The 57443-nt window shown below is 61.3% G+C and carries 55 protein-coding genes and 1 pseudogene (1 of these 56 running past the window's edge); 22 read left to right on the top strand and 34 right to left on the bottom strand.

Annotated elements, in window-relative coordinates:
• Positions 1–596, bottom strand: partial view of a YdcF family protein gene (locus EGM97_RS25090; RefSeq protein ID WP_238962582.1) — the 5' portion only. 166 nt of this gene lie to the left of the window's left edge; only the first 596 of its 762 coding nucleotides appear in the window; its start codon is at positions 594–596; its stop codon lies off the left edge, out of view.
• A gap of 103 nt (positions 597–699) precedes the next feature.
• Positions 700–1020 carry a hypothetical protein gene (locus tag EGM97_RS25085; protein WP_238962583.1) on the bottom strand — a complete coding sequence of 107 codons (321 nt, stop codon included), beginning with the start codon at positions 1018–1020 and terminating at the stop codon, positions 700–702.
• Between the two features lie 292 nt (positions 1021–1312).
• Between EGM97_RS25085 and leuS the strand changes: the two genes are divergently transcribed.
• The 5 genes from leuS to EGM97_RS25060 all read left to right on the top strand — a co-directional run bounded on the left by leuS (position 1313) and on the right by EGM97_RS25060 (position 7395).
• On the top strand, positions 1313–3919 hold the full coding sequence (leuS, locus tag EGM97_RS25080) for a leucine--tRNA ligase (protein WP_238962584.1): 2607 nt from the start codon (positions 1313–1315) through the stop codon (positions 3917–3919).
• An 89-nt stretch (positions 3920–4008) separates the two neighbouring features.
• Positions 4009–4614 (top strand): LPS-assembly lipoprotein LptE, encoded by a 606-nt coding sequence (locus EGM97_RS25075; protein ID WP_238962585.1) that lies wholly within the window; start codon positions 4009–4011, stop codon positions 4612–4614.
• 53 nt (positions 4615–4667) lie between these two features.
• A complete protein-coding gene (gene holA, locus EGM97_RS25070) occupies positions 4668–5705 on the top strand; it encodes a DNA polymerase III subunit delta (protein WP_238962586.1) in 1038 nt (345 codons plus the stop codon).
• Positions 5706–5834: 129 nt separating this feature from the next.
• Positions 5835–5999 (top strand): alternative ribosome rescue factor ArfA, encoded by a 165-nt coding sequence (gene arfA / locus EGM97_RS25065; RefSeq protein ID WP_053151769.1) that lies wholly within the window; start codon positions 5835–5837, stop codon positions 5997–5999.
• 73 nt (positions 6000–6072) lie between these two features.
• Positions 6073–7395 (top strand): lytic murein transglycosylase, encoded by a 1323-nt coding sequence (locus EGM97_RS25060; RefSeq protein ID WP_238962587.1) that lies wholly within the window; start codon positions 6073–6075, stop codon positions 7393–7395.
• Positions 7396–7519: 124 nt separating this feature from the next.
• Here the strand turns inward: EGM97_RS25060 and EGM97_RS25055 are convergent, their stop codons facing one another.
• Positions 7520–8473: a S66 peptidase family protein gene (locus tag EGM97_RS25055; protein WP_238962588.1), complete on the bottom strand. Its 954-nt coding sequence runs from the start codon at positions 8471–8473 to the stop codon at positions 7520–7522.
• A gap of 37 nt (positions 8474–8510) precedes the next feature.
• Here EGM97_RS25055 and EGM97_RS25050 point away from each other — a divergent pair, with 37 nt between their 5' ends.
• Entirely contained in the window at positions 8511–8723 is a 213-nt protein-coding gene (locus EGM97_RS25050; RefSeq protein WP_238962606.1) for a hypothetical protein, read from the top strand.
• A 289-nt stretch (positions 8724–9012) separates the two neighbouring features.
• Here EGM97_RS25050 and lipA read toward each other — a convergent pair whose 3' ends face one another.
• The 12 genes from lipA to EGM97_RS24990 form a co-directional block, all read right to left on the bottom strand.
• Positions 9013–10035 carry a lipoyl synthase gene (lipA, locus tag EGM97_RS25045; protein WP_238962589.1) on the bottom strand — a complete coding sequence of 341 codons (1023 nt, stop codon included), beginning with the start codon at positions 10033–10035 and terminating at the stop codon, positions 9013–9015.
• 1 nt (position 10036) lies between these two features.
• Positions 10037–10684, bottom strand: a complete 648-nt coding sequence (lipB, locus tag EGM97_RS25040) for a lipoyl(octanoyl) transferase LipB (RefSeq protein WP_238962590.1) — start codon at positions 10682–10684, stop codon at positions 10037–10039.
• Positions 10684–10959: a DUF493 domain-containing protein gene (locus EGM97_RS25035; protein WP_030140373.1), complete on the bottom strand. Its 276-nt coding sequence runs from the start codon at positions 10957–10959 to the stop codon at positions 10684–10686. Before EGM97_RS25035 ends, lipB begins: the two co-directional genes overlap by 1 nt.
• An 80-nt stretch (positions 10960–11039) precedes the next feature.
• Positions 11040–12197 carry a D-alanyl-D-alanine carboxypeptidase family protein gene (locus EGM97_RS25030; RefSeq protein WP_053151781.1) on the bottom strand — a complete coding sequence of 386 codons (1158 nt, stop codon included), beginning with the start codon at positions 12195–12197 and terminating at the stop codon, positions 11040–11042.
• 166 nt (positions 12198–12363) lie between these two features.
• Complete coding sequence (locus EGM97_RS25025) at positions 12364–13374, bottom strand: septal ring lytic transglycosylase RlpA family protein (protein ID WP_238962591.1); 1011 nt, start codon at positions 13372–13374, stop codon at positions 12364–12366.
• The gene (gene mltB / locus EGM97_RS25020; protein WP_238962592.1) at positions 13374–14384 is read right to left on the bottom strand and encodes a lytic murein transglycosylase B; all 1011 of its coding nucleotides are present in this window, start codon (positions 14382–14384) and stop codon (positions 13374–13376) included. The genes EGM97_RS25025 and mltB overlap by 1 nt, the downstream gene beginning before the upstream one ends.
• A 17-nt stretch (positions 14385–14401) precedes the next feature.
• Entirely contained in the window at positions 14402–15505 is a 1104-nt protein-coding gene (gene rodA / locus EGM97_RS25015) for a rod shape-determining protein RodA (RefSeq protein ID WP_238962605.1), read from the bottom strand.
• 31 nt (positions 15506–15536) lie between these two features.
• Positions 15537–17432 (bottom strand): penicillin-binding protein 2, encoded by a 1896-nt coding sequence (mrdA, locus tag EGM97_RS25010; protein WP_238962593.1) that lies wholly within the window; start codon positions 17430–17432, stop codon positions 15537–15539.
• A gap of 9 nt (positions 17433–17441) precedes the next feature.
• On the bottom strand, positions 17442–17909 hold the full coding sequence (rlmH, locus tag EGM97_RS25005; RefSeq protein ID WP_003185785.1) for a 23S rRNA (pseudouridine(1915)-N(3))-methyltransferase RlmH: 468 nt from the start codon (positions 17907–17909) through the stop codon (positions 17442–17444).
• A gap of 9 nt (positions 17910–17918) precedes the next feature.
• Entirely contained in the window at positions 17919–18344 is a 426-nt protein-coding gene (gene rsfS, locus EGM97_RS25000) for a ribosome silencing factor (protein ID WP_072395809.1), read from the bottom strand.
• 57 nt (positions 18345–18401) lie between these two features.
• Entirely contained in the window at positions 18402–19076 is a 675-nt protein-coding gene (gene nadD, locus EGM97_RS24995; RefSeq protein ID WP_238962594.1) for a nicotinate-nucleotide adenylyltransferase, read from the bottom strand.
• Between the two features lie 28 nt (positions 19077–19104).
• Positions 19105–20376: a glutamate-5-semialdehyde dehydrogenase gene (locus EGM97_RS24990; protein ID WP_238962595.1), complete on the bottom strand. Its 1272-nt coding sequence runs from the start codon at positions 20374–20376 to the stop codon at positions 19105–19107.
• A gap of 186 nt (positions 20377–20562) precedes the next feature.
• Here EGM97_RS24990 and EGM97_RS24985 point away from each other — a divergent pair, with 186 nt between their 5' ends.
• A complete protein-coding gene (locus EGM97_RS24985) occupies positions 20563–21240 on the top strand; it encodes a DNA-3-methyladenine glycosylase (protein WP_238962596.1) in 678 nt (225 codons plus the stop codon).
• 140 nt (positions 21241–21380) lie between these two features.
• Entirely contained in the window at positions 21381–22697 is a 1317-nt protein-coding gene (locus EGM97_RS24980) for a bifunctional DedA family/phosphatase PAP2 family protein (protein WP_238962597.1), read from the top strand.
• Positions 22698–22761: 64 nt separating this feature from the next.
• On the opposite strand, the gene EGM97_RS24975 is transcribed toward EGM97_RS24980, so the two are convergent.
• The 3 genes from EGM97_RS24975 to EGM97_RS24965 are packed head-to-tail and all read right to left on the bottom strand — an operon-like array spanning position 22762 to position 24441.
• Positions 22762–23352, bottom strand: coding sequence for an LON peptidase substrate-binding domain-containing protein (locus tag EGM97_RS24975; RefSeq protein ID WP_053151797.1), 591 nt, complete (start codon positions 23350–23352; stop codon positions 22762–22764).
• Positions 23353–23362: 10 nt separating this feature from the next.
• Complete coding sequence (locus EGM97_RS24970; protein WP_232777931.1) at positions 23363–24079, bottom strand: LrgB family protein; 717 nt, start codon at positions 24077–24079, stop codon at positions 23363–23365.
• Positions 24076–24441: a CidA/LrgA family protein gene (locus tag EGM97_RS24965; RefSeq protein ID WP_053151801.1), complete on the bottom strand. Its 366-nt coding sequence runs from the start codon at positions 24439–24441 to the stop codon at positions 24076–24078. The genes EGM97_RS24970 and EGM97_RS24965 overlap by 4 nt, the downstream gene beginning before the upstream one ends.
• A 188-nt stretch (positions 24442–24629) precedes the next feature.
• Here EGM97_RS24965 and EGM97_RS24960 point away from each other — a divergent pair, with 188 nt between their 5' ends.
• The 3 genes from EGM97_RS24960 (at position 24630) to EGM97_RS24950 (ending at position 27575) form a co-directional block, all read left to right on the top strand.
• Positions 24630–25085 (top strand): MaoC family dehydratase, encoded by a 456-nt coding sequence (locus EGM97_RS24960; RefSeq protein ID WP_053125683.1) that lies wholly within the window; start codon positions 24630–24632, stop codon positions 25083–25085.
• Between the two features lie 102 nt (positions 25086–25187).
• Positions 25188–26906, top strand: coding sequence for a C13 family peptidase (locus tag EGM97_RS24955; protein ID WP_238962598.1), 1719 nt, complete (start codon positions 25188–25190; stop codon positions 26904–26906).
• A gap of 27 nt (positions 26907–26933) precedes the next feature.
• Positions 26934–27575, top strand: a complete 642-nt coding sequence (locus tag EGM97_RS24950; RefSeq protein WP_238962599.1) for an oxidoreductase — start codon at positions 26934–26936, stop codon at positions 27573–27575.
• Positions 27576–27722: 147 nt separating this feature from the next.
• Here the strand turns inward: EGM97_RS24950 and EGM97_RS24945 are convergent, their stop codons facing one another.
• The 4 genes from EGM97_RS24945 to EGM97_RS24930 form a co-directional block, all read right to left on the bottom strand.
• Positions 27723–28007, bottom strand: coding sequence for a YceK/YidQ family lipoprotein (locus EGM97_RS24945; protein ID WP_238962600.1), 285 nt, complete (start codon positions 28005–28007; stop codon positions 27723–27725).
• Positions 28000–28632: a flavin prenyltransferase UbiX gene (gene ubiX, locus EGM97_RS24940; RefSeq protein WP_217860410.1), complete on the bottom strand. Its 633-nt coding sequence runs from the start codon at positions 28630–28632 to the stop codon at positions 28000–28002. The genes EGM97_RS24945 and ubiX overlap by 8 nt, the downstream gene beginning before the upstream one ends.
• A complete protein-coding gene (gene mpl / locus EGM97_RS24935) occupies positions 28629–29978 on the bottom strand; it encodes a UDP-N-acetylmuramate:L-alanyl-gamma-D-glutamyl-meso-diaminopimelate ligase (RefSeq protein WP_238962601.1) in 1350 nt (449 codons plus the stop codon). Before mpl ends, ubiX begins: the two co-directional genes overlap by 4 nt.
• Positions 29979–30205: 227 nt before the next feature.
• On the bottom strand, positions 30206–32113 hold the full coding sequence (locus tag EGM97_RS24930; protein ID WP_238964993.1) for a sigma-54-dependent Fis family transcriptional regulator: 1908 nt from the start codon (positions 32111–32113) through the stop codon (positions 30206–30208).
• A gap of 329 nt (positions 32114–32442) precedes the next feature.
• Here EGM97_RS24930 and exaC point away from each other — a divergent pair, with 329 nt between their 5' ends.
• The 11 genes and pseudogenes from exaC to EGM97_RS24875 form a co-directional block, all read left to right on the top strand.
• The gene (gene exaC, locus EGM97_RS24925) at positions 32443–33963 is read left to right on the top strand and encodes an acetaldehyde dehydrogenase ExaC (protein WP_053151814.1); all 1521 of its coding nucleotides are present in this window, start codon (positions 32443–32445) and stop codon (positions 33961–33963) included.
• Positions 33964–34206: 243 nt separating this feature from the next.
• A complete protein-coding gene (gene eat / locus EGM97_RS24920; protein ID WP_238964992.1) occupies positions 34207–35577 on the top strand; it encodes an ethanolamine permease in 1371 nt (456 codons plus the stop codon).
• A gap of 207 nt (positions 35578–35784) precedes the next feature.
• Positions 35785–37179, top strand: coding sequence for an ethanolamine ammonia-lyase subunit EutB (locus tag EGM97_RS24915; protein ID WP_238964991.1), 1395 nt, complete (start codon positions 35785–35787; stop codon positions 37177–37179).
• Between the two features lie 11 nt (positions 37180–37190).
• A complete protein-coding gene (gene eutC, locus EGM97_RS24910; RefSeq protein ID WP_238964990.1) occupies positions 37191–38015 on the top strand; it encodes an ethanolamine ammonia-lyase subunit EutC in 825 nt (274 codons plus the stop codon).
• Between the two features lie 107 nt (positions 38016–38122).
• On the top strand, positions 38123–38584 hold the full coding sequence (locus EGM97_RS24905; protein WP_238964989.1) for a GNAT family N-acetyltransferase: 462 nt from the start codon (positions 38123–38125) through the stop codon (positions 38582–38584).
• Positions 38585–38937: 353 nt separating this feature from the next.
• A complete protein-coding gene (locus EGM97_RS24900) occupies positions 38938–39585 on the top strand; it encodes a DedA family protein (RefSeq protein WP_025569614.1) in 648 nt (215 codons plus the stop codon).
• Between the two features lie 6 nt (positions 39586–39591).
• Positions 39592–40404 (top strand): M90 family metallopeptidase, encoded by an 813-nt coding sequence (locus tag EGM97_RS24895; protein WP_238964988.1) that lies wholly within the window; start codon positions 39592–39594, stop codon positions 40402–40404.
• 111 nt (positions 40405–40515) lie between these two features.
• Positions 40516–41043 (top strand): inorganic diphosphatase, encoded by a 528-nt coding sequence (gene ppa, locus EGM97_RS24890; RefSeq protein WP_072395734.1) that lies wholly within the window; start codon positions 40516–40518, stop codon positions 41041–41043.
• A gap of 206 nt (positions 41044–41249) precedes the next feature.
• The gene (locus EGM97_RS24885) at positions 41250–41981 is read left to right on the top strand and encodes a LexA family transcriptional regulator (RefSeq protein WP_238964987.1); all 732 of its coding nucleotides are present in this window, start codon (positions 41250–41252) and stop codon (positions 41979–41981) included.
• Positions 41982–42492: 511 nt separating this feature from the next.
• Positions 42493–43260, top strand: a complete 768-nt coding sequence (locus EGM97_RS24880) for an HNH endonuclease (RefSeq protein WP_238964986.1) — start codon at positions 42493–42495, stop codon at positions 43258–43260.
• Between the two features lie 122 nt (positions 43261–43382).
• Positions 43383–43617 (top strand): annotated as a pseudogene (locus EGM97_RS24875) (type II toxin-antitoxin system antitoxin DNA ADP-ribosyl glycohydrolase DarG); the annotation flags it as partial.
• A gap of 51 nt (positions 43618–43668) precedes the next feature.
• Here the strand turns inward: EGM97_RS24875 and EGM97_RS24870 are convergent.
• The 12 genes from EGM97_RS24870 to EGM97_RS24815 form a co-directional block, all read right to left on the bottom strand.
• On the bottom strand, positions 43669–44493 hold the full coding sequence (locus tag EGM97_RS24870; protein WP_238964985.1) for a hypothetical protein: 825 nt from the start codon (positions 44491–44493) through the stop codon (positions 43669–43671).
• A 471-nt stretch (positions 44494–44964) separates the two neighbouring features.
• A complete protein-coding gene (locus EGM97_RS24865; protein ID WP_238964984.1) occupies positions 44965–45324 on the bottom strand; it encodes a DUF6124 family protein in 360 nt (119 codons plus the stop codon).
• Positions 45325–45824: 500 nt separating this feature from the next.
• The gene (locus EGM97_RS24860; RefSeq protein ID WP_238964983.1) at positions 45825–46829 is read right to left on the bottom strand and encodes a hypothetical protein; all 1005 of its coding nucleotides are present in this window, start codon (positions 46827–46829) and stop codon (positions 45825–45827) included.
• A gap of 230 nt (positions 46830–47059) precedes the next feature.
• A complete protein-coding gene (locus tag EGM97_RS24855; protein WP_238964982.1) occupies positions 47060–48472 on the bottom strand; it encodes an aldehyde dehydrogenase family protein in 1413 nt (470 codons plus the stop codon).
• Between the two features lie 9 nt (positions 48473–48481).
• On the bottom strand, positions 48482–49525 hold the full coding sequence (locus EGM97_RS24850) for a homoserine dehydrogenase (protein WP_238964981.1): 1044 nt from the start codon (positions 49523–49525) through the stop codon (positions 48482–48484).
• A gap of 259 nt (positions 49526–49784) precedes the next feature.
• Positions 49785–50222, bottom strand: coding sequence for an Lrp/AsnC family transcriptional regulator (locus EGM97_RS24845; RefSeq protein ID WP_144929816.1), 438 nt, complete (start codon positions 50220–50222; stop codon positions 49785–49787).
• A 9-nt stretch (positions 50223–50231) separates the two neighbouring features.
• A complete protein-coding gene (thrC, locus tag EGM97_RS24840; protein ID WP_238964980.1) occupies positions 50232–51611 on the bottom strand; it encodes a threonine synthase in 1380 nt (459 codons plus the stop codon).
• A gap of 16 nt (positions 51612–51627) precedes the next feature.
• Positions 51628–52518 (bottom strand): LysR substrate-binding domain-containing protein, encoded by an 891-nt coding sequence (locus EGM97_RS24835; protein ID WP_053151845.1) that lies wholly within the window; start codon positions 52516–52518, stop codon positions 51628–51630.
• A gap of 42 nt (positions 52519–52560) precedes the next feature.
• Positions 52561–53991: an amino acid permease gene (locus EGM97_RS24830; protein WP_238964979.1), complete on the bottom strand. Its 1431-nt coding sequence runs from the start codon at positions 53989–53991 to the stop codon at positions 52561–52563.
• A 102-nt stretch (positions 53992–54093) separates the two neighbouring features.
• Complete coding sequence (locus EGM97_RS24825; RefSeq protein ID WP_238964978.1) at positions 54094–55413, bottom strand: cystathionine gamma-synthase family protein; 1320 nt, start codon at positions 55411–55413, stop codon at positions 54094–54096.
• Positions 55414–55686: 273 nt separating this feature from the next.
• Positions 55687–55998: a contact-dependent growth inhibition system immunity protein gene (locus EGM97_RS24820; protein ID WP_238964977.1), complete on the bottom strand. Its 312-nt coding sequence runs from the start codon at positions 55996–55998 to the stop codon at positions 55687–55689.
• Positions 55988–57443, bottom strand: a 1456-nt coding sequence (locus tag EGM97_RS24815) for an RHS repeat-associated core domain-containing protein (protein ID WP_477788870.1), incomplete at its 5' end; no start/stop codon positions are given. The genes EGM97_RS24820 and EGM97_RS24815, both read right to left, overlap by 11 nt.

Below are 57443 nucleotides of genomic sequence, written 5' to 3'. Positions count from 1 at the left end.
AAACTCCAGACCGCCCGTGGCATATGCCATGCCTGGGTCACCACCACGACACGCCGGATGCCCTCCGGCAACAGGATCTCTGCGCTCATCCGGGCATTTTCCCAAGTCGTGCGGCTGCGTTTTTCCTGCCAGCGCACCGTGACGCCAAAATCTTGCTGCATCGAATCGGCCATCAATTCGGCTTCACTGGGCGGGCTGCCATAGTGCAAGCCGCCCGTCACCAGCACCGGCAACCCCGACGCCTTCGCCAGCTGCGCGGCATAACGCTGGCGCTCCAGGCCGACACCGGTGGGTTGGTCGGCTCCCCAGGCCAGGTCACCACGTTCGCGGCCAGCACCCAGTATCACGATGGCATCGGCGCGCTGGGCCAGGGTTGCCCAGTCGCTGCGAGGCAACGGTGGTTCGCGCTCCAGCGCCTTGGCGCTCCACTGCACGACCACGGGCAAGCTCATCAGCCAGAAACCGCCCAGGCCGACGAAAAAACACAGGCGAGCCAGGCGCGGTCGAGTGTTTCGCCACCACCAGGCAAGCACCAGCAGCAGTAAAAGAAGGCCGGGAGGTAGTAAAAGTTGTTTGATGAAATAGCGAAACGGCATCGGGCATCTCCATAGATGCCCGAAGCCTAGGTGGGTTGACGCAAAGCGACAACAGATTCGAAAAGACCTTGAATCAAAAAAAGCAACACGCGTGGATCCGGCCTTACTTGAACTGCAATGACCGGACTTTGATAGCATCCTTGTCAGGCGTACGATCCTTGAGCCAGACAATCTTGGCCGAATGGGGCGCATCGAGACGCTGGATGACCTGGGCCCCGCTTGTGCGGGCCTGATGCCCGACCTGCTCAAGGTAAGCCTTGACCAGTTCGAACTCCGCAGGGCTCAAGCCCCGCAGTTCCAGCTCTACCGGACGCTCATTGCGCAAGCGACCGGCAGTTCTTGCGGCGTCCAGGGCCACCCCGAGACGATCGATCAGTTTTTCATACAACTCCGGTGTAGCGACTTTTCGTTGTGATTCAACCATCCCTCACCTCATTGAAGATAAGACTCACTCCCCATTGAGAAGCTTAGCTTCGCTGTGCAAACCGGCAGGACGCCGCGACCAACGGCCCTGAACGCTCGTCGGCGCCGGCTGTCGGCACGGTCCGACACGCAATCAGGGTTTCCCTCCGCGGAGTGCGCTCATGTATGCTACGGCGCTTCCTGTAACTCCACTTCCAGCTTGGCTGGGCATAGAAAGCGCCGCATCCGGCGCCGTTCGCGTCCAGCATGGCAATGAAGAGGATTGGGCCACCCCATTCAGTACAAAAGTAGCCATGCACGAACACTACCAGCCCCGTGAAATCGAAGCCGCCGCCCAGTCTTTCTGGGACGAGCAAAAGTCCTTTGAAGTCAGTGAACAGCCAGGCAAGGAAACCTACTACTGCCTGTCGATGTTCCCTTACCCCAGCGGCAAGCTGCACATGGGGCACGTGCGCAACTACACCATCGGCGACGTAATTTCCCGCTACCAGCGCATGCAGGGCAAGAACGTCCTGCAACCCATGGGTTGGGACGCCTTCGGCATGCCGGCGGAAAACGCCGCGATGAAGAACAACGTGGCGCCCGCCAAGTGGACCTACGAGAACATCGCCTACATGAAGTCCCAGCTGCGCAGCCTGGGCCTGGCGGTGGACTGGTCCCGCGAAGTGACCACCTGCAAGCCCGACTACTACCGCTGGGAACAATGGTTGTTCACCCGCCTGTTCGAGAAAGGCGTGATCTACCGCAAGAACGGTACCGTGAACTGGGACCCTGTGGACCAGACCGTACTGGCCAACGAGCAGGTGATCGACGGACGCGGCTGGCGTTCCGGCGCGCTGATCGAAAAACGTGAAATCCCGATGTACTACTTCAAGATCACCGCCTACGCGGATGAACTCCTGGAGAGCCTTGATGAGCTGACCGGCTGGCCCGAGCAGGTCAAGACCATGCAACGTAACTGGATCGGCAAGTCCCGAGGCATGGAAGTCCAGTTCCCGTACGACGTCGCCTCCATCGGCGAGGCCGGTACCCTGAAGGTCTTTACCACCCGTCCCGATACCCTGATGGGCGCCACTTATGTCGCCGTGGCCGCCGAGCACCCGCTGGCGACCCTGGCGGCACAGAACGACCCTGCGCTGCAGGCGTTCATCGCCGAATGCAAGGGCGGTAGCGTCGCCGAAGCCGACGTTGCCACCCAGGAAAAGAAAGGCGTACCGACCTCACTGTTCGTTGAGCATCCGCTGACCGGTGAAAAACTCCCGGTATGGGTCGCCAACTATGTGCTGATGCACTATGGCGACGGCGCTGTGATGGCGGTCCCGGCCCACGACGAGCGCGATTTCGAATTCGCCCACAAGTACAACCTGCCGGTCAAGCCTGTGGTCCGCACCAGCGCCGGTGACCAGACCCCGGCACCCTGGCAGGACGCCTACGGCGAACACGGCGAGCTGATCAACTCCGGTGAGTTCGACGGCCTGGACTTCGCCGGCGCGTTCGACGCCATCGAAGTGGCGCTGATCAAGAAGAACCTGGGTGCCTCCCGCACCCAGTTCCGCCTGCGCGACTGGGGCATCAGCCGCCAGCGTTACTGGGGCTGCCCGATTCCGATCGTGCACTGCGACACCTGCGGCGACGTACCGGTGCCGGAGGACCAACTGCCCGTGGTGCTGCCGGAAGACGTCGTACCCGACGGTGCCGGCTCGCCCCTGGCGCGCATGCCTGAATTCTATGAATGCAAGTGCCCGAAATGCGGCGCACCGGCCAAGCGTGAAACCGACACCATGGACACGTTCGTCGAGTCCTCCTGGTACTACGCCCGCTACGCCTCGCCGCGCTACGAAGGTGGCCTGGTGGACCCGGCCGCCGCCAACCACTGGTTGCCGGTGGACCAGTACATCGGCGGCATCGAGCACGCGATCCTGCACCTGCTCTACGCGCGCTTCTTCCACAAGCTGATGCGCGACGAAGGCCTGGTCACCTCCAACGAGCCGTTCAAGAACCTGCTGACCCAGGGCATGGTGGTCGCCGAGACTTACTATCGTCGCGAGGCCAACGGCGCCTACACCTGGTACAACCCGGCGGACGTTGAACTGGAACGCGACAGCAAGGCCAAGGTCATCAGCGCCAGGCTGATCGCCGACGGCCTGCCGGTGGAAATCGGCGGCACCGAGAAGATGGCCAAGTCGAAGAACAACGGCGTCGACCCCCAGTCGATGATCGATCAGTTCGGCGCCGACACCTGCCGCCTGTTCATGATGTTCGCCTCGCCACCGGACATGAGCGCCGAATGGTCCGACTCGGGCGTCGAAGGCTCGCACCGCTTCCTCAAGCGCGTCTGGCGCCTGGCTCAGGCTCACGTCAGCCAGGGCCTGCCGGGCAAGCTGGACATCGCCAGCCTGAACGACGAGCAGAAAGCCATCCGCCGCTCGATTCACCTGGCCATCAAGCAGGCCAGCCATGACGTCGGCCAGAACCACAAGTTCAACACCGCCATCGCCCAAGTGATGACGCTGATGAACGTCCTGGAAAAAGCCGCCCAGGCCACCGAACAGGATCGCGCCCTGATCCACGAGGGCCTGGAAGCCGTGACGCTGCTGCTGGCGCCGATCACGCCGCACATCAGCCATGAGCTGTGGCATCATCTGGGCCACACCGCCCCTGTGATCGATGCCGGCTGGCCTGTAGTGGACGAGAGCGCACTGGTGCAGGACAGCCTGACCCTGGTCATCCAGGTCAACGGTAAGCTGCGCGGCCAGATCGAAATGCCGGCCACCGCCACTCGCGAAGAAATCGAAGCCGCCGCACGGGTCAATGAAAACGTGTTGCGCTTCGTCGACGGGCTGACGATCCGCAAGGTGATCGTCGTGCCCGGCAAACTGGTCAACATCGTCGCAAGCTAATTGGATCGGGCGCCGGGCCAGGGCCTGGCGCCGAATATGAGCTGCCGGGCCGCATCGCCGGCCCCTAGGGCTTCAAGGGGAGCAACAAGATGATGAAACGTAATCTGCTGGTCATCGGCCTGACGGTCCTGCTGAGCGCCTGCGGCTTCCAGCTGCGGGGCACTGGCACTACCCAACTGGCCATTACCGAGCTGGATCTCAGTGCACGGGACGCTTATGGCGATACCGTGAAGCTGCTGCGCCAGACCCTGGAAAGCAGCGGGGTGAAAGTCTACAGCGGGGCACCGTACAAGCTGGTGTTGGCGCGTGAACAGGAGAACCAGCGCAGCCTGAGCTATGCCGGCGCCGGCCGTTCGGCCGAGTATGAGCTGACCAACGTCCTGAGCTATGAGATTCGCGGGCAGAACAACCTGTTGCTGCTGGATGACAAGCTCCAGGTGCAGAAGGTCTACTTGCACGACGGTAACAACATCACCGGATCCGTCCAGGAGTCGAGTGAAGTACGCAACGAAATGCGTCGTGACCTGGTGCAACGCATGATGCTGCGCCTGCAACAACTGACCCCGACCCAATTGGAGCAGTTGCAACAGACCGCAGATGCCCAGGCCAAGGCGGAGGCCGAGGCACTGGAAGCGGCACGCAAGGCTGAGGCGGAGACACCGCAACAGTCGCCGATGCAAATCCCGGCCGAATAAGCCTTGCGGGGCGCTCCGGCGCCCCGCTCGCTTTCTCTTGTGAACCCTGTTCTATGAAGCTGGCCCCCGCCCAACTCGGTAAGCACCTGCACGGCGCCCTCGCGCCGGTCTATATCATCAGCGGCGATGATCCGCTGCTGTGCCAGGAAGCCGCCGACGCCATCCGCGCTGCCGCACGCCAGCAAGGCTTTGATGAACGCCAGGTGTTCGCCGCCGACGCCAATTTCGATTGGGGGACGTTGCTGCAGGCCGGGGCGAGCATGTCGCTGTTCGCCGAAAAACGCCTGCTTGAATTGCGCCTGCCTTCCGGCAAACCTGGCGACAAGGGCGCCGCCGCGCTGATCGAATACTGCTCACGTCCCGCCGAAGACACGGTGCTGCTCATCAGCCTGCCCAAACTCGACGGCAGCGCGCAAAAGACCAAGTGGGGCAAGGCCCTGGTCGAAGGCCCGCAGACCCAGTTCGTGCAAATCTGGCCGGTGGACATCAGCCAGCTGCCGAGCTGGATCCGCCAACGCCTGTCACAGGCTGGCCTGTCAGCGAGCCAGGATGCGGTGGAGCTGATCGCCGCCCGGGTCGAAGGCAACCTGCTGGCTGCCGCCCAGGAAATCGAAAAACTCAAGCTGATGGCCGAAGACGGGCAGATTACCGCGGAAACGGTGCAGGCCGCCGTGGCCGACAGCGCGCGTTTCGACGTCTTCGGCCTGACCGATGCGATCCTCAACGGCGAAGCCGCCCACGCCCTGCGCATGCTTGAAGGCCTGCGGGGCGAAGGCGTCGAGCCACCAGTGATCCTCTGGGCCCTGGCCCGGGAGCTGCGGCTACTGACCAACCTGTCGCTGCAATACAGCCAGGGCGTACCGCTGGACAAAGCCTTCAGCCAGGCCCGTCCGCCGGTGTGGGACAAACGCAAGCCGCTGATGAGCAAGGCCCTGCAACGCTACTCGGCGCAGCGCTGGGCACAATTGCTGCTCGAAGCCCAGCGTATCGATGCACAGATCAAGGGCCAGGCCGCCGGGTCCCCATGGATGAGCCTCAGTCGCCTGTCGCTGTTGATGGCTGGTCAGCGGCTGGCGCTTCCAGCTGAATAACCCACCCGAAATCCCCTCGCCACAACAATGTCCGATTTGCTGACAATTGAAGCACGCTGTCGGGCTGGACAGCCCCCCGAGTCTGGCCCATGATTCGCCACGCAAACCCACTCTGCGAGAGTTCCAACCATGAGCAAAAAGCCATCCAGGCATGGCCCCAACAAGGCCAAATCCATCATTGCCCAACCCCTGTTCCGAAGCCGTCAGGAACGCCCCGCCAAGGGTAAGGGCAGCTACCGCCGCGAAGCCTTCCAGTCTGACAACTGGGAGGCTTCTTGCTTTATGGCGGCTTGAAACATCGGGACCAGCCCAATTCTTCCCCGCCCATGATAAGGTCAGCACCTGATCTGTATTTCTGGACCCCTGCATGCCCTTTTGCCCTTCCCGCCGTTGGCCCGTGCGCCAACTGGCAGCCGTCACAAGCTTCGCGCTGCTCGTCGCCTGCGCAGAAAAACCCACCGCCGCCGACGCCCAACCGCTCCAGACCGTCCCAGCCGTCACCGCTCCGGCCATCGTGCCGCCCGTGGTACCCAGCGGTGAAAGCCTGGATATCGTTCCCACACAGACCTTCGCGCAATGGCAGGCGGGCTTTCGCAAGGAAGCACTGGCCGCCGGCATCCGTGCCGACCTGTTCGACCGTGCCTTTATCGGTGTCAGCCCGGACATGAGCGTGATCAAGGCTGATCGCAGCCAGCCGGAATTCACCCGGCCCGTGTGGGAATACCTCGATGGCGCCCTGTCGCCCCTGCGGGTCAGCAAAGGCAAGAGCCTGATGCAGCAGAATGCCCAGGTCCTGCAGAACATTGAACAGCGCTATGGCGTGGATCGCGCCGCATTGGTGGCGGTGTGGGGCATGGAAAGCAACTTTGGCCAGTTCCAGGGCAACAAGTCGGTGATCAACTCCCTGGCGACGTTGGCTTACGAAGGACGGCGTCCGGGCTTCGCCCACGCGCAACTGATCGCTGCGCTACAGATCCTGCAACAAGGCGACATCACACCGGAAAAAATGCTCGGCTCATGGGCTGGTGCCATGGGTCAGACTCAGTTCATCCCCACGACGTACAACACCCACGCCGTGGATTTCGACGGTGACGGCCGCCGGGACATTTGGGGCAGTTCCACCGACGCCCTGGCCTCCACCGCCCATTACCTGCAAAGCTCCGGCTGGCAACGCGGCCAGCCGTGGGGGTTCGAGGTGGAACTCGACGAAGGGTTCGACTATTCCCTGGCCGATGGCACGATCCGCAAGCCCGTCTCCGAATGGATAGGGTTGGGCGTGTCCACCTATGCCGGCATGCCGATTCCTCCCGGTGACCGGCAGCTGTCCGCGTCCGTGCTGTTGCCGGCCGGCCACCGCGGCCCGGCGTTCCTGGTGTTCGACAATTTCCGCGCCATCCTCAAGTACAACAACTCATCGTCCTACGCTTTGGCAGTGGGACTGTTGTCGGCGCGCTTCACGGGCGAAGGCCTGGTCTATGGTCAATGGCCGCGGGATGATCTGCCCCTGAGCCGCACCGAACGCATTGAATTGCAGACCCTGCTAAGCCAGCACAACTACGATGCGGGCAATCCCGATGGCATCATCGGCGCCAACACCCGCAAAGCCATCCGCAGCGCCCAGCAATCCTTCGGCTGGCCGGCGGATGGGTATCCGACGCATAAGTTGCTGGAAGCGTTGCGTAGTCGCTGAATCGGCTCATGGCTGAAATGCTATCGCGAGCAGGCTCGCACACAGTTGACCGCGTTCTTTCAGGAAAACACGGTCACCCTGTGGGAGCGAGCCTGCTCGCGATGACTGCCTATCAGACGACATATCACTGACGCCCAACCACCACATCCTGCTCCAACACCAACCTCTTCTCCCCCGCATCCAGCTTCACCAACGCCCCCATGGGCAACGTCAGGTTCGGGTCGCAGTGCCCACTGCGCCAACCGGACAGCACCGGAATCCGCAGTGGCTCGAAAGTCTGCTTGAGCAACCGGTTCAGTGCCTCGACATCCACCCCGGCCACATCCCCTACCAACACGCCCCGCAACCGGGATAAAGTCCCCGCCAACCGCAACTGTGTCAGCAAGCGGTCGATGCGATACAACGGCTCGTTGACGTCCTCGATGAATAGAATCACGCCCTCGGCATCGATCTGATACGGCGTGCCCATGGTCGCTGCGATAATCGACAGGTTGCCCCCCAGCAAGCGCCCATGGGCGATGCCGGGCTCGACGGTGGCCAACGGGTAGGCGGCCGGATGGCTGAGGACGTCACCAGCCTTCAACTGCCCGCGCAGCAAGCTGAAAAACGAGGTGACGGTGGGTGGCTCTTTGTCGCCCAGCAGATCGGCATTGAGCAACGGTCCGTGAAAGGTGACGAAGCCTGCGTATCGGCTGATGGCTAGGTGCAAGGCGGTGATGTCGCTGTACCCGACGAACGGCTTGGGATTGCGCCGCAGTAGATTGAAGTCGAGACGATCCAGCAGGCGCGGCGTGCCATAGCCGCCGCGCAGGCAGATGATTGCAGTGATCAGAGGATCAGCGAAGGCGCTGTGCAGGTCGTCGAGGCGCCTCTCGTCACTGCCGGCCAGATAACCGTCCTTCTCATAAACACCCGGGAATATCTTCAACCCATGCCCGCGGGCGCGCATCCACTGCGTGGCCTTTTCCGCGTCCAGTGGGGCAGGACCGGCAGGAGCGATCACGCCGATCAGTCCGTCCTGCGGCAGGGCCGGCACGGGGTGATGTGGACTCAGGGTGTGGGAGGGTTGAGCGGTCATCCATGGGTCTCCGGGCTTGGAATCGCTAGAGTGTTTCGTGCGTCGTGTGTATATCCATTGCTGCGGTAACGGCTACCTTGTGGGAGCGAGCCTGCTCGCGATGGCGGTGGACCCGCTTGCATCGATGCCGAATGTGCCGCCGCATCGCGAGCAGGCTCGCTCCCACAATTGGATCAGGTACAACCGCAAGAAACAGATCAGCTTCAAAGCCGCCTCGCTTTTGCTTTGCTTTGCTTTGCTTTGCTTTTGATCTTAGCCGCCCCGTTAACCACGAAGGCCGAACGCAGGCATTGCGTAGTGGGCATCCCGGCATGGATGCCGGGATAGCCGCGCTGGGCCATGGATGGCCCTTCGCGGCGGGCCCACGGAGCAATGCCGGAGTGAGGGAACGCCGAGCCTTGGCGAGGTGCCTAGTGGTGGGGCGAAGACCTTTTGGTTACTTTTGGGGCGTTTGCCAAAAGTAACCCGCCGTAAGGGCGGAACCTCAAGTGGCCGTTACCGCAGCAACGGATCCACACCCAGCCCCAAGAAGCAGCAAATCAGCTCCCCAACAACTCCGCCTTAACCAGTTTCGCCTGTTCATCAGCATGATACGAAGACCGCACCAACGGCCCCGAAGCCACATTCTTGAAGCCCATCTTGTACCCCTCCTCCGCAAACCACGCAAAGGTATCCGGATGCACAAAACGCTGCACCGGCAGGTGATTGCGCGACGGCTGCAAGTACTGCCCCAGGGTCAGCATATCGATGTCATGCTCGCGCATGCGCTTCATGACTTCGATAACTTCGTCGTCAGTCTCTCCCAGGCCCAGCATCAACCCGGATTTGGTCGGAATGTGCGGCATCATCTGCTTGAAGCGCTGCAGCAGGGTCAACGACCACTGGTAATCCGAACCGGGACGCGCAGCCTTGTACAGGCGCGGCACGGTTTCCAGGTTGTGGTTGAACACATCCGGCGGCTCGGCCGCGGTGATTTCCAGGGCGATGTCCATGCGGCCACGGTAGTCCGGCACCAGCGTCTCGAGCTGCACATTCGGCGACAGCTTGCGGATTTCACGAATACAGTCGGCAAAGTGCTGGGCGCCGCCATCGCGCAGGTCGTCACGATCCACCGAGGTGATGACCACGTAGCGCAGCTTCAGGTCGGCAATGGCGACAGCCAGGTTTTCCGGCTCGCTGGTGTCCAGTGGCTTCGGACGGCCGTGGCCAACGTCACAGAACGGGCAGCGCCGGGTGCAGATGTCGCCCATGATCATGAACGTCGCGGTGCCGCCGGAGAAGCATTCGCCCAGGTTCGGGCAGGACGCTTCTTCGCAGACGCTGTGCAGCTTGTGTTTGCGCAGCAACGCCTTGATCCGGTCGACTTCCGGCGAAACCGGAATGCGCACGCGGATCCAGTCCGGCTTCTTCGGCAACTCGGTGGTCGGGATGATCTTGACCGGGATGCGTGCAACCTTTTCGGCGCCGCGCAGCTTTACGCCGGCCTCGACCTTGGCACGCGGGGCCGGACGTTCGGTAACGTCCTGCGTCGGGATGATGGTTTGCACTGCATCGGTAGTCATATCAGTCGATTCCGCCCGTAAGGGTCGTCTGCTCAGCGTAGTCGAGGTGTTTGACGAGCTGCGCGCGCAGCCGGGCACTTACCTCGGCAAATTCAATCGATCCTGTGTGATCGCGCAGCTGGGTCATCGCCAGCCCCGCGTAACCACAGGGATTAATCCGTCGAAACGGTTCCAGGTCCATGTCCACGTTCAACGCCAGGCCGTGAAATGAACAGCCGTGGCGGATCCGCAACCCCAGGGAAGCGATTTTCGCCCCATCGACATAGACGCCCGGTGCATCCGGCTTGGCTGCGGCGTTTACGCCATAGCTGGCCAGCAACTCGATCAGGCAGGTTTCCATGCGCGTCACCAGCTCACGCACACCGAAACCGAGCTTGCGCACGTCCAGCAACAGGTAGGCAACCAGTTGCCCGGGGCCATGGTAAGTCACCTGCCCGCCCCGGTCGACCTTCACCACCGGAATATCCCCCGGCAGCAACAGGTGCTCGGCCTTGCCGGCCTGGCCCTGGGTGAATACAGGTGGGTGCTCCACCAGCCAGACCTCGTCCGCGGCGCTGTCACCGCGCTCGTTGGTAAAGCGCTGCATGGCATGCCAGACCGGCTCGTAAGCCATCCGGCCCAGCTCGCGAAAGCCCAGCGTGCCCGGCATCACAACACCATGTGCACGAAGCCGGTCGCCCGCAATTCGCTGTTGATGTCGTACAGCTGTTCCTGGCCGGTGGCGATGATGTGCAACTGGATGGTGGTGTACTTGCCGTTGGTGCTCTGGCGCTCGGCCAGGGTCTTGAGGTCAACGGTGGCATGTTTTTCAAGGATGGCGACGATCTTGTCCTTGAAACCTACGCCGGTGTCGCCAATTACCTTGATAGGGTAATCCGCGCACGGAAATTCGATTTTTGGCGCCTTTACTTCAGAGTCTGTCATGGCGTAACGGCCTCGCAACCGTGGTAACGAACATGGCCCCGTACCGGACAGGAACGGGGCCATGGAGGTCAACATTGAAATCAGTTGAACAAGCCGTAGAAGAATAGACGGATGCTATCCCACATGCGGCGGAAGATACCACCTTCCTCGACCGCGTCCAGCGCGATCAGGTCGGCACTGTGCACCACTTTGTCGTCCAGTTTGACTTCGACTTTACCGATCACGTCACCCTTGGCGATGGGCGCGGTCAGTTGCGGATTCATGGTCATGCTGGCGGCAAGCTTCTTGAGCTGACCTTTAGGCAGGGTCATGGTCAGGTCCTGGGCCAGGCCGGCCTTGACCTGGCTGCTGGTACCTTTCCAGACCTGAGCCTGGGCCAGTTCGGTGCCCTTCTGGTAGAAGGTCTGGGTTTCGAAGAAGCGGAAGCCGTAGGTCAACAGCTTCTGAGTCTCGGCGGCGCGGGCCACTTCACTGTTGGTGCCGAAGACCACGGCGATCAAGCGCATGCCGTCACGAACAGCCGACGAAACCATGCAGTAACCGGCTTCTTCGGTGTGGCCGGTCTTCAGGCCATCGACGGTCTTGTCGCGCCACAGCAACAGGTTACGGTTAGGCTGCTTGATGCCATTCCAGAAGAACTCCTTCTGGGAGTAGATGGCGTAGTGTGCCGGGTCTTCGTGGATGATCGCCCGCGCCAGGATCGCCATGTCGTGAGCCGAGGAGTAATGCTCGGGGTTCGGCAGGCCGGTGGGGTTCATGAAGTGGCTGTTGGTCATGCCCAGGTCGGCGACCGTCTTGTTCATCATGTCGGCGAACGCATCTTCGCTGCCGGCGATGTGCTCGGCCAGGGCGACGCTGGCATCGTTGCCGGACTGGATGATGATGCCGTGCAGCAGGTCGCTGACGGTCACTTGCGAGCCGACCTTGATGAACATCCGCGAACCGCCGGTGCGCCAGGCGTTTTCGCTGACGGTGACCGGATCGTTTTCACCGATCTGGCCGCGACGGATCTCAAGGGTCGCGATGTACGCGGTCATCAGCTTGGTCAGGCTGGCTGGAGGCAGGCGCTGGTCACCATTGCTCTCGACCAGCACGTTGCCGCTGCTGGCATCCATGAGCACAAAGGATTTGGCCGCCAGTTGTGGAGGCGACGGCATCATCTCGACCGCGAACGCGGCGGGAGAAAGAAGCAGCGGGACTAGCAGGCAAAGGCGCTTGGCAAAGGTGGTGATGTTCATCCGTCTCTCGAAATCGCTAATGGGACTGCCCAAGGGCAAAGCTAAACAGGCAGCTGTCGGGCTGCCGCGTTATTTTAGTTGCTCACTCACATCCCTTGCCGGGCTTTTGTTATTCATGGAGCCAACAACCAGACCCGCTCGAACCGCAAGCGGGCCTTGAATCAATTCATTCGGCGGTGACCAGGCTCGGCGAACCGAGATTGGCCAGGCGCACACTGTTCTGCACCTGCTGGACTTCACCCGGAGAACCGATCGGCCCCAGGCGCACCCGATGCAGTGTCTGCTGGTTGCGCACGATCGAGCTGATGAACACCGGAGCGCTCACCATCGAGCTCAGCTTCGACCGGAGCAGCTCTGCAGCGTCCGGGTTGGCGAACGCGCCCACTTGCAGATACTGGCCAGACGCTGGTGCAGAAGCGTTTTTTTTTGTATCGATCTGTACCGGCAGCACGGCCGCGGCGTGCTGCTGCGGCGGCGGGGTCCATTGCTCGACCGTCCCGGTGGACGCCGTGACGGCCGGCGCGGCATTTTGCGCCACTTTCGGCTCGTTGAGCATCAAAGGCGCCGGACGGCCACGTTGGGCCCACCATTCTTGCGGGTCGATGCCCTCGACCTTGACCCGGGCGGTACCGATTTCAGCGTAACCGAGTTTTTTTGCCGCCGCGTACGACAAGTCGATGATGCGGTCGGAGTAGAACGGTCCACGGTCGTTGACCCGCAGGATCACGCTCTTGTTGTTGTCCAGGTTGGTCACCCGCACGTAGCTGGGCAGCGGCAGGGTCTTGTGTGCCGCGCTCATGCCATACAGGTCATACACCTCGCCATTGGCGGTGTTCTGACCATGGAACTTGGTGCCGTACCAGGAAGCCGTGCCCGAGGCGACATAACGCTTGGAGTCAGCCATCGGAAAATAGGTCTTGCCCAGCACCGTATACGGGTTGGCCTTGTAGGGCCCGGTATGCAGGGTCGGCGTGGCGTCGGGAATGCGCGATACATCCACGTCCCACCACGGCGCACCGTCCTTGTGGGCTCGGTTGATGTCCAGGCCCGGCGTGGCACGCACAGCCGTGCTGGTTTTCTGGGCCGGCGCGCGGCTGGTCGAGCAACTGACGACCAGCAACGACAAAGCAGCCAATGCCACGAGCTTCAGGGGTTGATAGGTAGGCAATGCCCGCATTATTTGACGCCCCGTGCTTTTACCAGCTCTTCAGACAGTTGATGCACAGCCATGGCGTACATCACACTGCGGTTATAACGCGTAATCGCGTAGAAATTCTTCAGCCCCATCCAGTATTCGGGGCCTTGTTCGCCTTCCAGGCGCATGGCGGTGACCGGCATGTCATCACGCAGCGCATCATGACTCGACCAGCCCAACGCTCGCAACTCCCCGACGGTTTTCGTTGGCTCGATGCCCTCGCTCAACCCTTGGTCCACCTGGTCGCCACGCACATCGGCACGGCTGACCACCGGCTGGCCTGCTTCCCAGCCGTGGCGCTTGAAATAGCTGGCAACGCTGCCGATGGCATCGGTCGGGTTGGTCCATATATTAATGTGGCCATCACCGTCGAAATCCACTGCATAGGCGCGGAAACTGCTGGGCATGAATTGCGGCAGGCCCATCGCCCCGGCATACGAGCCCTTGAGGGTCAGCGGGTCGACCTGTTCTTCGCGGGCCAGCAGCAGGAACTCACGCAGCTCCTTGCGGAAGAACTCGGCACGGGGCGGGTAATCGAAGCCCAGGGTCGACAGCGCATCGATCACCCGGAAATTGCCGGTGTTGCGGCCAAAGAAGGTCTCGACACCAATAATGGACACGATCACCTGGGCGGGCACACCGTATTCCTGCTCGGCACGGGCCAGGGCGACCTCATGCTGACGCCAGAAGTCCACGCCACGGGCGACACGCGCCTCGGTGATGAACATCGGCCGGTATTCGCTCCATTGCTTGACCCGCTCGGCGGGCCGGGAAATCGCATCGAGGATCGACTGCTTGCGCTCGGCCTCGCGGAACACCCCCATCAGCTGCTCGCCGGCAAAGCCATAGTCACGGGTCATTTCACCGACGAATTCGGCCACCTGCGGCGAGCCTTCGTATTCGCCGGCCAAGGCGTGCGGCGCACCGCCCAGTAAGCAGACCAGGCCGATCCACGGAACATGTCGCGTCGACCAGCCACGCATTGCTTGCATTGAACTCTTCACCTTATTCAAACCTGCGCGATCCACTTGCGGTGGGTATGAATCGACATCAAAACCCCAAACGCTGACAGTAGCGTCACCAGCGAAGTTCCTCCGTAGCTAATGAAGGGCAACGGCACCCCCACCACGGGCAACAGGCCACTGACCATACCGATGTTGACGAAAACATAAACGAAAAACGTCATGGTCAGGCTGCCCGCCAACAATTTGCCGAACAGGGTCTGGGCCTGTGCAGTGATGACCAGGCCGCGGCCGATCAGCAACAGGTAGATCAGCAGCAGCAGGCAGATGCCCACCAGGCCGAACTCCTCGCCCATCACCGCGATGATGAAGTCGGTATGGCTTTCCGGCAGGAAGTCCAGGTGCGACTGGGTCCCCATCAACCAGCCCTTGCCGAACACACCGCCCGAGCCGATGGCCGCCTTCGACTGGATGATGTTCCAGCCGGTGCCCAGCGGATCGCTTTCCGGGTCGAGGAACGTCAGGACCCGTTGTTTCTGGTAGTCGTGCATCACGAAGTACCACATGGCCACCGACACTGGCACGGCGGCCGCGATCACGCTCAGGATCCAGCGCCAGCGCAGTCCGCCCATGAATAGCACAAAGGCGCCGCCGGCCAGGATCAGCAGCGAGGTGCCCAGGTCCGGCTGGCGCACGATCAGGATGAAAGGGATGCCGATCAGCAACAGACTGATGCACACATGTTTGAGCTGCGGCGGCAGCGAGCGCTTGGACAGGTACCAGGCAATGGTCGCCGGCATGATGATCTTGAGGAACTCCGAAGGCTGGAAGCGGATCACCCCGGGGATGTTGATCCAGCGTGTGGCGCCCATGGCGTTGTGGCCCATCACGTCCACGACCACCAGCAGGCTCACGCCGATGACATAGGCCAGGGGCACCCAGCGTGCCATGAAGCGCGGCTCCAACTGCGCAATGACGATCATCGACACCAGGCCGATACCGAACGAAGAGGCCTGCTTGGCCAGCAGGTCCCAGCTCTTGCCGCTGGCTGAATACAGGACGAACAGGCTGCCGGCGGCCAGGATCAACAACAGGATCAGCAATGGCCCATCGATGTGCATGCGTTGCAGCAGAGTGGCGCGGCGACGCATCACATCTTCACTGGAGAGGATCCGGTCGAAATTACTCTTCACGGGCCGTGGCCTCCGGGCTGATGGGGCTTGCAAATTCGGGCTTGAGCTGACCGTGTTCATCCAGCAGCCAGGCGTCCATGACCTGACGCACCACAGGCGCGGCGACGCCGGAACCGGACTCACCGTTCTCCACCATCACCGACACAACGATCTTCGGATTCTCGGCAGGGGCGAAACCGACGAACAACGCGTGGTCGCGATGGCGCTCCTGGACCTTGGACCGGTCGTACTTCTCGCCCTGCTTGATGGCGACCACCTGGGCCGTACCGCTCTTGCCGGCAATCCGGTAGGGCGAGCCGATTGCGGCCTTGCGAGCCGTACCCCGGGCGCCGTGCATGACCTGTTGCATGCCGTTGTTGACCTTCTGCCAGTCCGAGGCATTGCGCAGCACGATGTCCGGCATCGGATCCGGGTCAACGGGGGGCTGGCCCTCGATGGTCTTGGCCAGGTGCGGCCGGTGCCACTTGCCCTTGCTTGCCACCAGCGCGGTGGCCTGGGCCAGTTGCAATGGCGTGGCCTGCATATAACCCTGACCGATACCGAGGATCAGGGTCTCGCCGGGGAACCACGCCTGGCGACGGGTCGCCCGTTTCCATTCCCGCGATGGCATCAGGCCGGGGGATTCTTCGAACATGTCCAGGGACACCTTCTGACCGATACCGAACTTATTCATGTAGGACGACAGCCGATCGATCCCCAGCTTGTGGGCCAGGTCATAGAAATAGGTGTCGTTGGAACGCATGATCGCCGTTTCCAGATCCACGTAACCGTCGCCGGTGCGGTTCCAGTTGCGGTACTTGTGGTCGTAGTTGGGCAGCATGTAGTAGCCGGGGTCGTAGACCCGGCTCGATGCGGTCACCACGCCGGCGTCCAGCCCAGCGATCGCCACGGCCGGCTTGATGGTCGAGCCCGGCGGATACAGGCCGCGCAGCACGCGGTTGAACAGCGGCCGGTCGATGGAGTCCCGCAGTTCGGCGTAGGCCTTGAAGCTGATACCGGTGACGAACAGGTTCGGGTCGAAACTCGGCTGGCTGACCATCGCCAGCACCTCGCCAGTGTTCGGGTCCAGCGCCACGACGGCGCCCCGGCGCCCGCCCAGCGCCGCTTCGGCGGCTTCCTGCAACTTGATGTCCAGGCTCAGGACGATGTCCTTGCCGGGAATCGGATCGGTGCGTTTGAGCACCCGCAGCACGCGGCCACGGGCGTTGGTCTCGACCTCTTCGTAGCCCACCTGGCCGTGCAGCTCGGCCTCGTAGAAGCGCTCGATACCGGTCTTGCCGATATGGTGCGTACCGCTGTAGTTGACCGGATCGAGGGTCTTGAGCTCTTTCTCGTTGATCCGCCCCATGTAGCCGACCGAGTGGGCAAAGTGCGGCCCCTGGGGATAATGCCGGACCAACTGCGCCACCACCTCGACGCCGGGCAGGCGGAACTGGTTCACCGCAATCAGGGCAATCTGTTCTTCGGTCAGCTCGAACAGGATCGGCACGGGCTCGAACGGCCGCCGCCCCTGGCGCATGCGCTTCTCGAAGATGGCCCGATCTTCAGGCGTCAGTTGCAGCACCTCGACGATCACGTCGAGCACCTTCTGCCAGTCGCCGGAACGCTCACGGGTCATGCTCAGGCTGAAGCTGGGCCGGTTGTCGGCCACCACCACGCCGTTGCGGTCGAAAATCAGCCCGCGGGTCGGCGGAATCGGCTGCACATGCACCCGGTTGTTTTCCGACAGGGTCGAGTGATATTCGTACTGGATCACCTGGAGGAAATAGAGCCGCGCAATCAGCACGCCGATCAGCGTCACCACCGTGATGGCGCCGAACACGACGCGACTGCGCACCAGGCGGGCGTCTTTTTCGTGGTCCTTGATGCGGATCGGCTGGGGCATGAGGCAGGATTACTTGTGGTAAGGGTGCCCGGACAGGACTGTCCAGGCACGGTACAACTGTTCACCGATCAGGATCCGCACCAGTGGGTGCGGCAACGTCAGCGGCGACAACGACCAGCGCTGGTCGGCCCGGGCACAGACTTCCGGCGCCAGCCCTTCCGGGCCACCGACCATGAAATTGACCGTGCGCGAATCCAGTCGCCAACGGTCCAGTTCCACCGCCAGTTGCTCGGTGCTCCAGGGCTTGCCGTGGACTTCCAGGGTGACGATGCGCTCGTTCGGCCCGACCTTGGCCAGCATGGCTTCGCCTTCCTGGCGGATGAAGCGCGCCACGTCGGCATTCTTGCCACGGGTATTGAGCGGAATTTCCACCAGTTCCAGGGCCAGCTCGGACGGAAGACGCTTGGCATACTCGTGCCAGCCTTCTTCCACCCACTTCGGCATGCGGGAACCGACGGCGATCAGGCGCAGTCGCACAGCGATCCCTTATTGCTGGTCTTTGTTGAGCTTGGTGAAGTGCTCATGGGTGTTTTCCGGGCTGTGGTGACGGGCATCGGCCGCACGGCTCTGCTCGGCACCGGCCCACAGGCGCTCCAGGTCGTAGAACTGGCGTGCCGAGGCGGTCATCATGTGCACGATGGCGATGTCCAGGTCCAGCAGCACCCAGTCGCTGTCGCCCTTGCCTTCTTCGCCCAGGGGCTTGAGGCCTTTTTTCTTCACCTCTTCACGGACCTTTTCCAGCATCGCGTTGATCTGGCGATTGGAGGTACCGGTGGCGATGATCATGTAGTCGGTGATGCTTTGCTTTTCGCGAACATCCAGAACCTGGATGTCCTGGGCCTTCACGTCTTCCAGGGCATCGACGATCACTTTGACCATCGGGTTCTCGATTACGGTGTCTTTGTTCGTCATATAAAACTCGTTTTGCTCATATGTTCGGGCGCTTCGTAACAGTGAAGCACGCCTTGTTCAGTTCGACGCACGGTACAGCCCGTGCGCATCGATGTAGGCCAGGACCGCGTCGGGCACCAGGAAACGTACCGACTTACCGCTGGCCAGCAGTTGACGGATCTGGGTGGCGGATACCGCGAGCGGCGTCTGCCAGACGAATGCAATCTGTCCGCTCGGCCCCTTCAGGGCCAGCGGGTCGCTCACCGAGCGCGCCGCCAACAGGTTGCGCAACGCATCCGGCGGCTCGCTGTCGGCATCCGGGCGTTGCAGCACCAGGATGTGGCAATGCTGGAGCAACTCTTCCCAGCGATGCCAAGTGGGCAGGCCGCAAAATGCGTCCCAGCCCAGAAGCAGAAAAACCTGGTCTTGCGCGGCCAGTTCGGCGCGCATCAGCTCCAGGGTGTCGATGGAATAGGACGGTTTGTCCCGCTGCAATTCGCGGGCGTCCACCACCAGCGGCGTTACGCCGTCCACCGCTCGCTCGACCATCGCCAGGCGGTCCTGGGCCGACACCTGCGGCACGTCCCGGTGAGGCGGCCTGGCGCTGGGCACCAGGCGCAGCTCATCGAGCGCCAGCGCGTCGGCCACTTCCAGCGCACCGCGCAAATGGCCAATGTGCACCGGGTCGAACGTGCCGCCCAGGATGCCGATGCGCTTTGACGCGGTGGTCACCGTCACAACGGGCGTCGTCATAGAGGCCAGTGGGTCGAGGTCGCCCAAGTCAGGCTGGCTCCTGTCCGCGCAACTGGCCGTCGCCGACCACGATGTACTTCTCGCAGGTCAGCCCTTCGAGGCCCACCGGGCCGCGGGCGTGCAGCTTATCAGTAGAAATGCCGATCTCGGCACCCAATCCGTATTCGAAACCGTCGGCGAAGCAGGTCGGGGTATTGATCATCACCGACGCCGAATCCACTTCCGCCACGAAGCGCCGGGTTTCGCCCTGGTGCTCGCTGACAATCGAGTCGGTGTGGTGCGAACCATGACGGTTGATGTGCTCGATGGCTTCATCCAGCCCGTCCACCACGCGGATCGACAGGATCGGCGCCAGGTATTCGGTGTCCCAGTCTTCGTCCGTGGCCACTTGCGCCTCGATGATCGCCCGGGTGCGCTCGCAACCGCGCAGTTCGACGCCCTTTTCGCGGAACTGGGCGGCCATCGACGGCAGGAATTGCTCGGCCACGGCCTGGTCTACGAGCAGGGTTTCCATTGCGCCGCAGATGCCATAGCGATACGTCTTGGCGTTGAAGGCGATGCGCTGGGCTTTCGGCAGGTCGGCGTGGGCACTGACGTAGATGTGGCAGATGCCGTCCAGGTGCTTGATCACCGGCACGCGGGCGTCACGGCTGATCCGCTCGATCAGGCCCTTGCCGCCGCGAGGCACGATGACGTCGACGAACTCGGGCATGCTGATCAACGCGCCGACGGCAGCGCGGTCGGTGGTTTCCACCACTTGCACCACGGCGGCCGGCAGACCGGCCTCGGCCAGGCCCTGCTGAATGCAGGTGGCAATGGCACGGTTGGAATGAATCGCCTCGGAACCGCCCCGCAGGATGGTCGCGTTACCGGACTTCAGGCACAGGCTCGCCGCATCGATGGTCACGTTCGGCCGCGACTCATAGATAATCCCGACCACGCCCAGGGGCACGCGCATCTTGCCGACCTGGATACCTGACGGGCGATAGTTCATGTCGCGGATCGCCCCGACCGGGTCCGGCAACGCCGCGACCTGCCGCAGGCCGACGATCATGCCGTCGATGCGGGCCGGCGTCAGCGCCAGGCGCTCGAGCATGGCCGGCTCGAGGCCATTGGCCCGGCCGGCGGCCAGGTCCAGCTCGTTGGCGGCGGACAACTCGGCGCGAGCGGCGTCCAGCGCATTGGCGGCGGCTTGCAGGGCGCGGTTTTTCTGCGCGGTGCTGGCACGGCCGATGATGCGCGACGCTTCGCGGGCGGCGCGACCCAGGCGGGTCATATAGTCAAGAACGGACTCAGTCATGGTCTGTGTGGTCTTGGCGAGGGAGAAAGCGGCAGATTATAACTGTCGTAACCCTCGACTAACAGCGTGGACTCGCAGCGGTGACCGGCGGAAGAGCAAAACCGGCACAAATTTCACCCATTCAGCGGTGATTAAGATTTGCGTTGCTATGATCGCGCTTCCTTTGGCCTCACTTCGTTCATCGCCATGACCGACTCGCCACCTTCGCCAAACGCCCTGCCCCACGCCTTCTTTGACCGCGACGCCCAGGTGCTGGCCCAGGATCTTCTGGGCAAAGTGATTCGCCACAAGGTGGGGGGCCTGTGGCTCAGCGCACGGATCATCGAGACCGAAGCCTATTACTTCGCCGAAAAAGGCAGCCACGCCTCCCTGGGCTACACGGAAAAACGTAAGGCTTTGTTTCTGGATGGCGGGCATATCTACATGTACTACGCCCGGGGCGGCGACTCATTGAATTTCAGCGCCCAGGGCCCGGGCAACGCCGTGTTAATCAAATCGGCGTACCCGTGGGTCGACGGAGTTTCCGGCCCGGAAAGCCTGGCGCAGATGCTGCTGAACAACCCCGACGCCCAGGGACGCCCGCGCACACCACAGAAGCTCTGCGCCGGCCAGACCCTGCTGTGCAAGGCCCTGGGCCTGAAAGTACCGGAGTGGGACGCCAAGCGCTTCGACCCCGAGCGCCTGCTGGTGGAGGACGTCGGCGTGCCGACGGTCAATGTGATCCAGACCACCCGCCTGGGCATCCCATTGGGACGCGATGAGCACCTTCCCTACCGCTTCGTCGACGCAGCCTACGCACCATGGTGCACCCGCAACCCGCTGCGACGAGGCCAGGTCGAGGGGCGTGATTATTTTTTGCTTTAAGAAATATGACACAGTCCCCTGTGGGAGCGAGCCTGCTCGCGATAGCGTCGGATCAGTAGAATCCGATGTTGACTGACACACCGCTATCGCGAGCAGGCTCGCTCCCACAGTAAAAATGTACATTCAATGGAGTTGTTCTTATGGGCCCATGGCTCGATAGCGTCACCGGCTGGCTGGCGGCCAATCCACAATGGCTGGCGGCGGCGGTCTTCATTGTCGCGTGCGTGGAGTGCCTGGCCATCGCCGGGTTGATCGTGCCGGGAACCGTGTTGCTGTTTGCGGTGGCGGTGCTGGCTGGCAGCGGTGCGCTGTCGCTGGGCGAGACGCTGTTGCTCGGCTTGCTGGGGGGCTTGCTCGGGGATCTGGTGTCTTACTACCTCGGGCGGCATTTTCACCAGAACATCCGGCGGCTGCCGGGGCTGCGACATCATCCGGAGTGGATGGGCGCGGCGGAAACCTATTTCCAGCGCTACGGCATCGCCAGCCTGCTGGTGGGACGCTTCATCGGCCCGCTCAGGCCGATGCTGCCGATGGTGGCCGGGATGTGCGACATGCCGTTCCCGCGCTTTGCCGCCGTCAGCCTTCTGGCCGCATCCGGCTGGAGTGTGGCATACCTGCTGCCGGGCTGGGCCACTGGCGCGGCGTTTCGTCTGCCATTGCCCGAAGGGTTCTGGCCTCAGGCCGGCATCGTCATCGGCAGCATCGCCGTGATGATCGGGCTGAGCGTCAATAGCAGCCTGCGCCGTCATCGGCACGCCGCGGCGCTGATCGCCGGCCTCGGCCTGGTGATCCTGATCGGGCTGTTCATCGGTTTCCGCTACCTGGCCGCCTTCGATCAGGGGCTGATGGCCCTGGTCCAGGAGCACCGCAGCCCGACCCTGGACGAAATCGCCGTGACCTTCACGCTGATCGGCGAATTCCGCTACATGCTGATCTTCAGCGCCCTGCTGACGGCTTTGCTGTTGCTGGCGCGACAATGGCGCCAGGCAATCTTTGCCGGCGCCACGATGTTGCTCACCGCCCTGGCGAACACCAGTTTCAAGCAGTTCTTCGCCCGGGTGCGCCCGGAAATCCTCACCGAGCCGCTGACCAGCTACAGCATGCCCAGCGGCCACGCCTCCGGTTCGTTCGCGATGTTCCTGGCGCTCGCCGTGCTGGCCGGTCGAGGACAGCCGCCCCGCCTGCGGCTGACCTGGCTGCTGCTGGGCTGCTTGCCGGCACTGGCGATTGCCCTGTCGCGGGTGTACCTGGGCGTCCACTGGCCGAGCGACGTGCTGGCCGGCGCCATGCTCGCCGCCTGCGTCTGCGCCGCCATGCTGTGGTTGAGCCAGCGTCAGGCGCCGCTGCCGGCGATGTCACCGAAAATCTGGTGGTTGATCCTGCCAGCGCTGGTGGCGGCGTTCAGTTTCTTTGCGTTGCGGCATTTGCCTCATGGGATGTTGAGGTATGCCTATTGAACACCAGACCTATGAACACAGACGTCTCCCACAGGGTTCAGTGGCCGTCCAATGAATGCGTGTTTCAGGCGAACAACTCACCCTGCAACTCATCGAGCAGCGCCTGGATCGCATCCAGCCGCTGCTGTGGGTCATCCAGTTGCAACAGGTCGATCTTGTCCAGTTCGTTGAACGGCAGCAGATACGCCAGTTGATTGGCCAGCGATTGCTGGCCCGTCGCTTCGGTGCCCATGTTCAGGGCCTCGACCATCGGATGCTCGGCCAGGGCCTTGAGCAGTGCCACCAGGTCGGCGTCTTCGTCCTGCAGCGGTTGTTCCGGTTCATCTTCCAGCCACTCCACCTCAGCGACCGTCAACTGGTCCGGCTGGACGTGGCTGCTGTGCACGATAAAACGCCGTCCGCCTTGCACACGTATGCCCAGCAGGCCGTTGTCCTGCTGGGAGAAATCGGTGATCAGTGCCTCGCAGCCAACCCTCGCATAACCCTCGGGCGCGATGCCGACTTCCTCGCCATTGAGGATGCACACCACACCAAAGCCCTCTCCTTGCTTCATGCAACGCCCGATCATGTCGAGGTAACGCGCCTCGAAAATCTGCAGATCGAGGATGCAACCGGGGAACAGTACGGTGTTCAACGGAAACAGCGGCAACGTCATAACCAATTCCTTAGACCGTCATCGATACGACCAGCGGCAGCAACACCGCCGTGGCCACGCCCATCAGGCTCATCGCCAGCGCCGCGAAGGCGCCGGACTCCTCGCTTTCCTGCAACGCCACCGAAGTGCCCACCGCATGGGCCGTCAGGCCCAATGCCATACCGCGAGCTTCGGGGCTGCGTACTCCCAGTCGATTCAAGATGCCAGGCCCCAGGATGGCCCCAAGCACCCCGGTGATCAGCACAAACACCGCCGCCATGGCCGCCACGCCACCGATCTGCTCGGCCACCAGCATGGCAATCGGTGACGTCACCGACTTGGGCGCCATGGTCATCAGAATCATGTGGTCGGCGCCAAACGCCCAGCCCAGCAGCACCGCGGAGCCGGTGGCGAACACCCCGCCTATCACCAGCGTAGTAAAAATCGGCCAGAACAATTGTCGGATACGTCGCAGGTTCAAATACAACGGCACCGCCAGGGCGACCGTGGCCGGGCCTAGCAGAATGCTGAGGATCTCGGTGCTCTTGCGGTATTCGGCGTAGGTGATGCCGCAACCGACCAGCACACCGATCAACAGCAGCATGGACATCAGCACCGGCTGCAGGAATATCCAGCGGGTCCTTTCGAAAGCCGCCAGCACCAATTGATAGGCACCCAGGGTAATGCCGATGCCGAACAGCGGATGGTGGATCACCGAGGCCCAGGCGCCCTGCCAGTCGAGCATCATTGCGTTTCCTCCGGCGCAGGGGCGTGGCGCCTGGCCAGGCGCTGCATCAATATCCCCGTCAGGGCCACGGACAGAATCAGTGACAGCGTCAGTGCACCGACGATGGCCCAGAAGTCGGCGGCTATGGCCCGGGCATAGACCATCACCCCCACCGCGGGTGGCACCAGCAGCAAGGGCAGGTAACGCAGCAGGCTGCTGGCGGCCAGGCTCAACGGCTCGCTGACTTCGCCACGCATGACCAGATAAACCAGCAACAGCAGCAGGCCAATGATCGGCCCCGGCAGTATCGGCAAGAACAAATGATTGATGGCGGTGCCCAGCAATTGGAACAGCACCAGCCAGGTCAGGCCCCGTAGCAACATCCGCTCTCCCCCCAACACTCACTCAAATGAAAGCGCCCGCATTATAAGCACGCCCGCGCTATGACCCGGCATTCGTAAAAAGCATGGTCGATGACCTGCCCGGTCCGCCATGTTGATCTACAGTGGTTCTCCGGGGGCCGAGGCCGCCGTTTCAAAAAAGATAAACCGATGAACCAAGGAGAGTCTCAATGCCCTATGTGCCTGTTGCAGCGCTCAAAGATTATGTCGGCAAGGAACTCGGACGTTCCGAATGGCTCACCATCGACCAGGATCGCATCAACCTGTTCGCGGAAGCCACTGGCGACTTTCAGTTCATCCACGTCGATCCGGTCAAGGCCGCGCAGACCCCATTCGGCAGCACCATCGCCCACGGGTTCCTGTCGTTGTCGCTGATGCCCAAGCTGATGGAAGACATCCTGATCCTGCCCGAGGGCGTGAAGATGGTGGTCAACTATGGGCTGGACAGCGTGCGTTTCATCCAACCGGTGAAAGTCGATTCCAAGGTCCGCCTCAAGGTCGACCTGGTGGACGCCACCGAGAAAAAACCCGGCCAATGGCTGCTCAAGGCCACCGCCACGCTGGAAATCGAAGGCTCGGAAAAACCGGCCTACATCGCCGAGCCTCTGTCGCTCTGCTTCGTGTAACCCTGGGCGGAAGCGAAACCGCCCAGGCAGTTTCGCACCGCTTCTCTATATCCAGAAGGCTCGGCTGCGGCATACTCGTGGCCTGATTACCTGGATCCCGTTATGCGCTTACTCGTTCCTCTGACCCTGACTCTGTTGCTGACCGCCTGTGGCGACAGCGAATCGTTGCTGCCAGCCGATGCGCGCCTGCCTGACGGCGGACGCTATCGCGGCGACTTGGTGAACGGCTTGTTGCAAGGCCAGGGACGCGTCGACTACCCCAACGGCAGTTGGTACGCCGGGCAGTTCGACAAAGGCCAGTGGCATGGCACCGGGGAATGGCATGGCAGCAATGGCGAGGTCTATCGCGGCCAGTTCCAGCAAGGCCTGTTCCATGGTCAGGGCAGCCTGACCACGCCGAGCAGCAGCTACACCGGCGGCTTCAAGCAGGGCCGGCGCGACGGCGAAGGCACCCTCAAGGAAAACGGCGTGACCTACCGCGGCGAGTTCAAGGCCGACCGCTACGCAGGCCTCGGGCGCCTGGAACTTGCCGACGGCAGCCAGTACCAGGGCCCGTTCGTCAACGGCAAGCCCAACGGTGAGGGCCAGCGCTTCGACGCCGCCGGTAACCAGTTCACCGGGCATTTCGTCGACGGTCAGCTCCAGGGCAAAGGCACCTTCAACAGCGCCGAAGGCGATGTCTATATCGGCGGTTTCAAGAACAACCAGCTCGACGGGCGCGGACGCTACGAAAATGCCGACGGCGATGTCTGGATCGGCCTGTTCAAGGAAGGCGCACTCACAGGCAAAGGCGAGCTGATCGGTGCCGATGGCAGCCATTACCTCGGTCAATTCAAAGAGTGGCGCTTTACCGGCCAAGGCCGCCTGAACCTGCCTGACGGCAGTTTTTATATCGGCCAGTTTGAAAACGACGCTTATCACGGACGCGGCACCCTGGTGCTGACCGACGGCACTGTGCAGGACGGCACCTGGGCCAACGGCCAACGGGTACGCGACGCAAACGGCCGGTTGTTGCCGGATGTGCTTGAACTCGGCCTGCTGGCCCAGGGCCGTCTGCTGGACGGCGCCCTGGCCGAGATCCCGGCCTCGACACCCGCGGTCGAGCTGTACAGCCTGACCTTGGGCGGCGATGGCAAGCAGAGCGTGTTCCTGCGCGAATCGGACTATGTCTCCAACATGCTCGCCAGCCGTTTCGGCGCATTCGGCCAGATTCGCCTGGTCAACCACCGCGATCACCTGGGCGACCGCCCCATGGCCACCCGCGAAAGCCTGCGCCGCGCCGTCAACGCCCTGGCCGAGCGCAGTGGTCCCGAAGACCTGGTCTTCATCTACCTGACCAGCCACGGCACTAGTGAACATGAGCTCGTCCTCGACCAGCCGCGCATGGAACTGGCCGACCTGCCCGCCGATGAGTTGGCTGCAGCCCTGGCGCCACTGAAGAACCGCGACAAGATCGTGGTGATCTCGGCCTGCTATTCCGGCGGCTTCATCCCGGCACTCAAGGATGACCGCACACTGGTCATGACCGCTTCGCGGGCGGACCGAGTGTCCTTCGGTTGCTCCGAAGAGGCCAACTTCACCTACTTCGGCGATGCCCTGTTCGCCCAGGCCCTGAACCAGACCGACGACCTGGAACAAGCCTTCAAACTGGCCAAGGCCACCGTCGCCGAACGAGAGCAGGCGGATAATTTCGAAGCCTCCGAACCGCAGATCTGGGCGCCACGGACGGTCCTTTCCCACTGGCAACTGTTGCGCAAACAGCAAGCACGAAAAGCATTGCAAAGCGCTGGACTGAACGACGAGGGCAAAAAGAGCAACTAAGCTGAATCGTATCAAGGGGGAAACACTATGTACTTGACGCCTCAGCATGTTTTGCTCGCCGGAGCGACCGGGTTGACCGGGGAACACCTGTTGGACCGGCTGCTCAACGAACCGACCATCACCCGCGTGCTGGCACCTTCGCGCCGGCCATTGGCCGAGCATCCACATCTGGAAAATCCGGTTGGGGAGCCGGCCCAGGTCCTGCCGCAACTGAGCGGCCAAGTCGACATCGCCTTTTGCTGCCTGGGTACGACCATCAAGAAAGCCGGTTCAGAACAGGCCTTTCGCGCGGTGGACCTGGACCTGGTGGTGGCGTTTGCCAAGCGCGCCCGGGAACTGGGGGCGCGACACCTGATCGTCATCAGCGCCCTGGGAGCGGATGCGAAATCATCGATCTTCTACAACCGGGTCAAAGGTGAGATGGAAGCGGCACTCAAGGCCCAGGGCTGGCCGCAACTGACCATCTGCCGCCCATCCCTGCTGCTGGGCGAACGGGTCGAACCGCGCCTGGCCGAGCAACTGGCCGGGCCCTTGTCAAAGCTGATTCCGGGCAAATACCACGGCATCGAAGCCTGCCAACTGGCCCGCGCCATGTGGCGCCTGGCGCTGGAGGAGCAGGACGGGGTGCGGGTGGTGGAGTCGGATGAGTTGCGTAGGTTGGGTAAATAGTAAGTTGGGTAAATAGAAGTCGCCTGTTCGGACGTCTTCGCGAGCAAGCCCGCTCCCACAGTGGATCGAATTCCTTCAAGGCGAATGCGGTCACCTGTGGGAGCGGGCTTGCTCGCGAAGGGCGCACCGCTGTCCCGAAACCAGGCGCTACATCCCGCCAGTCGCCTGAAACCCCACCCCCATCGCCGTAAACAACGACAACGGCAACAACAAGGTGTCGAGCAACGCACTGCCCGGCAGATCGACACCGGGATAGCTCGGTGCCTCGGCACCAAAGCGGTCCTTGGCGCAGCAGCCGCCGTTGAGGGCGTAGAGGTCCAGGCGCGTCCCGGCGTACACCACCGGCGCGCCGGGCTTGGCGGCGTCGAGGGTGCGGGCGGTGGCGCAGCCGGTCAGTTGCAGCGCCAGCAGTACCAGCAGCAACTTATTCATCGCTGCTCAAATGATGCTCACCCCAGCGCGGCAGCATGTCCTGGGGGATGTTCAGCAGGTTGAGAATCCGCGCCACCACGAAATCGATCAGGTCATCAATGGTCTGTGGCTGATGATAGAAACCCGGCGAGGCCGGCAGGATGGTCACGCCCATATTCGACAACTTGAGCATGTGCTCCAGATGAATGCTCGAATACGGCGCCTCCCGAGGCACCAGAATCAACTGCCGACGCTCCTTGAGCGTCACGTCCGCCGCCCGTTCGATCAGGTTGTTGCAAGCGCCGGTGGCAATCGCCGACAGCGTCCCGGTGGAACACGGCACCACCACCATCGCCGCCGGCGCGCCAGAGCCCGAGGCCACTGGCGACATCCAGTCCTCCTTGCCATATACCCGGATCTGCCCCGCCGCCGCACCGGTGTACTCGGTGAGGAACGCCTGCATCATCTGGGTCTTGGGTGGCAGGGTGACGTCGGTTTCCGTCGCCATCACCAATTGCGCCGCCTTGGAAATCAGAAAATGCACCTCGCGGTCTTCCCGCACCAGGCAATCGAGCAGGCGCAAGCCGTACTGGGCGCCCGACGCACCGGTCATCGCCAGGGTGATGCGTTCCGGACCGTTGCTCATCTCAGCGCCTCGGCCAGCTTGCCGTGCAGGCCGCCGAAGCCGCCGTTGCTCATGATCACCACATGGGTGCCGGGCTGGGCCTGGCTTTTCACGCGCTCGATGATGCCTTCCAGCGAATCGCTGACAATCGACGGCACCGTGCACAGTGCGGCGGTGGCGCCCAGGTCCCACCCCAGGTTGGCCGGCGAATACCAGATCACCTGATCGGCATCCACCACGCTTTCCGGCAGGCCATCACGGTGAGCACCGAGCTTCATGGAGTTGGAGCGCGGCTCGATGATCGCGATCAGCGGCGCATCGCCGATGCGCTTGCGCAAGCCATCGAGGGTGGTGGCGATGGCGGTCGGGTGGTGGGCGAAGTCGTCGTAAATGGTGATGCCGCGCACTTCGGCGACTTTCTCCATGCGGCGCTTGACGCTTTTGAACGCGCTCAGCGCGGCGATGCCCATGGACGGCACCACGCCGACATGACGAGCCGCGGCCAATGTGGCCAGGGCGTTGGCGACGTTGTGCTGGCCGGTCAGTTCCCACTCGACCACGCCTTGGGACACGCCCTCGAACATCACTTCGAACTGCGAACCGTCGTCGCTGAGCAACTTCACCTGCCACTGCCCGCCCGCGCCAGTGGTCTGCACCGGAGTCCAGCAGCCCATCTCGATCACCCGCTGCAAGGCCGGCTCGGTGGTCGGGTGAATCACCAGGCCTTCGCTCGGGATCGTACGGACGAGATGGTGGAATTGCCGTTCGATGGCCGGCAGATCGGGGAAGATGTCGGCGTGATCGTATTCAAGATTATTCAAAATCGCGGTGCGCGGGCGGTAATGGACGAATTTCGAGCGCTTGTCGAAGAACGCGCTGTCGTACTCATCGGCCTCGATCACAAAAAACGGCGTGCCTCCCAGGCGCGCCGACACCGAGAAGTTCTGCGGCACGCCGCCGATCAAGAAGCCCGGGCTCATGCCGGCGTGCTCCAGGACCCAGGCCAACATACTGCTGGTGGTGGTCTTGCCGTGCGTACCGGCCACGGCCAGGACCCATCGGCCCTGCAACACGTGATCGGCCAGCCACTGTGGCCCGGACACATACGGCAGGCCCTTGTTCAGCACATACTCCACCGCCGGGTTGCCGCGGGACATGGCATTGCCGATGACCACCAGGTCCGGCGCCGGATCCAGCTGCGCCGGGTCATAGCCCTGGGTCAGCTCGATGCCCTGGGCTTCCAGCTGCGTGCTCATCGGCGGGTAGACGTTGGCGTCGGAACCGGTCACATGATGGCCCAGCTCCTTGGCCAGGACCGCCATCGAACCCATGAAAGTGCCGCAAATACCGAGAATATGGATGTGCATAGTCGACCTCGTAAAACATGGCCGCAGGTTAGCGTAGGGAGGGGGAAATCGCACCTTGTGTTTGGTGTTGACTAATGTTCACAGGCCGATGAACACCACCAAACCCTGTGGGAGCGGGCTTGCTCGCGAATGCGGTGGGACATTCAACAGATGCATCGGCTGACCCACCGCTTTCGCGAGCAAGCCCGCTCCCACAGGGGGATTTTCAGTGGCTGTGGGATCGGTGCTCAACGAGCAATCGCATGCTTGCGCAGCTTCCTGTACAGCGTGTTACGGCTGATACCCAACTGCTCCGCCGTGTTGGTCATATGCCAGCGCGTCTGCTCCAGCGCATTGAGTAGCGCCAGCCGCTCGGCATTTTCCAACGGATGCTCAGGCGGCGGGGTGTCCTGCACCTGTGGCCGCGCCTGCCGGATCATTGCCGGCAAATCCTCCACCTTGATCCGCCCGTCTTCACACAACGCGGCCACGGTGCGCAGCACATTGCGCAGTTGCCGGACGTTGCCCGGCCAGTCGAAGGCCAGCAGTGCCTGGCGCGCCGGTTCGTCAAGAGTCACGCTTTCGCCGCCGCTCTCTTCGGCCAGCAGAAAGTCCAGCAACTGGGAACGGTCACTACGCTCGCGCAACGCCGGCAGGGCGATTTCCAGGCCGTTGAGCCGGTAATACAAATCTTCGCGGAAGCTGCCGTCCTGCACTCGTTCGAGTAGCTGGCGGTGGGTGGCGCTGATGATGCGCACGTTGACCGCCTCGGGCTCGCCGCCGATGGGCACCACCTGCCGGTCTTCCAGCACCCGCAGCAAACGGGTCTGCAAGGCCAGCGGCATGTCGCCAATCTCATCGAGGAACAGCGTGCCGCCATCGGCCTGTTGCAGCTTGCCGCGCATGCCCTCCTTGCGAGCACCGGTGAAGCTGCCACCGCGATAGCCGAACAGCTCGCTCTCGATCAGGCTTTCCGGAATCGCCGCGCAATTCAGTGCGACGAAATGCTTGCCGGCGCGCTGGCTGGCGTGGTGCACGGCCTTGGCGAACGCTTCCTTGCCGGAGCCGGTTTCGCCGTGGATCAACAACGGGACATCGCGCTCGAACACCCGCAGCGCCTTGCGAAAATGTTCCTGCAACGCCGCATCCCCCAGGCAGATGCCCGGCAGTCGTGCCGGTTCACTGACCTTGAGCGCCGGCATGAGCGGGATCGGAACGCTGCGCGGCTGCCCGCGCACCAGGGCGAACAGGTTGCGACCGTCCCGGGTGCGCAACGGCCAACTGGCGCTGGCCTGGGCACTGGCGCGGCCCAGCAGATCGTCCAGCGAGCAGTCAAAAAAAGCTTCCACCGGCTGGCCCAGCAAGCCTCCGCGCCGATGTCCCAGCAGGTTTAGGGCACTCTGGTTGACCGCACAAATCCGCCCTTCGCCGTCGAATGCCAGCAGCCCTTCGCTGAACAAGCCCACGGACTCGGCCTGCAAGTGAAAGCGCAGCAGCCATTGATTGTCGAAACAGCGCAGGAAATAGCAGCTCTCGATCATCTTCGCCGAGAGATTGACCAAAGCCATGGTATGGAACTGGCTCTGGCGCGACACGTCGGGCCGGGCCGAGGACACGTCGAGCACCGCCAGCAGTTCGCCATGGGGATCGAACACCGGGCTCGCCGAGCAGGTCAGGCCGGTGTGGCGTCCGCGAAAGTGTTCTTCCTGGTGGATGGTCAGGGCCTGGCGCTCTACCAGGCAGGTGCCGATGCCGTTGGTGCCTTCGCAGGCTTCGCTCCAGTCGGCGCCGAGCCAAAGGCCGGCCCGTTCGAAAATCTTGCGTTCGCTGGGGGCGGTGACGCAGTTGAGAATCACGCCTCGGGCGTCGGTGAGCAACACCGCGTGGCCGGCGCCGGACAATTGTTGATGCAGGCTGGTCATTTCCGTGCCGGCGATGTGCAGCACCTGTTGCAGGCGTTCGCGGCTTTCCAGCACCCGACCATGTTCCAATACCGTCGGCGCGAGGTTCTGCGCCGGGTCCAGGTGATAGTCCTCCAGGCAACGCAGCCAGGAACGGGCTATCGATGGATCGCTGCCAGGGCCCTGCAGATGCGCCTTGCCCTGGGTGACCGTCAAGACCTGCTGGGCGTGGCGGCTCAAATGGTTGCTGTGCATTTTTTATTATTCTCCCGCTGGAGCACCGGGTCGGGGCTACACCCCCGGCCTGCGTCTGACACTTAACCTGTGGCCCAGCATCCTCCAGCCCAACCCGCAATGCAATGCTGGCGCGACCCGCCAGTCACCCGCTGTATCAGCAATGGCACAAAGTGTCACACCCCCTGTATCGCTATCGTCACGGGGTGGCGCCCGTCCGTCCGATGAATTCCCCTCAAACCCTTGATTTCCGGGCCCTGCAAGGCAATGGCCCAACCTTTGCTCTAGGCTTGTACCAGCGCTTGATTGCGCAGCTCCCTAATAAGCACAAAAGCCAAGGAGAACTCACCATGCGTTACGCTCACCCCGGTACTGAAGGCGCTATCGTTTCGTTCAAGAGCAAATACGGTAACTACATCGGCGGCGAGTTCGTCGCGCCTGTCAAAGGTCAGTACTTCACCAATACGTCCCCGGTCAATGGCCAGCCCATTGCCGAATTCCCGCGCTCCACGGCCGAAGACATCGAAAAAGCTCTGGACGCCGCCCACGCTGCCGCTGATGCCTGGGGCGCCACCTCGGCCCAGGCCCGTTCGCTGATCCTGCTGAAAATCGCCGACCGCATCGAACAGAATCTGGAAACCCTGGCGATCACCGAATCCTGGGACAACGGCAAGGCCGTGCGCGAAACCCTCAACGCCGACATCCCTCTGGCTGCCGACCACTTCCGCTACTTCGCCGGCTGCCTGCGGGCCCAGGAAGGTGCGGCGGCCGAGATCGACGGCAACACCGTGGCCTATCACATCCACGAGCCACTGGGCGTGGTCGGGCAGATCATCCCGTGGAACTTCCCACTGCTGATGGCCGCCTGGAAACTCGCCCCGGCCCTGGCCGCCGGTAACTGCGTGGTGCTCAAGCCTGCCGAGCAAACCCCGCTGGGCATCAGCGTGCTGATGGAGTTGATCGGCGACCTGCTGCCACCCGGCGTGCTCAACGTGGTGCAAGGTTTCGGTAAAGAAGCCGGCGAAGCCCTCGCCACCAGCAAGCGCATCGCCAAGATCGCCTTCACCGGCTCGACGCCGGTGGGCTCGCACATCATGAAATGCGCGGCCGAGAACATCATCCCGTCCACCGTGGAACTGGGCGGCAAATCGCCGAACATCTTCTTCGAAGACATCATGCAGGCCGAGCCAAGCTTCATCGAAAAAGCCGCCGAAGGCTTGGTGCTGGCGTTCTTCAACCAGGGCGAAGTCTGCACCTGCCCATCTCGTGCCCTGGTTCAGGAGTCGATCTACGACGAATTCATGCAAGTGGTCATGAAGAAGATCGAGCAGATCAAACGCGGCGACCCGCTGGACACTGACACCATGGTCGGCGCCCAGGCGTCCGAGCAGCAATTTGACAAGATCCTTTCGTACCTGGAAATCGCCAAGGGCGAAGGCGCGCAGCTGCTGACCGGCGGCGCGGTGGAAAAACTCGAAGGCAACCTGGCCAGCGGTTACTACATCCAGCCGACCCTGCTCAAGGGCACCAACAAAATGCGCGTGTTCCAGGAAGAAATCTTCGGCCCGGTGGTGAGCATCACCACCTTCAAGGATGAAGCCGAAGCCCTGGCGATCGCCAACGACACCGAGTTCGGCCTCGGCGCCGGCCTCTGGACCCGCGACATCAACCGCGCCTACCGCATGGGCCGGGCGATCAAGGCCGGTCGTGTGTGGACCAACTGCTACCACCTGTACCCGGCCCATGCCGCGTTCGGTGGCTACAAGAAGTCCGGCGTCGGTCGCGAAACCCACAAGATGATGCTCGATCATTATCAGCAGACCAAGAACCTGCTGGTGAGCTACGACATTAATCCGTTGGGGTTCTTCTAAGCCCCCTCTGGAGTGACGCAGGTAGGTCCTGCGTCGCTTCTTAAATAGTCTTCGCGAGCAAGCCCGCTCCCACAGGGGATTTGCGTCGGCTCACAGGCCCCTGTGGGAGCGGGCTTGCTCGCGAAGGCGTCCTCACAAACACCACAAAACCAATGCCCCACAGCCCTGGCATAACCCTTGCGTGCCCGCTCCACACCCCAACCACCGAAAGTCCACCAAAGATCAAAAACCAAGAGAGGACTTATGACAACTACCAACCAACTCAAACCCACACTCGGCACCCTGCATTTATGGGGCATCGCCGTCGGCCTGGTGATTTCCGGCGAGTATTTCGGCTGGAGTTACGGCTGGGGCACGGCAGGGACGCTGGGCTTTCTCATCACCGCGCTCATGGTGGCGCTGATGTACACCTGTTTCATTTTCAGCTTCACCGAGCTGACCACCGCGATTCCCCACGCTGGCGGGCCGTTCGCCTATAGCCGACGGGCCTTTGGCGAGAAAGGCGGGTTGATCGCCGGGATCGCCACCTTGATCGAGTTCGTCTTTGCGCCCCCCGCCATCGCCATGGCCATCGGCGCCTACCTCAACGTGCAGTTCCCGAACCTGGACCCGAAAGTGGCGGCGGTAGGCGCCTACATCGTGTTCATGACCTTGAACATCCTCGGTGTCAGCATCGCCGCAGCGTTCGAGCTGGTGGTCACCGTGCTGGCGGTCGCCGAACTGCTGGTGTTCATGGGCGTGGTCGCGCCGGGCTTCAGCTTCAGCAACTTCGTGTTGAACGGCTGGTCTGGTGCAAATGAGTTCAGCCTCGCCTCAATTCCGGGCATTTTCGCGGCGATTCCCTTCGCGATCTGGTTCTTCCTCGCCATCGAAGGCGCAGCCATGGCCGCCGAAGAAGCCAAGGACCCGAAACGCACCATCCCCCGCGCCTATGTCAGCGGGATCCTGACCCTGGTGTTCCTGGCCATCGGCGTGATGATCATGGCCGGCGGCGTCGGCGACTGGCGGCAACTGTCGAACATCAACGACCCGCTGCCCCAGGCCATGAAAGCAGTGGTCGGCAACGATTCGACCTGGATGCACATGCTGGTGTGGATCGGCCTGTTCGGCCTGGTGGCGAGTTTCCACGGGATCATCCTCGGCTACTCTCGGCAGTTCTTCGCCCTGGCCCGGGCCGGTTACCTGCCACGGGGCCTGGCGAAACTGTCGCGCTTCCAGACCCCGCACCGGGCGATCCTGGCCGGCGGCGTGATCGGCATCGCGGCGATCTACAGCGACGGCCTGGTCAACCTGCAGGGCATGAGCCTGACGGCAGCGATGATCACCATGTCGGTGTTCGGCGCCATCGTGATGTACATCATCAGCATGCTCAGCCTGTTCCGCCTGCGTAAGGTCGAACCGAACCTGGAACGCACCTTCCGCGCCCCGGGCTACCCCATCGTGCCGGGCATCGCGCTGTTCCTGGCGGTGGTGTGCCTGATCGCCATGGCCTGGTTCAACATGTTGATCGGGCTGGTGTTCCTGGCGTTCATGATCGTTGGCTACCTGTACTTCCAACTGACCGCCAAACAACGCTCCAGCGCCCCGGCGGACGCTATGCTTACGGGGGTTTGAAGTACGAGGGCGCCGGGCCTAAACCCGGTGCCAGCCATACGCCGGACTCTTTGTGGGAGCGGGCTTGCTCGCGAATGCGGTGTGTCATTCAACAGATGCATCGACTGACACACTGCATTCGCGAGCAAGCCCGCTCCCACAGGGTTCAGTACCAGGTTTTCAGTGTTGTATCTGAATTCATTATAAGAACCAGGAGGACACCGCCCCATGGCCGCATTCGTCCATTCCGTCGGCGCCCAGACCTATCGCTTCGACTGCCTCAAAGACCTGATGGCCAAGGCCAGCCCGGCCCGCTCCGGGGATTTCCTGGCCGGTGTCGCCGCCCTCAACGACGGCGAACGCGTGGCCGCGCAAATGGCGCTGGCCGACCTGCCCCTCAGCCATTTCCTGCAAGAAATGCTGATTCCTTACGAGGCCGACGAAGTCACCCGGCTGATCGTCGACACTCACGATAAACAAGCCTTCGCCACCGTCAGCCACCTCACCGTCGGCGGCTTTCGCGACTGGCTGCTCAGCGACGCCGCCGACGAACAGAGCCTGCGCGCCCTCGCACCGGGCCTGACGCCGGAAATGGTCGCCGCCGTATCGAAGATCATGCGCGTGCAGGACCTGGTGCTGGTGGCGCAAAAGATCCGCGTGGTCACCCAATTTCGCGGCACCCTCGGCCTGCGCGGGCGGCTGTCCACCCGCCTGCAACCCAACCACCCCACCGACGAACCGGCCGGGATCGCCGCGAGCATCCTCGACGGCCTGCTCTACGGCAACGGCGACGCCATGATCGGCATCAACCCGGCCACCGACAGCACGGCCTCGATCTGCGCCATGCTGGAAATGCTCGACGCCATCATCCAGCGCTACGACATCCCGACCCAAGGCTGCGTGCTGACCCACGTCACCACCTCCATCGAAGCAGCCAACCGTGGTGTGCCTCTGGACCTGGTGTTCCAGTCCATCGCCGGCACCGAAGCGGCCAACGCCAGTTTCGGCATCAACCTGAACATCCTGAAAGAAGGCTACGACGCCGGGCTGAGCTTGAATCGCGGCACATTAGGCAACAACCTGATGTATTTCGAGACCGGCCAGGGCAGTGCGCTGTCGGCCAACGCCCACCACGGCGTCGATCAACAGACCTGCGAAACCCGGGCCTACGCCGTGGCGCGACATTTCAACCCGTTCCTGGTGAACACGGTTGTAGGATTCATCGGCCCGGAATACCTCTACAACGGCAAACAGATCATCCGCGCCGGCCTCGAAGACCACTTCTGCGGCAAGCTCCTGGGCGTGCCGATGGGCTGCGACATCTGCTACACCAACCACGCCGAAGCCGACCAGGACGACATGGACACCCTGCTGACCCTCCTGGGCGTGGCCGGGATCAACTTCATCATGGGCATCCCCGGCTCCGACGACATCATGCTCAACTACCAGACCACCTCGTTCCACGACGCGCTCTATGCGCGCCAGACCCTGGGCCTGAAACCGGCACCCGAGTTCGAGCAGTGGCTGGCGAACATGGGCATCTTCACCCAGGCCGATGGCCGGGTACGGTTCGGCGACAACCTGCCGCCGGCGTTTCGTCATGCCTTGGCGCATCTCGGATGAGTGATATACGGATGGATAAACAACCTGTCGACTCGCAAAACCCCTGGCTGGAACTGCGCCGCCTGACCCCGGCGCGCATCGCCCTGGGCCGCACCGGAACCAGCCTGCCAACGCAGGCGCAACTGGACTTCCAATACGCCCACGCCCAGGCCCGCGATGCCGTGCACCTGGCGTTCGATCACCAGGGCCTTCGTGCGCAACTGAGCGAACGGGGCCGCGAAAGCCTGCTGCTCCACAGTGCCGCCAGCGACCGCCACAGCTACCTGCAACGCCCGGACCTGGGCCGGCGGCTGGACGAGGCTTCGGTAAAGGTGCTGGACGATTACGCAGCGGCCCACCCCGGCGGCCTGGACTTGGCGATTGTGGTGGCCGACGGCCTGTCGGCACTGGCGGTGCATCGCCACACCCTGCCGTTCCTGGCGCGCCTGGAAGAACAGATCGTCGCTGACAGCTGGTCGGTTTCCCCGGTGATCCTGGTGGAACAGGGTCGGGTCGCGGTAGCCGATGAAGTGGCGCAGCGGCTCGGCGCAAAAATGTCGGTGATCCTGATCGGCGAACGCCCCGGCCTCAGCTCGCCCGACAGCCTGGGCCTGTACTTTACCTACAACCCCAAGGTCGGCCTGACCGACGCCTACCGCAACTGCATCTCCAATGTCCGGCTCGAAGGCCTGAGCTACGGCATGGCAGCCCATCGCTTGGTCTACCTGATGCGCGAGGCCTGTCGCCGGCAGCTTTCGGGGGTCAATCTGAAGGACGAAGCTCAGGTTCACACTCTAGAGTCGGAAAGTGGAGCCGATATGAAAAGTAATTTCCTACTGATGCCGCCCCAAGGCTGATCCGTATGTCCGATTGCGTTTTTGATCCGCTTTCAGGCAGCATCAAAAGCACGGCAGAGCGCCGTTGTTGTCAGACTCTGTGTCGAACTTTGTAAACGAGACCTGCCATGCGGATTATTCAAGCGACCCTGGAACACCTGGACCTGCTGACCCCATTGTTCGTCAAATACCGGGAATTCTATGGCTCCCTGCCCTACCCGGATTCGTCCCGAGCCTTCCTGGAAAAGCGCCTGCGCCGCAAAGAGTCGGTGATCTACCTGGCCCTGCCCGATGACGACGACAACAAACTGCTGGGCTTCTGCCAGCTCTACCCGAGTTTCTCGTCGCTGTCGCTCAAGCGCGTGTGGATCCTCAACGACATCTACGTCGCCGAAGACGCCCGCCGCCAATTGGTGGCCGACCACCTGATACGCACCGCAAAGAAAATGGCCAAGGAAACCAACGCCGTCCGTATGCGCGTCTCCACCAGCAGCGACAACGAAGTGGCGCAGAAAACCTACGAGTCGATCGGCTTCAGGGAAGACACCGAGTTCAAGAACTACACGCTGCCGATCAGCGAAGAGCTCTGAGAACAACACAGCCCCCTTGTGGCGAGGGGATTCATCCCCGCTGGGCCGCGCAGCGGCCCCAAAGTCTGAATGTGAGGTGTATCAGGCTGACCGAGTTGGGTGGGTTGGGGCCGCTTCGCGGCCCAGCGGGGATAAATCCCCTCGCCACAGAAATTCTCCACTCCCAGAAAACTCTCCATACTCCGTGTCCTGCATTCGGAAATCCCCCGCTACAAACTCAACACGCCCATCACATTCCACCCCGTATAATCCCCCTCTTCCCGGCTTGTAAGAAAAAGCTACAAACCCCGTAGCCCAACTCCAGAGCCCGACCTACCCGCCTGCCGAGTCGGGCCACCACCAAGGTGCATTACATGGATTTCAACCCTCTCGACCTCATCCTGCATCTCGACGTGTACCTCGACATGCTGGTGACCAACTACGGAACCTGGGTCTACGCCATCCTGTTCCTGGTGATCTTCTGTGAAACCGGCCTGGTGGTGACGCCCTTCCTGCCCGGCGACTCGCTGCTGTTCATCGCCGGCGCCGTCGCTGCCGGGGGCGCCATGGACCCGCTCCTGCTGGCCGGCCTGCTGATGCTCGCGGCGATCCTCGGCGACAGCACCAACTACCTCATCGGCCGCACCGCCGGCGAAAAACTGTTCAGCAACCCGAACTCGAAAATCTTCCGTCGCGACTACCTGCAACAAACCCACGATTTCTACGACAAACACGGCGGCAAGACCGTGACCCTGGCGCGCTTCCTGCCGATCATCCGCACCTTCGCCCCCTTCGTCGCCGGCGTCGGGAAGATGAACTACTTGCGGTTCTTCGGCTTCAGCGTCCTCGGCACCGTCCTCTGGGTCGGCGGCCTGGTCACCCTCGGCTATTTCTTCGGCAACGTGCCCTTTATCAAGCAGAACCTGTCGCTGCTGGTGGTGGGCATCATCCTGGTGTCGCTGCTGCCGATGATCATCAGCCTGGTGCGCAGCAAAATGAGCCAGCGCGCCTCGAAGGCCTGATCGCCCATGTGGTCCCTGAGCAATTGGCGCCGCCAACGTACCCTCGCCAAACACCCCGTTGCCGAAGAGACCTGGCAACGGGTGCGCCAGCAGTTGAGCTTCCTCGACGGCATAAGCGCCGCCGAAGACCAGTGGCTGCGCGAAGCCTGCGTGCTGTTCCTCCACGATAAGCACCTGACCGCCCTGCCCGGCGTCGAACTGCACCAGGAACAACGCCTGCTGCTCGCCGCCCAGGCTCAATTGCCACTGATGCACCTCGGCGAACTGAACTGGTACCAGGGCTTCCACGAAATCGTCCTCTACCCCGACGACTTTCTCAGTCCCCAGCGCTACCGCGACGCCAGCGGCATCGAACACGAATGGGACGGCGAACACAGTGGCGAAGCCTGGCCCCAAGGGCCGATCATCCTGGCCTGGGACGGCGTGCTGGCCAGCGGTGGCTGGGACGGCTACAACCTGGTGATCCACGAACTGGCGCACAAACTCGATATGCTCAACGGCGACGCCAACGGCCTGCCGCCGCTGCACGCCGACATGCGCGTCAAGGACTGGGCCGACGCCATGCAACAAGCCTACGACGACCTCAACCGCCAACTCGACCACGACCCGGACGCCAAGACCGCCATCGACCCCTACGCCGCGGAAAACCCCGCCGAGTTCTTCGCCGTCACCAGCGAATACTTCTTCAGCGCCCCGGACCTGCTGCACCAGGCCTATCCGAAGGTCTACTCGCAGCTTCAGGCGTTCTATCGTCAGGATCCGTTGGCCCGGCTGCGGCAACTTCAAGCCGAAGATCCGGTCTATCAGGCGTCATACTAAGGTCTCTACGACCCTGGTAACGTGGCATCAGCGGCCGAATATGCCTATAATCGCCGCCACTTTTTGGTCAATCCGACCAGCCTTTTGGTCAACTAACGGGGGCACCGCCCAATGAGCTACAGCAAGATTCCGGCTGGCAAAGACCTGCCGAACGACATCTACGTTGCGATCGAAATCCCGGCCAACCACGCCCCGATCAAATACGAAATCGACAAGGACAGCGATTGCCTGTTCGTTGACCGTTTCATGGCCACCCCCATGTTCTACCCGGCCAACTACGGTTACATCCCCAACACCCTGGCCGACGACGGTGACCCCCTCGACGTGCTGGTCGTGACCCCTTACCCGGTTGCCCCAGGCTCGGTCATCCGCGCTCGCCCGGTCGGCATCCTGAACATGACCGACGACGGCGGCGGCGATGCCAAAGTCATCGCAGTGCCACACGACAAACTGTCGCAACTGTATGTGGATGTGAAGGAATACACCGACCTGCCAAAACTGCTGATCCAGCAGATCGAACACTTCTTCGAGAACTACAAGGATCTCGAAAAAGGCAAGTGGGTGAAAATCGAAGGCTGGGCCGGTGCAGACGCCGCCCGCGAAGCGATCACCAAGTCGGTTGCCGCCTACAAAGGCTGAACCTGAACTTGCAGAAGAACCCCGGTTTCCACCGGGGTTTTTTATGCTTGGGCACTTAATTAATACTTAGATGTATTAATAGTGCAACCCAGCGTTTATCAGCGTTTAGCTCGCTTAATTCCATTCCCGCAAACGGAAAGATCATCTTATAAATTTGAACGACATGTTTATTGCCGAAAACAAAGTCGCCTCTAAACTTTCCGTTTATGAAAATGACCTCCAGTGGCGACCGCTTCAGAGCCCTTCTTAAAGAAGCCAACATCCGCTCCGCCGACTTCGCGAAGTTATACGGCGTGAAGTCGCAGCACGTGAACAACTGGTTCAACCGTGGCATCCCGCCCGGCCGCATCCACGGCATCGCCGGCCTGCTGACCGTCAGCCCCCAGTGGCTGGCCCACGGCGAAGGCCCGCAAACCCCGCTGGGCCTCGGCCCCGGCACCACCTACGACGCCGCCGAAGTCCAGGGCGTCTACACCGTGCCGGAAACCACGGACATCGAACTGCCCTACTACAAGGAAGCCCCCATCGCCCCCGGCGAAACCAGGACACACGTCATCGAAATCCCCGACCAAGCCATCCGCCTGCCCCGCAGCCACCTCGACTCCCTGGAAATAAACCCCGGCGACGCCATCTGCACCACCATGGTCGGCGACAGCATGGCCGACCGCATCGAAGACGGCTCGACCCTGGCCATCGACCGCGGCCTGACCCAAATCATCGACGGCCAGATCTACGCCCTCGAACACGACGGCATGCTGCGCATCAAATACCTGCACCGCATCCCCGGCAACCGCCTGCGCCTACGCAGCCACAACCACACCGCCTACCCCGACGAAGTCTTCAGCGTCGAACAGATCGAAGCGCAGAACCTCCGCGTCATCGGCTGGGTCTTCTGGTGGTCCACCCTGACCAAACAACGCCCGCCGGTATTCGACTAACCACCCCAATGTGGCGGGGGAGCTTTTGTGGCGAGGGGATTCATCCCCGCTGGGCTGCAAAGCAGCCCCCACCCTTCCCCCACTACCCCATAACCCAATGATTAGCCACAACTTCCACTGGGATTTTCCCCAAAACCCACGTATCCTCCGCCCCACATTTGCGAGCCCACGCCTCGCACCGACAAGGCAGACCACTCTCTGACCAAGTCCCCACAGCCGGCCGCAAGAGCCGGGTGTACGTTTTGAAGGCTGGTGAGGTTTGTCAAAAACGAACTGAATCAGTCAACGAAAAGCCGGCCATAAGCCGGCTTTTTAATGTCTGAGCTTTATCCATCCCCCATCTAAAATCCCGCCTGATGACCAAACAACGTCGCTCGTAAGTATCCCCGCGCTCGACAGCAAAGGTCATCGAACACCGCATGATTCCCAAACGCCATCAGAAGAGAATATTCTGACGACATACTGCGCTGCGTCCTACAGCGAAACGGGAAACCTACGGATAGCCCCCGCCATGTCCTCCTCACCTACCAGCAATCAATCCAATCCACCTTGGAGCCGTGACGAACTCGTCCTAGCTCTGAACCTTTACCTGCTGTACCGCAATGGCTTACCTGGCGTTAACCATCCAGAAGTCCGAGCCCTATCACAGAGCCTCAATCTCATTGGCAACGCCATCGGTATGAGCAAGAACGAGAGTTTTCGTAACGCCAACGGTGTTTACATGAAACTCAACAATTTCCGTCGCTGGGATCCGAGCTACACCAACACTGGTCGCACAGGTCTTGCAAAAGGCAATAAGGACGAGGAATTGGTATGGCTGGAATTCGCGGATAACCCCGAGCGCTTAGCCGAAGTCGTAGCAGCCATCAAGGCGAACGTCGGAACCACTCCTACTACGCCAATAAATCTAAGCGAGGAGGAAGAACCGGGCTTTTTCGAAGCAGAAGAAGGGAAAGTGTTGACCCGCGTACACCGTGTTCGGGAGAGAGATAAAAAACTCGTCAAACGAAAAAAAGATGAAGCCCTCAAAAAGCACGGAGCCCTCCAGTGCGAAGCCTGTGGCTTCAACTTCAGCGAAACATACGGTCCGGACATCGAAGGCGTTATCGACGTACACCACACTAAGCCACTGCATACGCTCCAACCCGGCGATAAAACCAAGCTCACAGACCTGGCTTTACTATGTGCCAATTGTCATCGCGTAGTGCATTCACGCCGTAAGTGGCTGAGCGTGGCAGAGGTCAAGGACCGTTACCAAGCAGCCACAAACAAAGCTTGAACCGGCCAAGTGTCGAGGGACACCGGCAGAAAACCCGCTTCGCCAAAAGAAAACTCTTACAATCCAACCCTAGGTTTCTGACAAGGATGTTGTCAGGTTTCTGGCGACATACAAGAGGCAAGCTTGGCATGGAATGCAGTCTGCTTGAGATTCAGAAGCTGGCTTGGTTTCTTGAGCGCGCCATCGAAAAGCTGCCGAATACCGAAAGCCCATTGAACCTTCAGCTCGTGGCTCAGAAGTACGGGCGCCAACCGGTTGGAGCATCTGCTCAACAACCTGGATGGCAGCTATCTGCACTGCGACAAGCGCATCAGTGATGCGTGTATCGGTGATGTGATCTGGTTTGACGAAGGGCGTCATCGAAGCAAACACTCAGAGCGCACAGCCCCCGGGAAGTTTTAGCGACTATCAATCATCAAGCACTGAAAAATCCAGACCAATAATGATTTCAGCTATATCAATTTTTTCAACTTCACAGAAATGCTTCAGATCGTTCCATATAGACCACGAGTACTCTAGCTGTGAAACCCCCACCATGGGGACTCCAAAGTCGTTTGTGCCATTATCAAAAACGAATCCATGACTATCCAATACTGAAATAAGCTCCCTGATTGTTTGAACGGACTGACCAGTTGCAAGCCTAACCTCTGCGTCTGAAATTTTAATAGTCAACGGCATCCGACACTCTTCACCGCGCTTTACGATAACCAAAAAAAGTTCCCTAGCTGAGAGTGGAATTTTTTTAATCCTTTTCGCTACCCCGTTTACATCCTTAATCACGCACTCTAATTCTGCCTTCGAATGTTTCCACTCCAAAGTCCGGTTGAGCTTTTTAAGATTTTCGGCTAAAACGACATCAGCAAAATCTGTTTGATCGGAGATCGTCTCCAACATTGATCCCACCACATCAGAAAATCTTTTCTCATGTTCTGCTTTAAATCGTTTCATTTTGGCAGTTGGGAATTGCTCTACGTTATTTGTCTCGACGTGGTGGTCGTAGCACATCAACGTCAAATTGGAAGCGTGCCTACGTTGTTCATTGGTCTGATCAGCATTGAAGCGCTCACCTCCAGGCTCTGCCGCTTCGATATGGCAAATTTGAGCGACAAACACACCCTTGGCATTGAATAGCACTTTATTACAGCCACTAAAGGAGCAACGGTTCCCTGACTTAAGATACAGTTCACGCAACGTATTACGTGTTGGAGGAAGCCGCTTCGGCTTTTCTTTCATCTGCAAACACCAATAAATTTTATTTAAGTTAAAGACACCAAGCCTTGCATGCCAATATTCATAAAGCTTTAAATTTAAGATTAACCGTTCCTAACACATTGTGTTCGCTAGCAAATTGCTCACACACTATACAGACTAAAATCTGCCAACATCGACTAACACGATCCGCTCAAACGTGATCATGTCTCAAAGACAACGTAACGGTCGCCAAAGCCGAGCTTTCGGTTGATGCACCTTGAGCCCGTGTCGAAAACGATATCGTCGGGTCGGTAGCTGTCGCAGACATTCTATCCCTACACTGCACACCCAGCCACCGAGCTTAGTAGACCAAGGCTTGGAGGGGCGAACCGGAATCGGCTTACCCGTTAGAACACAGGCTTTGCCCTTGCGAACACATGCTCCAAGGTTTCGGCTACAAAAAAGGTCTTGCCGAGCAAGACCTTTTTCATTTCGGAGAAAAAACTCGCCCTCCTACCTCACCTCAACAATATCCAAAGCCCGATTCGCCAACAGCTCACTCAACTCAACCACCTGCTGAATCCCCAACGCCACATGCCGCCGCGAGCCTTCAAGATCGGATGCCAGGTCTCCAATCATCGCGTTCGCCGAAGCGAGGTTTTCGCTGAGGGTGGCAAGCAAGCATTCGGAATCCACATCAGAAGCGATGCGATAGATGGTGTTGGGGTTGTCGGAGGTTTCTTTCTTCGGCTTGGGATTCAGGTAGTAATCCAAGGTGCGAGTCGCCGCATCATCAAACTTTTTGTTACGGGCCGATTGGGCGCGGGAGACGGTTTCGTCTGTTGTCGGGGGGTTCGGTGTAATTTTAACCATAGCCTTAGCTCACTCTTGGTTGAGGCTGCGACCCGCTCGCTGCTAAACGAGTGGGAGGCAGCTGTACGCGGGTTAGCAGACCGATGAGCTAAGGAATCGGCGCGCCCGAGGGCGCCCCACGCACAGCCACCATCAAGTGCAGGGATGGGGATTCCTGACTGATGAAGCCTGATACGACTCAACTCGACGGGCTGCTAAACCCGATCACTGATGGGCAGTGACAGGATTCAAGTTACCGACGCGGCCAAGGACGCACAAGCCGGCGGATTCTGGCGTAGTTGTAGGTAATGGCGCAAGGCAGTGTGGGTCAGGGCTGATCCCAGGGCGTCACAATAGACAGCGGGCCGGGGTGTGGGGTGTCATGTCGTCAAAACTCGCTTTTGACGACACGTTATTGGGATATGTCGTTGGTGGCGACATGAGATGTGAGAGCGGTGGGGATAGAAATATTGCTATCGCGAGCAGGCTCGCTCCCACATGGGGAGCAGTCAGGCTCACGCTTATGCAATTGCGCAAACGAAACTCCTGGCGTGACCGGCTTCCGCCCCCATTAAGGTTATGGCTGGTTCATCGATGGGGTCGAGTCGAACCAGGCTCATGCCTTCTCGTCGGTAAACCGAGCTGCCGCCTGAATCAGCGTGAACCACATATCCTCCGTGTTTTACGCCCACGCGAGCCTTAGCGAGGGCAATGCTGGCCGAGACCAGGATATGAAAGTCCAGCACATTGTTCTTATGCAAAACCGTCGCGCCAATAAAATGCTCTGCGCATATTTCCAGAGCGATTTGCAGGTCACGGACAGCAGGGGTTTCTCGATAGCTGCCCGGCATGAATACTTTATCGGCCCAGAACTGCGCCCCAGCCAGTTCTTCCAGCCCATCATTACCAATGTTGGGGTAGCGTTTATGCTGATAGAAGACGTTTCCATCCCAAATGATGAAGCCGGTATTTCTGACGATTCCGTCCTTGGCTTCCGGCCCCCCTTCACTCGATTTCGCGATCTCCTCCTTCGTAATCTTTGCATAGTGGCCATAAATCCTTTTAGACAGGCGATCATGCTGTGGAATTTCGCCCACGACCGCATCCATTTCCTGACTGTATTTTGGCTTATTAATATTTCTGGTTTGTCCCCACGATTTTAACTTCCCGGTCTCCCTTTTCAGCATCCTGGAATCCGGGCGCATCATTGACTTGAACCACAGCGTCGTGCCTGGAACCAGTATCAACCTTGGGTTTCTCTTTGAAACGTCCACCAACGTCGCCCGGATGGTTTCTTTTTCCTCCTCTGAAAGAAGCGTGTCAGGCATGTCCTTGGAGAAAAAATACTCGGGCGCGACGACCAGACAATAATCCAGTCGATGTTGATCGGCATTTTTGGCGAAGGCCGTTTTCGCCATGTCTTCCAAGGCCCCAATTCTTTGGTGGATGGCGACAAGGCTGTTATCAGTAGGGATTCGTAATTTGCGTGTATCGAAGTCCCATATCACCACCAATACGTTCGGCATCCTTCCTCCCGCCCTGGCTGCTGATCGGTGCCGCAGGCCGGGTTGGCCGCATTGGGTGGGGAGGCACTGGCTCATTTTCCAGGAAAACTCAGCTTAGATGAGTCAGGGCGATTTGGCTGACAGCCCCTGAAAAATCTTGGCACGCCGGATTCGAGGCCCTTTCGGATGCTTTCAGAAAAGAAACATCGGGCAGGTGACCAAACCTGCCCGATGCCAACGACCTGAACCCATCACCCCAACGTATTCAAACAAACCACCTTCGGCTGGGTCATTTCCTCATAGGCAAACCGCACTCCTTCCCGCCCGAGGCTGCCGTATTTGGAGCCGCCAAACGGCATGGCATCGAAACGAAAATCAGACGAGTCGTTGATCATCACCCCGCCCGCTTCGATTCGCCGTGCAGCGCTCATCGCGGTGCTCAGATCGTTGGTGAAGATCCCGGCATGCAAGCTGTACTCAGGTTCGTTCGCCAATTCCACCGCTTCATCAAACGTCTCGAACGGTTGCAGCACCACCACCGGGGCGAAGACTTCGTTGCGCCACAGGCGGCTGGTGTGGTTGACGTTTTCCAGGACGGTGGCGGCGTAGCAGGCGCCGTGGCGGTGGTGGCCGCAGAGTAAGGTGGCGCCTTCTTGCAGGGCTTCGTTGACTACGTGTTCGGTGTTTTGCGCGGCGTGGGGGGTGATCATCGGGCCGATGTCGGTGTCGGCCAGCAGGGGGTTGCCGACCACCAGGGCTTGGGCTTTGTTGACGAAGCGTTCGCGGAAGGCTGCGTAGATCGGGGCCTGGATCAGCAGGCGTTGGGTGCCGATGCAGTTTTGGCCGGCGGCCCAGAAGGCGCCGGAGAGGCAGCTGTCGACGGCGGCGTCGAGGTCGCAGTCGGCCATGACGATGACGGGGGCGTTGCCGCCCAGGTCCATGGCGAGTTTTTTCAGGCCGGCGGTGCGGGCGATTTGTTCGCCGGTGATGAAGCCGCCGGTGAAGGAGATCATTCGCACTTCGCGGGCGGAGACCAGGGCTTTGCCCAGTTCGGCGCCGCCGGTGGCGACGGTGACCACGGTTTCGGGCAGGCCGGCGCTGACCAGGTACGAGACCAGTTTGAGCGCCGACAGCGGGGTCAGCTCGGACGGTTTGAGGATCACCGCGTTGCCGCCGGCAATGGCCGGGCCGAGTTTGTGGGCCACCAGGTTCAGCGGGTCGTTGTAGGGGGTAATGGCGACGATCAGGCCCAGGGGCTCGCGGGTGAACCAGCCCTGGCGCGATTCGGCGCCGTCGTAGGCGTCGAACGGCACGACTTCGCCGGCGTTGCGCCGGGCTTCTTCGGCGGAGAGTTTGAGGGTGTTGATGCAGCGTTTGACTTCCTTTTCCGCCTGCTTGAGGGTCTTGCCGGCTTCGTCGACGATCAGCCGGGCGAAGATCCGGGCGTCGCGTTGGATGTTCGCGGCGGCGTGTTCGAGGATGCTTGCGCGGCGATGCCGGGGCAGCGCGGCGCAGGCTTGGGCGCCGCTGCGAGCGGTTGCCAGTAGGTGCGGTACTTGCGCGGCGCAGACGTCCGCCACCGTGCCGACAAGGCTGCCGTCGAAGGGGTTGAGGACGTCGATGTGCGGCTCTGCCACGGCCAGGGCCAGACGAGATACGTTCATGGTGGTCTCCTAGTTGCGCGCGGCAGATTGGTGGATGGCGATGATGTCCGACAGCAGGGCGAACGCGGTTTCCGTGCGCCCTGCCCCAGGGCCGGACACGGTCACGGCGCCGAGCAGTTCGCTGGTGAACGACACGGCGTTGGTGGCGCCACTGATGCCGGCGAGTGGATGCTCGTGGCTCAGCAGGCGCGGTTCGACGCTGGCGCTGATGGAGCCATTGGCGTGGCCGGTGGCGGCGCCGATGAGTTTCCAGCGGGCGCCGTCCTGGCGGGCTTTTTCGATGTCGGCCAGGCTCAGTGAGGAGATGCCGCTGCACGAAACGTCGGCGACGGTGAGCTTGGCATCCAGCAGTTCGTTGGCGAGGATCACCACTTTGAGGCGCACATCGTGGCCTTCGACATCCGCCGTCGGATCGGCTTCGGCGTAGCCCAGCGCTTGGGCTTTACTGACCGCTTCGGCAAAGCCCAGACCGCCTTCCATGCAGGTGAGGACGAAGTTGGAGGTGCCGTTGAGGATGCCTTCGAAACCGACAATCTCGCTGCCGGCCATCGCCTGTTTGGCCACGCGAATCACCGGTGTGCCGCTCATCACCGAGCCTTCGTATTCAAAGGCAACGTTGTTGCGACGGGCCAGGGCCTTGAGCTCGGCGCCGTGCAGGGCGATGGGGCCTTTGTTGGTGGTGACCACGTGCTTGCCGCGCTCCAGGGCCCAGCGGCAGAACGAGGTGGCGGGCTCGCCGTCGACAGGATTGGTGAAGGTGGCCTCGGCGATGATGTCCGCGCCACTGTCTTTGATCACGGCTTCGTTGAGGGCTTCGGCGGAACCGCCCGGCCATTGCGCGAAGGCGCCTTTGGTGGCCGGCAACTGGGCGAGCAGCGCGGCGTCGAGGCCTTCGCGGCCCATGACCGAGCCGAGGAACAGGTCGGTCACGCCGACGATTTTCAGGGTGAAGCCCAGTTCGGTTTTCCACTGTTGGTTACGCTCGGCAATCAGCTGAGCCAATGCCCGGTTCACACCGCCGAAGCCGACCAGCGCCAGTTTGTATTCAGTCATTTTTGTTATGCCCTTGATCCGGGTGATGGGTTGTTAGAATCAAGGTTAGGGCCGGGACCAGGGCAGTGAAATAGGCCAATTTGCTCTATTTTATGGGCGTTTTGACCAGGGGTTGGGCAGGGTGGCGCGCCCCCGACCAACACAAAAAACCTGTGGGAGCGAGCCTGCTCGCGAAAGCGTCAGGTCAGTCAACATCGAAGTCGGCTGGTCCACCGCTATCGCGAGCAGGCTCGCTCCCACAGGGGTTATGTGTTGGGGTTCAGATTACTGATGACAGCACGAATGAGGTGACGGTGTTCTCCACCCCCGGCAACGCCGAAATCTCTTTCCAGACCTTATGCACCCGCTCCGGGCTCGCGGCGCCTACGCGTAGCATCAGGTCGAATTCGCCGCTCATCACGTCGCACTGCTGCACTTCGGGCATGGCTTGCAGGGCTTGCAAGACGTCGGCGCCGCGCATGCGGTCGTAGCGGTAGACGAAGATGACCGCGTTGATGTTCGACGAGGCGTGGGCGCCCTCGCCGGTGCGGACGGTGTAGCCCTGGATTGCGCCGTCGCGTTCGAGGCGTTCGATGCGCTGGCGCACGGCGTTGCGCGAGAGGTTGACCTTGGCCGCCAGCTCGGCGTGGGCGGCGCGGGCGTTGAGGCGCAGTTCGGCGATGATGCGTTCGTCGAGGGGATCGAGGATGCGCTTCACGGGGGCTCCTTACAGTGCTTTGAGCAACTGATGGATCGTGTCGAGTTCGTGCGGCTGGATGCGATGGATCTGCGCCGGGCCATGGACTGAAACCGGAGGTGGTTGGACCGCTAAATTGATTCCCAACTCACCGAGCAACGCCGCCGATTTGACCGGAGAGATCTCCCCCAACGTCACCATCGGCGCCACCAGGCTGCGCCGGTACAAACGCGCCGCGAGCACACCGGTGGCGGTGTGCGGATCGATGACATAACCGGTGTCGCGATACAGCGAAGTGATCTCCTCCAACGTCTGCTGATCCGTGACCGCATAGGAGTCGATGATCATCCGCGCCTGCAACCAGAAATCATTGGCGATGGTCATTTCGCCGCTGGTTTCGAAGCGGTCCATCAGCGCGCTCACCGCCTGGTCGTCGTGCCCGTAGAGTTCCCAGAGAAAGCGCTCCAGGTTGGAAAAGATCGACAGGTCCATGGCCGGCGACAGGGTCTTGTTGGCGCGCAACCGGGAGTAATGGTTCTTCAGGAACAGCTGGTGCAGCGCGTCGTTCTGGTTGGTCGCGACGATCATCTGGGTGATCGGCAAACCCATCTTCTGCGCGATGTAGCCGGCATAGACTTCGGCAAAACTCGCCGCCGGTACGCTGAAGCCAATCGGCCGCTGACCGCCGCCCAGTTGCAGCACGGCGTGGAAGTAGAACACCAGTTGCGCCAGCACACCGATCCAGTTGCTGGAGTTGAAACTGATCGCTTCGTGCTGCGCCCAGGGCCACTGGCGGAACAGGCGGCTGACCAGGGTCTGGCAGTCGTCGAAGCTGCCATTGACGGCGAATTGATGAACCCGCGGATGTGCCGCCGCTTGCAGCTGTTGAAGCTGGTGTTGCGGTACGCCGGCCTCCGGATAAAGCACCACCACCGCCACTTCATCGCAGTGCTTGAACGCTTCGATGGCCGCCAGCCCGGTGTCGCCGTTGGTGGCGCCGATCACCACAGCGCGTTGGCCGTTTTTGCGCAGGAAATACTGCACCAGTCGAGCCTGGAGCTGGGCGGCGAAATCCTTCGAAGAACGGGTCGGGCCATGGAACAGTTCCAGCACCCATTCGTTGCGATCCACCTGATGCAACGGCGCCAGGGAGCGGTGACTGAACTGACTGCCGGCTTCCTTGAGCAGGCGCTTGAGGTCCGTCTCGGGAATCGCCTCGCCCACGAACGGGCTCATCACTCGATAGGCCAGTTCGTCATAGGACAGGGTCGACCAGTTGGCGATTTCCTGGGCTTCGAACAGCGGCAGTCCGACGGGCACGAACAGCCCGCCGTCCTCGGCCAGGCCCGATAGCACGACCTTTTCAAAACCGACCTGCACGGCCGAATTTCGGGTACTCACATAGCGCATGGTTGGCTCCGGTCATTCATTTGAAACGGTGTGCCTGCTCGACCAGCCAGGTGGCAAACGTGACTGCGTCGGGATGTTGCTCGGTCCCGGAACCGCGCACGAGGTAGAACGATTCGCTGGCTTCAATGCGTTGGCTGAAGGGCTCGATCAGGCGCCCGTCGGCCAGCAGGTCCGCGACCATGGATGAGCGCGCCAGGGCGATCCCCTGCCCCAACTCGGCCATGCGCAAGGTGCAGACCAGCGTGTCGAACTGCAGGCCGGCCGACGAGTCGACGTTGTCGGCACCGACCATGTTCAGCCAATAACCCCAACCTTCCTCGTAACCCAGCACATGCAGCAGCGAGTGCTTCGCCACATCCGCCGGCACCTTGAGCGGCGAGCGCGCCATCAGCTCCGGCGAGCAGACCGGGAACAGGCTGTCCCAGGTCAGGCGCTGTGACACCAGGCCGGGCCATTGGCCGCGCCCCCAGCGAATCTCCAGATCGTCCTCGCCATCCAGTTCCTTGACCCAGATGTTGCTGATGTAGCGAATGTCCAGCTGTGGATGGGCCTGACGAAACTCCGCCAGCTTCGGTGCCAGCCAGTGCACGAAAAACGCGAGGCTACCGCGCACCTTGATCGGCCGCCGCTTGCGCTGGCCGAAAATCTCGTTGGTGCCCACCGCCAGCCGGGTGATCGCGTCCTGCACCACCGGCAGGTAGGACTGGCCTTCCTCGGTCAACCCCAGGCCACGGGGCAGACGCTTGAACAGCGCCACCCCCAAGTGACTTTCCAGTTGGCGAATCTGCTGGCTCACCGCGCCCTGGGTCAAGCACAACTCTTCGGCGGCGTGGGTAAAGTTCAGGCAGCGGGCAGACACCTCGAATGCCCGCAGCCAGTTCAAAGGGGGTAATGGTTTCTGCTTCATGATCCGGTTCTCGTCTACGCCCCTTTCCCCCGAGCACGCCAGCTAGATGGCGTCGGACGGCTGCGCCAATGGGTTCAGCAGCAAGCGTTGCTCGCGGCTTTTGCGGGTAATGAAGTACACGAAATAGCACCAGGCGATGAATGGCAAGCCAAAGTACAGCGCCACTCGCTGTTCCGGGTCGAATGCGATCCCGACACACGCCAGCCCGCAGGACGCCAAGGCCCCCAGCGGGATCCACGGATAGCCACGTACGCGGAACTTGAGCTTGCTCACATCACCGCCGTTGGCGACGTAGTGGCGGCGGAACGCGATCTGGCTCGCGGCGATGCTCATCCACACCACGACCACGGCCAGGCCTGAGATCGACACCAGCGCCAAGTAGATGGTGTCGGCGGCAAACACGCTGCTGAGCAACGACGCGGCGCCTCCGGCCATGCTGACGATGATCGCGTTGAGCGGCGTACCCATCCGCGTCAGGGCCGAGAACTGCTTGGGCAGGTGCCCTTGGTCGCTCAGGGTCCAGAGCATCCGCGAGGCAGCGTACAGACCGGAGTTGGCGGCCGACAGCAAGGCGCTGATGATCACGAAGTTCATGATGTCGGCGGAGTACGGAATGCCGATATAAGTGAACACGGTGACGAAGGGGCTTTCGACGATGCCGGCCTGCTCACGGGGCAGCAGGGTCGAGAGGACGAAGATCGTGCCGACAAAAAAGATCGCCAGGCGCAGCACGGTGGTACGGATGGCTCGCGGCACATTGCGTTGCGGATCCTTGGTTTCACCGGCGGCGATGCCGATCAGTTCGGTGCCGGAGAAGGCGAAGGAAACCGCCAGCAGCGTCATGGCAATCGGCATGAAACCGGTGGGAAAAAGCCCTTCGCGGGTGAAGTTGCTCAACCCGATGCTGTGGGCCTGATCGATGTGCAGAAGACCAAGAATGGCCCCGCCGCCAATCAGCAGGAACGCTACCACGGTCGCGACTTTGACCAACGACAACCAGAACTCAGTCTCGGCGAACAACCGCACCGAGACCACGTTGCTCAGGAACACCACTCCGGCGAACAGCGCGCTCCAGATCCACACCGGCGTGTCCGGAAACCAGCGCGTCATCAGGATCCCGGCAGCGGTAAATTCCGAGCCGATGGCCACGGTCCAGGTCAGCCAGTACAACCAGGCCACGGTGTAGCCGGTGCCTGGGCCGAGAAAGCGTGTGGCGTAGGTGCTGAACGAACCGGTTTCCGGCATCTGCACCGCCAGTTCACCCAGGCACATCATCACCATGTACACCATGAGCGCGCCGATGATGTAGGCGATCACCGCGCCCAACGGCCCGGCCTGGTTAACGGTGTAGCCGGAGGTGAGAAAGAGCCCGGTACCGATGACGCCACCCAATGCCAACATGACAATGTGGCGCGTCTGCATTTCCTGTTTGAAGCCGGCACGTGTCGTGAGTTGTTGTTCTTGTAGGGACATGGTTTTGTTCTCATGAAGGTTGTCAGGGCGTGTGTCGGCGCCTGCGGTCAATTACGACGCAGGGTCAACACGAGGCGCCACCAAGCTTTATTATTTTCCTGTTCATGAACGCCCCAATGACCGCCTTGTCGTGGGGGCTGACGCTTCAGCTGATTGTTTCGGAGCACATTTCAGGGTTGTGGATGGGGTGTTTGCCGGGGCCAGTGCATCCCGCGAACGCCGGGCAAAGGCAAAAGCCTGTTTCAGATCGTCCAGCAGATCGTCGGTGTCTTCGATGCCCACCGAGACCCGCACCAGGCCTTCGGAGATGCCCAGGGCCAGTCGTTCTTCCAGGGTGTTTTCGACATGGCTGGTGGTCCGCGCCGGGCCGTAGATGGTTTCCACCGCACCGAGGTTGCCGGCGCAATGGGCGAAGCGCAGACGCGGCAGCAGCACTTTCACGGTGTCCATGCCACCGACCAGGACAAAGCTGACGATGGCGCCGAAGCCGGACATTTGCGCGCAGGCCACAGCGTGGTTCGGGTGGCTTGGCAGGCCGGGATAATTCACTGACTCAACCAACGGCTCGGTCAGCAGGAACTCCGCCAGGGCCCGGGCGCTGGACTGCTGCTGACGCATGCGCAGCACCAGGGTCTTCATACCGCGGATAATCATGTAGGCCGAGAACGGGTCGAGCGCCGCACCGTTGATTTCCCGGTAATGCCGCACCTTGCTCATCAAGGCTTCACTGCCGCACACCAGCCCGCCGAGGACGTCGCCATGCCCGCTGAGGAATTTGGTCGCGCTGTGGATCACCACGTCCACGCCCAGCGCCAAGGGGTTCTGGTTCAACGGCGTGGCGAACGTGTTGTCCGCCACCACCACCGCACCGACCCGTTTAGCGGCTGCCACCAGGCGTTGGATGTCGAGGATCTTCAGGGTCGGGTTGGTCGGCGTTTCCAGGTACAGCACCTGGCAGCCCTTGGCGACTTCCCGTTCGATTTCTTCGTGGTCGAAGGTCTCGCACAAGCTCACGTTCACGCCCATGCGCGGCAGGAACTCTTCGAAAATCTTGTTGGTGCCGCCGTAGCTGTCCCTGGTGGAAACCACCCGATCACCATGGGCGAGAAAGGTGTAGAGCACGCTGCTGATCGCCGCCATGCCGCTGCTGAAGGCCACGGCCGATTCGCCTTTCTCCAACTCGCAGATCTTGGCTTCGAGGGTCTCGACCGTCGGGTTGCTCATGCGGCTGTAGATAAAGCCGGGGGCTTTGCCCAAGGCCACGTCATACCAGGCGTCGATGTCGTTGTAGCCGTAAGCGGCACTGACCACGATAGGCGTCTGCGTGGCGTTGTAGGGATGCCCGCCCTGCTCCCCACCCCAAACCGCCCGGGTCCCCGCGCCTGCGTTATCAAGCCCTGCGCTGTCAGGTTTATTGTTCATTTGAGACTACTCGCACTGAGGGGATGACTGGTGAGTCATTCACTGGATCTGGGAGCCAATATAGGGAAAAGAATCGGGGGCTAGAAACGATGTTATTCGTGCCAAAGGGGTGGTTTTTTTAATGGCTGGGATTGGAACCCGGGGCTTGGAATGGCTGCGATTTACTGCATACAAGCAAGCTCGCTCCCACAGTGATCCGGGGCTGATGCAAACTGAGTGTTCACCCTCGATCCCCCGCTCGCGTTGACGGTGGATCAGTTGGAGTGACTAGAGTTAGTCAAGAGCGGCATCATCTCTATCGAGAACCTCAAGAATATGTTTCAGCCACATAGCGCCACTCTCCCACTCCATCCAATAACAATAATTACAGGGCATTTTTTCCATAATAAAATCTCGAAGATCCTCCTCACCAAGACGTTCGTCCAACAGCACCGAAATTTCTTTTCTTAACGCGTCAATAGCCTGCGGTACCGAATCTGACACGAAAAGTCTTATCACCCCGTCCGGCTCTGATGACTCACACATCCAGTCTTGGTGAAAATAGCAACCAAAAAAATGGAAAAGCTCTGGATATCTATTTTTCATATTTTTCGACATACCCTGTAAGCAAATTATATCCAACAGATGACTGCTTGGATTTTTTCAATACTAAAGTCACGACGGACAATGACTCTAACTTTCCATTTTTTCGTATAACCCCGACTCCAACAGGAGAAGGGAAGGACTGCTGTAAAACCAGTTTCTTTTCTAATTTATTATTTAGAAACCCGTCAATCTCCGTTTCTTTTGTACTCAACACTTTGGAAACCGTTGACTCTGCCGATGCTCTATCAGGAAATGTCGACGCGGTAGGTACGTGAGGTTCTAACTCAAGTCGCCTTCTCAACTGAACCTCAGAACGACCTATGTGCTTGTTTATCAAATGCCCTCCACGAGCCTCATGTGCCGCTAAGCCGCCTCCCGGCACAATCTCGCTAAACGGCCCATCAGCCTCGATATCACCAGGACAGTTGCACACCAACCCCAACGGATCCACCCACCCCGTCGGGTTCAGGGTGTAGCGGTACCCATTGAGCCCACCCGCCAGCTTGCTCGGGTCAGGTGTCAGGTAGCGGCCGGTCTCGGGATTGTAGTAGCGGTGGCGGTTGTAGTGCAGGCCGCTTTCGGGATCGAAGTATTGGCCCTGGAAGCGCAGCGGTTGGTCCAGGCGTTCGCCACCGCCGTGCTGGATCTCGCGGACTTTGCCGTAGCCGTGGTAGCGCGCCGACCAGACGATCTGGCCGCCGTAGTTGGTCAGTTCCTGGGGCGTGCCCAGGTGGTCGAGGTGGTAGTAGAACGGGCAGGTGCTCAGGCCTTTGCCATCGAGCATTACCAATGGACGGAAGGTGCCCGGTTCGTAGAGGTAGCTGCGGTGGTGGCGTTTGCTGCTTTCGGCGACGAGTTGGTCGCCTTGCCAGAAAAATTCCGTGGTCAGGCCGTCCACGGTCTTGCTGATGCGTCGGCCGAAGGCGTCGTAGCGGTAGGACGTTTCGCGACCGTCCGGCGTGGTGACGCCGATCAGCCGGTGTTGGCTGTCGTAGCGGTATTCGGTGACAAGTATCTGGCCCGTGCCCCGGCGTTCGCGGATCAGGTTGCCGAAGGCGTCGTAGTCGTAGTGGCGATCGCCCTCCATCAGCAGACGATTGCCCTTGAGGGTGGTCGGGCCGGGACGGTCCTGCATCAGCAGGTTGCCGGCCGGGTCGTGGGCGAAGTGTTCCGGGGGTTCGGTGTGGGAGTGGTCGATGCGGATCAGGCGATCCAGTTCGTCGTACTGGTAACCGCGTCGCCCCCGCTGGCTGTCGGAAAGGGCGCAGAGGTTGCCCTTGGCGCTGTAGGCATAATCGCGCCAGAACTGTGACTGCTGGTTTTGCAGCACGGTATGGGCCTTGAGGCGGCCCTGTTCATCGTGGTCGTACTGGCTGAGCAACAGGCCTTGTTGGCGTTGCCGTTCGCGGCCGGCCTGGTAGCGGTGTTCGGTGAGGCGTGCGCCG

This window comes from Pseudomonas sp. AF32 (assembly GCF_022342325.2).
Taxonomy (GTDB): domain Bacteria; phylum Pseudomonadota; class Gammaproteobacteria; order Pseudomonadales; family Pseudomonadaceae; genus Aquipseudomonas; species Aquipseudomonas uvaldensis.
The sequence above is the reverse complement of the archived record's forward strand: the minus strand, read 5'-3'. Positions and strand labels throughout refer to the sequence as shown.

Bases quoted from the DNA above. Each gene is read 5' to 3' on its own strand.
- EGM97_RS25085 (WP_238962583.1), bottom strand. From the start codon at position 1,020: ATGGTTGAATCACAACGAAAAGTCGCTACACCGGAGTTGTATGAAAAA.
- leuS (WP_238962584.1), top strand. From the start codon at position 1,313: ATGCACGAACACTACCAGCCCCGTGAAATCGAAGCCGCCGCCCAGTCT.
- EGM97_RS25075 (WP_238962585.1), top strand. From the start codon at position 4,009: ATGATGAAACGTAATCTGCTGGTCATCGGCCTGACGGTCCTGCTGAGC.
- holA (WP_238962586.1), top strand. From the start codon at position 4,668: ATGAAGCTGGCCCCCGCCCAACTCGGTAAGCACCTGCACGGCGCCCTC.
- arfA (WP_053151769.1), top strand. From the start codon at position 5,835: ATGAGCAAAAAGCCATCCAGGCATGGCCCCAACAAGGCCAAATCCATC.
- EGM97_RS25060 (WP_238962587.1), top strand. From the start codon at position 6,073: ATGCCCTTTTGCCCTTCCCGCCGTTGGCCCGTGCGCCAACTGGCAGCC.
- EGM97_RS25055 (WP_238962588.1), bottom strand. From the start codon at position 8,473: ATGACCGCTCAACCCTCCCACACCCTGAGTCCACATCACCCCGTGCCG.
- lipA (WP_238962589.1), bottom strand. From the start codon at position 10,035: ATGACTACCGATGCAGTGCAAACCATCATCCCGACGCAGGACGTTACC.
- lipB (WP_238962590.1), bottom strand. From the start codon at position 10,684: ATGCCGGGCACGCTGGGCTTTCGCGAGCTGGGCCGGATGGCTTACGAG.
- EGM97_RS25035 (WP_030140373.1), bottom strand. From the start codon at position 10,959: ATGACAGACTCTGAAGTAAAGGCGCCAAAAATCGAATTTCCGTGCGCG.
- EGM97_RS25030 (WP_053151781.1), bottom strand. From the start codon at position 12,197: ATGAACATCACCACCTTTGCCAAGCGCCTTTGCCTGCTAGTCCCGCTG.
- EGM97_RS25025 (WP_238962591.1), bottom strand. From the start codon at position 13,374: ATGCGGGCATTGCCTACCTATCAACCCCTGAAGCTCGTGGCATTGGCT.
- mltB (WP_238962592.1), bottom strand. From the start codon at position 14,384: ATGCAAGCAATGCGTGGCTGGTCGACGCGACATGTTCCGTGGATCGGC.
- rodA (WP_238962605.1), bottom strand. From the start codon at position 15,505: ATGCGTCGCCGCGCCACTCTGCTGCAACGCATGCACATCGATGGGCCA.
- mrdA (WP_238962593.1), bottom strand. From the start codon at position 17,432: ATGCCCCAGCCGATCCGCATCAAGGACCACGAAAAAGACGCCCGCCTG.
- rsfS (WP_072395809.1), bottom strand. From the start codon at position 18,344: ATGACGAACAAAGACACCGTAATCGAGAACCCGATGGTCAAAGTGATC.
- nadD (WP_238962594.1), bottom strand. From the start codon at position 19,076: ATGACGACGCCCGTTGTGACGGTGACCACCGCGTCAAAGCGCATCGGC.
- EGM97_RS24990 (WP_238962595.1), bottom strand. From the start codon at position 20,376: ATGACTGAGTCCGTTCTTGACTATATGACCCGCCTGGGTCGCGCCGCC.
- EGM97_RS24985 (WP_238962596.1), top strand. From the start codon at position 20,563: ATGACCGACTCGCCACCTTCGCCAAACGCCCTGCCCCACGCCTTCTTT.
- EGM97_RS24980 (WP_238962597.1), top strand. From the start codon at position 21,381: ATGGGCCCATGGCTCGATAGCGTCACCGGCTGGCTGGCGGCCAATCCA.
- EGM97_RS24975 (WP_053151797.1), bottom strand. From the start codon at position 23,352: ATGACGTTGCCGCTGTTTCCGTTGAACACCGTACTGTTCCCCGGTTGC.
- EGM97_RS24970 (WP_232777931.1), bottom strand. From the start codon at position 24,079: ATGATGCTCGACTGGCAGGGCGCCTGGGCCTCGGTGATCCACCATCCG.
- EGM97_RS24965 (WP_053151801.1), bottom strand. From the start codon at position 24,441: ATGTTGCTACGGGGCCTGACCTGGCTGGTGCTGTTCCAATTGCTGGGC.
- EGM97_RS24960 (WP_053125683.1), top strand. From the start codon at position 24,630: ATGCCCTATGTGCCTGTTGCAGCGCTCAAAGATTATGTCGGCAAGGAA.
- EGM97_RS24955 (WP_238962598.1), top strand. From the start codon at position 25,188: ATGCGCTTACTCGTTCCTCTGACCCTGACTCTGTTGCTGACCGCCTGT.
- EGM97_RS24950 (WP_238962599.1), top strand. From the start codon at position 26,934: ATGTACTTGACGCCTCAGCATGTTTTGCTCGCCGGAGCGACCGGGTTG.
- EGM97_RS24945 (WP_238962600.1), bottom strand. From the start codon at position 28,007: ATGAATAAGTTGCTGCTGGTACTGCTGGCGCTGCAACTGACCGGCTGC.
- ubiX (WP_217860410.1), bottom strand. From the start codon at position 28,632: ATGAGCAACGGTCCGGAACGCATCACCCTGGCGATGACCGGTGCGTCG.
- mpl (WP_238962601.1), bottom strand. From the start codon at position 29,978: ATGCACATCCATATTCTCGGTATTTGCGGCACTTTCATGGGTTCGATG.
- EGM97_RS24930 (WP_238964993.1), bottom strand. From the start codon at position 32,113: ATGCACAGCAACCATTTGAGCCGCCACGCCCAGCAGGTCTTGACGGTC.
- exaC (WP_053151814.1), top strand. From the start codon at position 32,443: ATGCGTTACGCTCACCCCGGTACTGAAGGCGCTATCGTTTCGTTCAAG.
- eat (WP_238964992.1), top strand. From the start codon at position 34,207: ATGACAACTACCAACCAACTCAAACCCACACTCGGCACCCTGCATTTA.
- EGM97_RS24915 (WP_238964991.1), top strand. From the start codon at position 35,785: ATGGCCGCATTCGTCCATTCCGTCGGCGCCCAGACCTATCGCTTCGAC.
- eutC (WP_238964990.1), top strand. From the start codon at position 37,191: ATGGATAAACAACCTGTCGACTCGCAAAACCCCTGGCTGGAACTGCGC.
- EGM97_RS24905 (WP_238964989.1), top strand. From the start codon at position 38,123: ATGCGGATTATTCAAGCGACCCTGGAACACCTGGACCTGCTGACCCCA.
- EGM97_RS24900 (WP_025569614.1), top strand. From the start codon at position 38,938: ATGGATTTCAACCCTCTCGACCTCATCCTGCATCTCGACGTGTACCTC.
- EGM97_RS24895 (WP_238964988.1), top strand. From the start codon at position 39,592: ATGTGGTCCCTGAGCAATTGGCGCCGCCAACGTACCCTCGCCAAACAC.
- ppa (WP_072395734.1), top strand. From the start codon at position 40,516: ATGAGCTACAGCAAGATTCCGGCTGGCAAAGACCTGCCGAACGACATC.
- EGM97_RS24885 (WP_238964987.1), top strand. From the start codon at position 41,250: ATGAAAATGACCTCCAGTGGCGACCGCTTCAGAGCCCTTCTTAAAGAA.
- EGM97_RS24880 (WP_238964986.1), top strand. From the start codon at position 42,493: ATGTCCTCCTCACCTACCAGCAATCAATCCAATCCACCTTGGAGCCGT.
- EGM97_RS24870 (WP_238964985.1), bottom strand. From the start codon at position 44,493: ATGAAAGAAAAGCCGAAGCGGCTTCCTCCAACACGTAATACGTTGCGT.
- EGM97_RS24865 (WP_238964984.1), bottom strand. From the start codon at position 45,324: ATGGTTAAAATTACACCGAACCCCCCGACAACAGACGAAACCGTCTCC.
- EGM97_RS24860 (WP_238964983.1), bottom strand. From the start codon at position 46,829: ATGCCGAACGTATTGGTGGTGATATGGGACTTCGATACACGCAAATTA.
- EGM97_RS24855 (WP_238964982.1), bottom strand. From the start codon at position 48,472: ATGAACGTATCTCGTCTGGCCCTGGCCGTGGCAGAGCCGCACATCGAC.
- EGM97_RS24850 (WP_238964981.1), bottom strand. From the start codon at position 49,525: ATGACTGAATACAAACTGGCGCTGGTCGGCTTCGGCGGTGTGAACCGG.
- thrC (WP_238964980.1), bottom strand. From the start codon at position 51,611: ATGCGCTATGTGAGTACCCGAAATTCGGCCGTGCAGGTCGGTTTTGAA.
- EGM97_RS24835 (WP_053151845.1), bottom strand. From the start codon at position 52,518: ATGAAGCAGAAACCATTACCCCCTTTGAACTGGCTGCGGGCATTCGAG.
- EGM97_RS24830 (WP_238964979.1), bottom strand. From the start codon at position 53,991: ATGTCCCTACAAGAACAACAACTCACGACACGTGCCGGCTTCAAACAG.
- EGM97_RS24825 (WP_238964978.1), bottom strand. From the start codon at position 55,413: ATGAACAATAAACCTGACAGCGCAGGGCTTGATAACGCAGGCGCGGGG.
- EGM97_RS24820 (WP_238964977.1), bottom strand. From the start codon at position 55,998: ATGAAAAATAGATATCCAGAGCTTTTCCATTTTTTTGGTTGCTATTTT.